At 66.9% G+C, this 56,705-nt stretch carries 53 protein-coding genes (2 of these 53 cut by a window edge); 33 read left to right on the top strand and 20 right to left on the bottom strand.

Annotated elements, in window-relative coordinates:
- Both ftsZ and BM113_RS01605 read right to left on the bottom strand, forming a co-directional pair.
- On the bottom strand, positions 1-1,176 hold the 5' portion of the coding sequence (gene ftsZ / locus BM113_RS01610; protein ID WP_089784769.1) for a cell division protein FtsZ. It extends 30 nt beyond the left edge of the window; the window shows 1,176 of its 1,206 coding nt (coding positions 1-1,176); its start codon is at positions 1,174-1,176; the stop codon falls past the left edge of the window.
- 155 nt (positions 1,177-1,331) lie between these two features.
- Positions 1,332-2,684: a D-aminoacyl-tRNA deacylase gene (locus BM113_RS01605; protein WP_089784767.1), complete on the bottom strand. Its 1,353-nt coding sequence runs from the start codon at positions 2,682-2,684 to the stop codon at positions 1,332-1,334.
- Positions 2,685-2,814: 130 nt separating this feature from the next.
- Here BM113_RS01605 and BM113_RS01600 point away from each other — a divergent pair, with 130 nt between their 5' ends.
- Both BM113_RS01600 and BM113_RS01595 read left to right on the top strand, forming a co-directional pair.
- The gene (locus BM113_RS01600) at positions 2,815-5,403 is read left to right on the top strand and encodes a PAS domain S-box protein (RefSeq protein WP_089784765.1); all 2,589 of its coding nucleotides are present in this window, start codon (positions 2,815-2,817) and stop codon (positions 5,401-5,403) included.
- Between the two features lie 181 nt (positions 5,404-5,584).
- A complete protein-coding gene (locus tag BM113_RS01595) occupies positions 5,585-6,874 on the top strand; it encodes a DUF7344 domain-containing protein (RefSeq protein ID WP_089784764.1) in 1,290 nt (429 codons plus the stop codon).
- 9 nt (positions 6,875-6,883) lie between these two features.
- On the opposite strand, the gene BM113_RS01590 is transcribed toward BM113_RS01595, so the two are convergent.
- A complete protein-coding gene (locus BM113_RS01590; RefSeq protein WP_089784762.1) occupies positions 6,884-7,828 on the bottom strand; it encodes a calcium/sodium antiporter in 945 nt (314 codons plus the stop codon).
- A gap of 58 nt (positions 7,829-7,886) precedes the next feature.
- Positions 7,887-9,221: a Trk system potassium transporter TrkA gene (gene trkA, locus BM113_RS01585; RefSeq protein ID WP_089784761.1), complete on the bottom strand. Its 1,335-nt coding sequence runs from the start codon at positions 9,219-9,221 to the stop codon at positions 7,887-7,889.
- Between the two features lie 492 nt (positions 9,222-9,713).
- Between trkA and BM113_RS01580 the strand changes: the two genes are divergently transcribed.
- From BM113_RS01580 to BM113_RS01545, 8 genes are all read left to right on the top strand, one after another.
- Positions 9,714-10,514 carry an Lrp/AsnC family transcriptional regulator gene (locus BM113_RS01580; RefSeq protein WP_089784759.1) on the top strand — a complete coding sequence of 267 codons (801 nt, stop codon included), beginning with the start codon at positions 9,714-9,716 and terminating at the stop codon, positions 10,512-10,514.
- 91 nt (positions 10,515-10,605) lie between these two features.
- The gene (locus tag BM113_RS01575) at positions 10,606-11,004 is read left to right on the top strand and encodes a hypothetical protein (protein ID WP_089784757.1); all 399 of its coding nucleotides are present in this window, start codon (positions 10,606-10,608) and stop codon (positions 11,002-11,004) included.
- 34 nt (positions 11,005-11,038) lie between these two features.
- Positions 11,039-11,845, top strand: coding sequence for a shikimate dehydrogenase (locus BM113_RS01570; protein ID WP_089784755.1), 807 nt, complete (start codon positions 11,039-11,041; stop codon positions 11,843-11,845).
- Between the two features lie 127 nt (positions 11,846-11,972).
- On the top strand, positions 11,973-12,740 hold the full coding sequence (locus BM113_RS01565) for a helix-hairpin-helix domain-containing protein (RefSeq protein ID WP_089784753.1): 768 nt from the start codon (positions 11,973-11,975) through the stop codon (positions 12,738-12,740).
- A 147-nt stretch (positions 12,741-12,887) separates the two neighbouring features.
- A complete protein-coding gene (locus BM113_RS01560) occupies positions 12,888-14,636 on the top strand; it encodes an anthranilate synthase component I family protein (RefSeq protein ID WP_089784751.1) in 1,749 nt (582 codons plus the stop codon).
- Complete coding sequence (locus BM113_RS01555; RefSeq protein WP_394327700.1) at positions 14,633-15,442, top strand: anthranilate synthase component II; 810 nt, start codon at positions 14,633-14,635, stop codon at positions 15,440-15,442. Before BM113_RS01560 ends, BM113_RS01555 begins: the two co-directional genes overlap by 4 nt.
- Positions 15,439-16,314, top strand: a complete 876-nt coding sequence (locus BM113_RS01550) for an aminotransferase class IV (protein WP_089784748.1) — start codon at positions 15,439-15,441, stop codon at positions 16,312-16,314. Before BM113_RS01555 ends, BM113_RS01550 begins: the two co-directional genes overlap by 4 nt.
- A gap of 147 nt (positions 16,315-16,461) precedes the next feature.
- The gene (locus BM113_RS01545; RefSeq protein WP_089785545.1) at positions 16,462-17,775 is read left to right on the top strand and encodes an MATE family efflux transporter; all 1,314 of its coding nucleotides are present in this window, start codon (positions 16,462-16,464) and stop codon (positions 17,773-17,775) included.
- A gap of 2 nt (positions 17,776-17,777) precedes the next feature.
- Here BM113_RS01545 and BM113_RS01540 read toward each other — a convergent pair whose 3' ends face one another.
- Positions 17,778-18,908: a saccharopine dehydrogenase family protein gene (locus BM113_RS01540; RefSeq protein ID WP_089784746.1), complete on the bottom strand. Its 1,131-nt coding sequence runs from the start codon at positions 18,906-18,908 to the stop codon at positions 17,778-17,780.
- A gap of 145 nt (positions 18,909-19,053) precedes the next feature.
- On the opposite strand from BM113_RS01540, the gene BM113_RS01535 reads away from it, so the two are divergent.
- The gene (locus tag BM113_RS01535; protein ID WP_089784744.1) at positions 19,054-19,560 is read left to right on the top strand and encodes a Rieske (2Fe-2S) protein; all 507 of its coding nucleotides are present in this window, start codon (positions 19,054-19,056) and stop codon (positions 19,558-19,560) included.
- Positions 19,561-19,562: 2 nt separating this feature from the next.
- Here the strand turns inward: BM113_RS01535 and BM113_RS01530 are convergent, their stop codons facing one another.
- Positions 19,563-19,937 (bottom strand): DUF7344 domain-containing protein, encoded by a 375-nt coding sequence (locus tag BM113_RS01530; RefSeq protein WP_007142307.1) that lies wholly within the window; start codon positions 19,935-19,937, stop codon positions 19,563-19,565.
- Positions 19,938-20,219: 282 nt separating this feature from the next.
- A complete protein-coding gene (locus tag BM113_RS01525; RefSeq protein ID WP_089784742.1) occupies positions 20,220-20,507 on the bottom strand; it encodes a transcriptional regulator in 288 nt (95 codons plus the stop codon).
- A 141-nt stretch (positions 20,508-20,648) separates the two neighbouring features.
- Here BM113_RS01525 and BM113_RS01520 point away from each other — a divergent pair, with 141 nt between their 5' ends.
- The 4 genes from BM113_RS01520 (at position 20,649) to BM113_RS01505 (ending at position 24,474) form a co-directional block, all read left to right on the top strand.
- Entirely contained in the window at positions 20,649-21,644 is a 996-nt protein-coding gene (locus BM113_RS01520) for a nucleotidyltransferase family protein (protein WP_089784740.1), read from the top strand.
- A gap of 72 nt (positions 21,645-21,716) precedes the next feature.
- Positions 21,717-22,352, top strand: coding sequence for an NfeD family protein (locus tag BM113_RS01515; RefSeq protein ID WP_089784739.1), 636 nt, complete (start codon positions 21,717-21,719; stop codon positions 22,350-22,352).
- Between the two features lie 104 nt (positions 22,353-22,456).
- Complete coding sequence (locus BM113_RS01510; protein WP_089784737.1) at positions 22,457-23,605, top strand: SPFH domain-containing protein; 1,149 nt, start codon at positions 22,457-22,459, stop codon at positions 23,603-23,605.
- 230 nt (positions 23,606-23,835) lie between these two features.
- Complete coding sequence (locus BM113_RS01505; RefSeq protein WP_089784735.1) at positions 23,836-24,474, top strand: winged helix-turn-helix transcriptional regulator; 639 nt, start codon at positions 23,836-23,838, stop codon at positions 24,472-24,474.
- Between the two features lie 192 nt (positions 24,475-24,666).
- On the opposite strand, the gene BM113_RS01500 is transcribed toward BM113_RS01505, so the two are convergent.
- Together BM113_RS01500 and yjjX are read right to left on the bottom strand one after the other, a co-directional pair.
- Positions 24,667-24,888, bottom strand: coding sequence for a DUF7123 family protein (locus BM113_RS01500; protein WP_007142301.1), 222 nt, complete (start codon positions 24,886-24,888; stop codon positions 24,667-24,669).
- 213 nt (positions 24,889-25,101) lie between these two features.
- Entirely contained in the window at positions 25,102-25,617 is a 516-nt protein-coding gene (yjjX, locus tag BM113_RS01495; protein ID WP_089784734.1) for an inosine/xanthosine triphosphatase, read from the bottom strand.
- Between the two features lie 230 nt (positions 25,618-25,847).
- Here yjjX and BM113_RS01490 point away from each other — a divergent pair, with 230 nt between their 5' ends.
- Both BM113_RS01490 and BM113_RS01485 read left to right on the top strand, forming a co-directional pair.
- Positions 25,848-26,834, top strand: a complete 987-nt coding sequence (locus BM113_RS01490) for a transcription initiation factor IIB (RefSeq protein ID WP_089784732.1) — start codon at positions 25,848-25,850, stop codon at positions 26,832-26,834.
- 58 nt (positions 26,835-26,892) lie between these two features.
- Entirely contained in the window at positions 26,893-27,576 is a 684-nt protein-coding gene (locus BM113_RS01485; RefSeq protein ID WP_089784730.1) for a type I 3-dehydroquinate dehydratase, read from the top strand.
- 75 nt (positions 27,577-27,651) lie between these two features.
- Here BM113_RS01485 and BM113_RS01480 read toward each other — a convergent pair whose 3' ends face one another.
- The 3 genes from BM113_RS01480 to BM113_RS01470 form a co-directional block, all read right to left on the bottom strand.
- The gene (locus BM113_RS01480; RefSeq protein ID WP_089784728.1) at positions 27,652-28,038 is read right to left on the bottom strand and encodes a DUF7971 family protein; all 387 of its coding nucleotides are present in this window, start codon (positions 28,036-28,038) and stop codon (positions 27,652-27,654) included.
- Positions 28,039-28,318: 280 nt separating this feature from the next.
- Positions 28,319-30,727, bottom strand: a complete 2,409-nt coding sequence (locus BM113_RS01475) for a methyl-accepting chemotaxis protein (RefSeq protein ID WP_089784726.1) — start codon at positions 30,725-30,727, stop codon at positions 28,319-28,321.
- Positions 30,724-31,983 carry an ABC transporter substrate-binding protein gene (locus tag BM113_RS01470; RefSeq protein WP_089784724.1) on the bottom strand — a complete coding sequence of 420 codons (1,260 nt, stop codon included), beginning with the start codon at positions 31,981-31,983 and terminating at the stop codon, positions 30,724-30,726. The genes BM113_RS01475 and BM113_RS01470 overlap by 4 nt, the downstream gene beginning before the upstream one ends.
- Positions 31,984-33,743: 1,760 nt before the next feature.
- On the opposite strand from BM113_RS01470, the gene BM113_RS01460 reads away from it, so the two are divergent.
- The 4 genes from BM113_RS01460 (at position 33,744) to BM113_RS01445 (ending at position 40,867) form a co-directional block, all read left to right on the top strand.
- The gene (locus tag BM113_RS01460; protein ID WP_089784722.1) at positions 33,744-34,814 is read left to right on the top strand and encodes a Cdc6/Cdc18 family protein; all 1,071 of its coding nucleotides are present in this window, start codon (positions 33,744-33,746) and stop codon (positions 34,812-34,814) included.
- 173 nt (positions 34,815-34,987) lie between these two features.
- Positions 34,988-38,626 (top strand): PAS domain-containing protein, encoded by a 3,639-nt coding sequence (locus BM113_RS01455; RefSeq protein ID WP_089784721.1) that lies wholly within the window; start codon positions 34,988-34,990, stop codon positions 38,624-38,626.
- Position 38,627: 1 nt separating this feature from the next.
- Positions 38,628-39,092 carry a response regulator gene (locus BM113_RS01450; protein ID WP_089784719.1) on the top strand — a complete coding sequence of 155 codons (465 nt, stop codon included), beginning with the start codon at positions 38,628-38,630 and terminating at the stop codon, positions 39,090-39,092.
- Positions 39,089-40,867, top strand: coding sequence for a bacterio-opsin activator domain-containing protein (locus BM113_RS01445; protein ID WP_089784718.1), 1,779 nt, complete (start codon positions 39,089-39,091; stop codon positions 40,865-40,867). Before BM113_RS01450 ends, BM113_RS01445 begins: the two co-directional genes overlap by 4 nt.
- A 189-nt stretch (positions 40,868-41,056) precedes the next feature.
- On the opposite strand, the gene BM113_RS01440 is transcribed toward BM113_RS01445, so the two are convergent.
- Positions 41,057-41,674 (bottom strand): HdeD family acid-resistance protein, encoded by a 618-nt coding sequence (locus BM113_RS01440; protein WP_089784716.1) that lies wholly within the window; start codon positions 41,672-41,674, stop codon positions 41,057-41,059.
- A 288-nt stretch (positions 41,675-41,962) separates the two neighbouring features.
- On the opposite strand from BM113_RS01440, the gene BM113_RS01435 reads away from it, so the two are divergent.
- Positions 41,963-42,286, top strand: a complete 324-nt coding sequence (locus tag BM113_RS01435) for a hypothetical protein (protein ID WP_089784714.1) — start codon at positions 41,963-41,965, stop codon at positions 42,284-42,286.
- A gap of 5 nt (positions 42,287-42,291) precedes the next feature.
- On the opposite strand, the gene arcS is transcribed toward BM113_RS01435, so the two are convergent.
- Positions 42,292-44,067 carry an archaeosine synthase subunit alpha gene (gene arcS / locus BM113_RS01430; protein WP_089784712.1) on the bottom strand — a complete coding sequence of 592 codons (1,776 nt, stop codon included), beginning with the start codon at positions 44,065-44,067 and terminating at the stop codon, positions 42,292-42,294.
- A 141-nt stretch (positions 44,068-44,208) separates the two neighbouring features.
- Between arcS and BM113_RS01425 the strand changes: the two genes are divergently transcribed.
- On the top strand, positions 44,209-45,180 hold the full coding sequence (locus BM113_RS01425) for a DMT family transporter (protein WP_089784711.1): 972 nt from the start codon (positions 44,209-44,211) through the stop codon (positions 45,178-45,180).
- Positions 45,181-45,190: 10 nt separating this feature from the next.
- On the opposite strand, the gene BM113_RS01420 is transcribed toward BM113_RS01425, so the two are convergent.
- Positions 45,191-45,556 carry a TRAM domain-containing protein gene (locus BM113_RS01420; RefSeq protein WP_089784709.1) on the bottom strand — a complete coding sequence of 122 codons (366 nt, stop codon included), beginning with the start codon at positions 45,554-45,556 and terminating at the stop codon, positions 45,191-45,193.
- Positions 45,557-45,610: 54 nt separating this feature from the next.
- Positions 45,611-47,092, bottom strand: coding sequence for a tRNA guanosine(15) transglycosylase TgtA (gene tgtA / locus BM113_RS01415; RefSeq protein WP_089784708.1), 1,482 nt, complete (start codon positions 47,090-47,092; stop codon positions 45,611-45,613).
- A gap of 252 nt (positions 47,093-47,344) precedes the next feature.
- Here tgtA and BM113_RS01410 point away from each other — a divergent pair, with 252 nt between their 5' ends.
- Together BM113_RS01410 and BM113_RS01405 are read left to right on the top strand one after the other, a co-directional pair.
- Entirely contained in the window at positions 47,345-48,625 is a 1,281-nt protein-coding gene (locus BM113_RS01410) for a hypothetical protein (RefSeq protein WP_089784706.1), read from the top strand.
- Positions 48,626-49,116: 491 nt separating this feature from the next.
- Positions 49,117-50,388: a hypothetical protein gene (locus BM113_RS01405; protein WP_089784704.1), complete on the top strand. Its 1,272-nt coding sequence runs from the start codon at positions 49,117-49,119 to the stop codon at positions 50,386-50,388.
- Positions 50,389-50,510: 122 nt separating this feature from the next.
- Here BM113_RS01405 and BM113_RS01400 read toward each other — a convergent pair whose 3' ends face one another.
- A complete protein-coding gene (locus BM113_RS01400) occupies positions 50,511-51,056 on the bottom strand; it encodes an NUDIX hydrolase (RefSeq protein WP_089784702.1) in 546 nt (181 codons plus the stop codon).
- A 174-nt stretch (positions 51,057-51,230) separates the two neighbouring features.
- Between BM113_RS01400 and BM113_RS01395 the strand changes: the two genes are divergently transcribed.
- Positions 51,231-51,506: a PadR family transcriptional regulator gene (locus BM113_RS01395; RefSeq protein WP_006089028.1), complete on the top strand. Its 276-nt coding sequence runs from the start codon at positions 51,231-51,233 to the stop codon at positions 51,504-51,506.
- Positions 51,507-51,983: 477 nt separating this feature from the next.
- Here the strand turns inward: BM113_RS01395 and BM113_RS01390 are convergent, their stop codons facing one another.
- A complete protein-coding gene (locus BM113_RS01390) occupies positions 51,984-52,256 on the bottom strand; it encodes a hypothetical protein (RefSeq protein ID WP_089784701.1) in 273 nt (90 codons plus the stop codon).
- Between the two features lie 133 nt (positions 52,257-52,389).
- On the opposite strand from BM113_RS01390, the gene BM113_RS01385 reads away from it, so the two are divergent.
- The 7 genes from BM113_RS01385 (at position 52,390) to BM113_RS01355 (ending at position 55,816) form a co-directional block, all read left to right on the top strand.
- The gene (locus BM113_RS01385; protein ID WP_089784699.1) at positions 52,390-52,752 is read left to right on the top strand and encodes a hypothetical protein; all 363 of its coding nucleotides are present in this window, start codon (positions 52,390-52,392) and stop codon (positions 52,750-52,752) included.
- A 49-nt stretch (positions 52,753-52,801) separates the two neighbouring features.
- Positions 52,802-53,092: a ubiquitin-like small modifier protein 1 gene (locus BM113_RS01380; RefSeq protein WP_089784698.1), complete on the top strand. Its 291-nt coding sequence runs from the start codon at positions 52,802-52,804 to the stop codon at positions 53,090-53,092.
- 90 nt (positions 53,093-53,182) lie between these two features.
- Positions 53,183-54,058 (top strand): AzlC family ABC transporter permease, encoded by an 876-nt coding sequence (locus BM113_RS01375; RefSeq protein WP_089784696.1) that lies wholly within the window; start codon positions 53,183-53,185, stop codon positions 54,056-54,058.
- Entirely contained in the window at positions 54,051-54,392 is a 342-nt protein-coding gene (locus BM113_RS01370; RefSeq protein WP_089784695.1) for an AzlD family protein, read from the top strand. Before BM113_RS01375 ends, BM113_RS01370 begins: the two co-directional genes overlap by 8 nt.
- A gap of 63 nt (positions 54,393-54,455) precedes the next feature.
- On the top strand, positions 54,456-54,722 hold the full coding sequence (locus BM113_RS01365) for a MoaD-like domain-containing protein (RefSeq protein ID WP_089784693.1): 267 nt from the start codon (positions 54,456-54,458) through the stop codon (positions 54,720-54,722).
- Positions 54,723-54,724: 2 nt separating this feature from the next.
- Positions 54,725-55,126, top strand: coding sequence for a DUF8048 family protein (locus BM113_RS01360; protein WP_089784691.1), 402 nt, complete (start codon positions 54,725-54,727; stop codon positions 55,124-55,126).
- A gap of 237 nt (positions 55,127-55,363) precedes the next feature.
- Positions 55,364-55,816, top strand: coding sequence for a pyridoxamine 5'-phosphate oxidase family protein (locus BM113_RS01355; RefSeq protein ID WP_089784690.1), 453 nt, complete (start codon positions 55,364-55,366; stop codon positions 55,814-55,816).
- A 168-nt stretch (positions 55,817-55,984) separates the two neighbouring features.
- Here the strand turns inward: BM113_RS01355 and BM113_RS01350 are convergent, their stop codons facing one another.
- A complete protein-coding gene (locus tag BM113_RS01350) occupies positions 55,985-56,134 on the bottom strand; it encodes a DUF7560 family zinc ribbon protein (protein WP_089784688.1) in 150 nt (49 codons plus the stop codon).
- Between the two features lie 146 nt (positions 56,135-56,280).
- A protein-coding gene (locus tag BM113_RS01345) for a helix-turn-helix domain-containing protein (RefSeq protein ID WP_089784687.1) crosses the window boundary here: on the bottom strand, positions 56,281-56,705 show its 3' portion. The gene runs 253 nt beyond the window's last position; only the last 425 of its 678 coding nucleotides appear in the window; the start codon falls outside the window, past its right edge; the stop codon is at positions 56,281-56,283.

The following is a 56,705-nucleotide window of genomic DNA, read 5'->3' as shown; positions in this document are numbered from 1 at the left end:
GCCGGCACCTGCAGCGCCGGCACCGCCTGCGCCGCCCATCTCCGGCTGGACCGACTCCCCGTCGGGCTGACCGTAGATCTGGGGCGACTGGACGCCCGTGACGACGATCATCGTGCGCATGCTGCCCTCGAGGGTCTCGTCGATCGAGGTCCCCCAGATGATGCGGGCGTCGGGGTCGATCCGGTCGTAGATCTCCTCGACGACGCCTTCGGCCTCCTCGATGGACATGTCGTTGCCGCCGGTGACGTTGACCAGCGCGGAGTTCGCGCCGGAGATGTCGACGTCCAGCAGCGGCGATCGGAGGGCGGTCTTCACGGAGTCCTCGGCTTTGGCCTCGGAGTCGGCCTCGCCCAGCCCGATCATGGCGACGCCGCCCCGTTCCATGACGGTGCGGACGTCGGCGAAGTCGAGGTTCACGAGCCCCGGCTTCGTGATGAGTTCCGTGATGCCCTTGACCGAGCGCATCAGGACCTCGTCGGAGACCTTGAACGCCTGGCGAACGGGGAGTTTGCCGACGGAGTCGAGCAGGCGGTCGTTGGGCACGACGATCACGGTGTCGGAGACGTCGCGCAGCCGCTCGAGGCCGGCTTCGGCGTTGGTACGGCGGACCTCACCCTCGGCGGTGAAAGGCGTCGTGACGATCGCGATCGTCAGCGCGCCGGCCTCGCGGGCAGCCTTCGCGACGACGGGCGCGGACCCGGTCCCGGTGCCGCCGCCGAGTCCGGCCGTGACGAAGACCATGTCGGAGCCGTCGATGGCGTCGTAGATGTCGCCCTGGCTCTCGAGGGCGGCCTCCTCGCCGACCTGCGGGAGCGACCCGGCGCCGCGGCCGCCGGTCTTCTCCTCGCCCATCAGGATCTTGGTGTCGGCCTCGATCTCTACGAGGTGCTGGACGTCGGTGTTGGCGGCGACGAGTTTCGCGCCGTGGATGCCCTCCTCGTGCATCCGGTTGATCGTGTTCCCGCCGGCGCCGCCGCAGCCGACGACCGTGATGTCGGTCTGGAGGTCCTCGAGAACGTCCTGGAGTTCGTCGTCGGTCATCGTTCCGGTCTCCCGACCCTGGCTCTCGTCGGCCGACGACGAGTCGCCCTCCTGCGATGCGTCGGCAGGGGGATCGGCCTGTCCGCCCTCCCCCTCCTCGGCCTCGTCGATGGCGTCGTCGATGAGTGAGTCCATTCTTGGGACCTTCTAAAGTATGGAGCATAATTACCTTTCCCCTACACGTCGGACGTCCGTCAGACAAATTACCGTCTCGTTACCTGTCCACAGCTAGATATCCTGGGGGAGCCACTCGTAATGGGGTAAGCCGATATTACTGTTGCTCCTGTTATCTATTCGATCCGGAACCGATCGGTCTGACGGCTCCGAACGGTTTCGGGAGTGATACGTTCGCCGTCGACGGTGACCGCCTCGCCGTTCGCGAGCGCGCCGAACTTCGGTCCCTCCGGGACGCCGGCCTCGGCAGCCAGTGCCGGATCGAAGGCGGTCCGCTCGGCGACGACGGCCTCGTCGGTCACCGCGACGCTGTCGTACTTCGCCTCGAGGATCGTCGCCAGTTCCTCGACGATCGCGTCGCGGCGGTTCTCGCCGCCGTCCGCGTCGTCGGCCGGAACGGCAACCCGGGATCCCACGCGACTCCCGCCGTTTTCGGTCGTGAAGGCGACGGCGTCCGCGGCGACGGCCTCCCGCACCCGGTCGGGATCGATCCCCTCCGCGGCGTCGACGAGGTCGCCGGGCAGGTCGACGACGGCGACGGACTCGGCGATCCGGTCCCCGAAGCGGACGCCGTCGTCGATCCGCCCCAACCGCGACTCGACCGCGTCGACCACCTCGAGCGGCCGGTCCCTGACCTCGCGGAGCCAGGTCTCGCTGACGACGCGGTAGCCCAGGTCCGCGATCGTCTCCTCGAGGACGGGCCACTCGCCGTCGATCAGGGCGAGGTCGGCGTCGCTCGCCTCGAAGGCGGCCGCGAGGACGTCGCGGTTGGCGTCCGTGTCCGGATGGCCAAGCGCCTCGAGGGCCCACTCGGAGGCGACGTGACCGACCGCCCACGGCGTCTCCCGGACGATCCGCTCGAACCGGGGGGCGTAGTGGTTGCCGCCGAAGCCGACGACCGTCCGGTCGCGCCGCTGGGAGACGCCGCGCAACTCGAGGATCGCGCGGGCGACGGCCGCGGCTCCCGCTGGGTCGTCCCACTGCTCGTCGTCGCTGCCCAGTTCCGCGAACAACGAGGGACAGCCCACGTCGGTCGGACCGTGGTGGGTACACTCCATGCCTACCTCGTACCCCTCGGGGGCGTGTTCGTCGAACGCCTCGAGCAGGCGGGCGAGTGCGTTCGGCGCTGCCGCGGCGACCGCACGGTCCTCGCCGCCGAACTCGGCCGGGCCGAAGTTCCCGGTGAAGTGGCCGGTCAACAGCGGCCCCGTGTCCCCCGAGTGACGCGAGGCGAAGACGAGCAGATCGGGGTCGCAGTCGAAGGCCTCGACGGGGCGCTCGAGCTCGAGGTGGAACTCCTCGAACGAACGCAGTTCGGCCCCTTCGGCGCGGTAGTATTCGCCGCCGCCCTCGGCGTCGGGGCGGGCCTCGTCCTCACGGACCTCCCAGTCCGCGAAGTCCCGCAGGTGGTCGCAGATGTGAACCGACGCGCGGTCGGCGCGGCTCTCGACGATCGCCAACTCGCTCATACTCGTCGTCGGGGGCCGGGCCCCGTTAAGTCGCCCGCTTCCGTCGACACCGCTTCCCTGCACGTTGCGAAAGCCACCCACGCCTTTTCGTGAGTGTGTGTAGTCAACAATGGGCACGACACCAGACCGAATGACCGACACGGACCGAGGCGACCCGCCCGACGAAGGGGGGCACGTTGGTGAGGGGAACGGCGCGCTAACAGACGTAACGATCGACGTTCGCGACGTAACTGCAGTCGTCGACGACTACGCGGCCGCGTTGCTCGACGCCGGCGGCCGTGTCGCTACCTGGAACGAGGCCGTGGGACGAATCACGGGGTACGACGAGGAGGAGATCATCGGCACCCACTACCGGGGTCTCTTCACGGACGGGGACCGGGAGGCGGGCCAACCGGAACGGCTCCTCGAGCGCGCGCGGACGGAGGGGCGAGCCGAAGACGTCGGCTGGCGCGTCCGGAGCGACGGGGGCCGGTTCTGGGCCAGGGAGGTGCTCGTCCCGATCGGGGACGGTGATTTCGGAGTCGACGCGCTCGAGGGCGAAGACGGAAGCGAGGCGAACGAGGGTGACGAAGGTGACGAAGGTGACGAGGACGAAGACGAAGACGAGAACGAGCACGAGGAAAAGAAACCCGATAACGAGGCCGACGAGGGCGACGGAGACGGAGGGGAGGGCCCCCCGGACCACGGTAGGATACTCGGGTACGGCTGGTTCGTCCACGACCGAACCGACGACCACGAACGCCAGCAGGAACTGCGCGCCGAGAAGGCCTTCACCGAGAGCGTACTCGACGCCCAGCCAGACATCCTCTACGCCTGCGACGCCGACGGACAACTCAGGGACTGGAACGACCGGTTCGAGGACGTCACCGGCTACGACGCCGACGAACTGTCCGGAGCGGAGCCGGTGACGTTCGTCGCGCCCGGTGACCGGATGCGGATCGGGGCGGCGATCGAACGCGTCCTCGAGGAGGGCGACCGGGTTACCGCGGAGGGACACCTCCTGACGGACGACGGCGAGCGGATCCCCTACGAGTTCAACAGCGCCCGGATCACCGACGACCAGGGTACCGTACTCGGTTGCACCGGCGTCGGTCGGGACGTCAGCGAGCGGAACGCTCGCGAGCGGGAGCTACGGGAGGAGCAAGCGTTCCTCGAGAGCGTCTTCGCGGCCCAGCCGGACATCGTCTACGCGTTCGACGCGACCCGGGATTACATCCGATGGAACGACCGCGTGCCGGAGGTGACGGGCTACTCCGAGGCGGAACTGGCCGAGATGGATCCCCTCGAGTTCGTCGCCCCGGAGGACCGGGAACGGATCGACGCGGCGATCGAACGCGTCCTCGAGGAGGCGGAACACGTCACCGCGGAGGCCGACCTGCTGACGAACGCCGGCGAGCGGATTCCCTACGAGTTCAACAGCGCCCGGATCACCGACGACGAGGGGAGGGTGCTCGGCTTCACCGGCGTCGGTCGGGACGTCAGCGACCGGAAGGCCCGCGAACGGGAACTCGAGCGACTCGATGAACTGAACGAGGTCCTTGGCGCGGTCGACGAGGAGATCGTCGACGCCGAGAGCCGCGAGGAGATCGAGGCCGCCGTCGTCGAACGGTTCGCGGCGGCCGACCCCGTCCGGTTCGCCGCGATCGGCCGGACGGGGTCGGTCCGCGAACTTCCGAGCCTCGAAGCCGCCGCGGGCGCCGGCGTCGGGACGGGGACAGCGTCGATCGACCTGGAGGACGTCCTGTCCTCGTTCGTCGCGCCGCCCGCCGACGCAGCCGGCGGGTCGCCCCTCGAGGAGCGCCGCGTCTACGGGTACGCGTCCCTCGCCGAGAGCGAGATCGAGGCCTGGCGTACCGACGCCCGCGAACGCGGCTACGGCGCGGTCGCGGTGGTCCCGCTCGTCGCGAGCGACCGCGAACTCGGCGTCCTCCTGGTCGCGGCCGTCGAACCGACGCCGTTCTCCGATCGCGAACTCGGCGTGCTCGAGGAGTTCGGCGCCACCGTCGGCCACGCGATCGACGCGATGACGCTCCGGCGACTCCTCTACATGGATACCGTCGTCGAACTCGAGTTCGAGTCGACGGACCGGGGGGACGTCTGCGTCGATCTCTCCGAGCGGGCGGACTGTCGGCTCACGCTCGATCACGTCCTCCCGCTGACCGACGAGGTGTTCGTTTACTACGTCACCGCCGCCGACGCCGATCCGGAGCGGCTCCGCGAGGCAGCGACGGACCATCCCTCGATCCGGGACGTCCGGCGGATCGACATCGACGGGACGGAGAGCCACTGGGAGTTCGTCGTCGCCGAAGAGCCGATCGCCGGGCTCTTCGCGGAGTACGGCGGCCGTATCCGCTCGAAAGTCGTCGATCACGGCGTCTCCACCGATCTCGTCCAGGTCAGTCCCGACGCGAACGTCCGCGAACTCGTCGATGCAGTGACGTCGGTTTACCCCGACGCGACCCTGGTCTCGAAACACACCGTCGACCAGCCGGTCCGGACCCGCGGCGACTTCCGGCGGGAGGTCGAGGAACTCCTGACCGACCGGCAGCGGACCGCCCTCGAGGCCGCCTACTACGGTGGCTACTTCGAGTGGCCGCGACGCCGCAGCGACGCGGGTGACCTCGCGGACCAGCTCGGGATCGCCCGCCAGACGTTCCACCAGCACCTCCGGGTTGCCCTTGAGAAGCTATTGACGGTGTACCTCGAGGGGAGGCCCTGACCCTGACCCTGGCCCTGACCTTGACTTCGACCCCCATCCGGACCTGACAGCCGTTTCGAAGCGAATACCGCCGTCCTGGCCCCCGAAACAGCCGATCCGTGCGAACACGGCCGAATATTACCCCTTCGTACCAGACAACGCTGGTACACTCCTTACCCGCATTCGTCGGCTGTATCGTCCAATGAGTTCGCCCCCCGAACCCGACAGCCCGACGACCACCGCCTTCGAGATCCTCGCCGACGCCCGCCGTCGTCGGCTCCTCGAGGTCCTTCTCGACCGCGAAGCCGACGGGGTCGCGCTGTCGACGCTCGCAACCGAGATCGCGACCCGCGAGCGGGGCCAGCAGATCGTCGCCGACGAGCAGTGTTCCCGCGTTCGGGTGTCGCTCATCCACGTCCACGCGCCCATGCTCGCCGACGCCGGAGTCGTCGTCCGGGGGTCCAGCGGCGGGGAGAGAACCCTGTCGCGGACGGACCACCCGCTGTTCGAGACGCCCTGGATCCGTACGCTTCTCGATGGCGACGGATCGCTCGAGGCTGACCGACTCGACGGGACACTCGAGGTGCTCGCCCCGCCCCGCCGACGGACGATCTGTGAGGTCCTTGCGACCCGACGCGGGGCCGTGCCGGTCCAGGATCTCGCGGCGATGGTCGCGGCCCGGGAGGGGGACCGTCGGCTCGTCGACGTCTCGAGCGACGAGTGCTCGGCCATCGCGACCGATCTCGTCCACGCCGACCTGCCAGCGCTGGGCGAACACGACCTCGTCGCGTACGACCGCGCGGACGGGACGGCCGCGATCGCGACCGACGCCGATCTGTGGCGCGCCGACTGGGTCGCCGAGAGCCCGCTGGGCGCGATACCCGATCGGCTCGGGCACCTCGACGCACGCGAGGAGCACGAGCGACGGCGAGACGCGAGCGAGGATCGCGGGTGCGTCGCCTCCGACGACCGTGCGACGCCCTGCTGGACGATCCAGGGGGCCGAAAACGTCGTCGAACACGGCTACGAACTCGCCGACGACGCGACCGAAGAACTCGTCGTGACGGTACCCGACGACGGGATGCTCCGCGGGCGATACCTCGAGCGGTGGCGCGCGGCCGTCGACCGCGGGGTCGACGTCTACGTCGGCTCCCGCTCGGAGCAGGTCCGCGAGACGGTTCGCGCGGCGGTCCCGGGGGCGATCGTCTGCGAGCCGCGGCTCGACTGGTTGAACTTCCCGACCGACCGGGTCGGCCACGGACGGCTGGTGTTCGCCGACCGCGAACGCGCCATGCTGGTGTCGGTCGCGGATCGGGGGGTAGACGCGACCGCCGAGCCGCGGACGATGGCGATCACCGGGACCGGCGGGGACGATCCGCTGGTAGCGCTGTTGCGCGAACACCTCGGACCGCGACTCGATCGCCTGGCCGAGAACCACTGCGACGACGGAATGGAGACTGGAGACGAGGGAACGACACCGCTCCCGCTGTGAGTCGACCGATCAGGGCAGGAGGAAGTAGACGAACGCCGCGTAGCCTGCCACGAGTCCGACCCCGTCGAGTCGCGTGAGCCGGCGGCCGTATCCCATCATCCCCACGAGCAAGACCGTAAACGCGACGAGCACCGGCAGTTCGAAGCGGAGCGTACTCGACGAGATATCGATCGGCGTGATCACCGCGACGATTCCAAGGACCGCGAGGACGTTGTAGATGTTCGAGCCGACGACGTTGCCGATGGCGAACTCCGTCTGTCCGCGAACGGCCCCGACGACCGAGGCGGCCAGTTCCGGCAGCGACGTCCCAAGCGCCAGTACCGTCAGCCCGATGAACAGATCCGAGAAGCCAAGCGCCGACAGCAGTCCGGTCCCGCCCGAGACGAGCCATCGCGAGCCGAGCACGAGCGCGACCAGCCCGGCGAGGACGAGCGCGACGTCTTTGACCGCGATCCCGTCGCCGGCACCCGGGTCGTCGAGTTCCGGAGCCGGATCGGCGTTCGCGTAGTACAGCAGGTACGCGGTAAACGCCGCCAACACGAGCAGGAACACCGCCCCCTCGAGGCGGCTGATCTCCCCGTTCGCGCCGACGATCACCAGCAGGATGGCGGCGAGCACCATGAACGGCACGTGGCGGCGCATGACGGTCTCGCCGACCGAGAGTGGCTTGATGAGCGCCGAGACCCCGAGCACGAGTCCGATGTTCGCGACGTTCGATCCGAGGATCGCACCCAGGCCGATATCGGTCGAGACCTCGAGCGCGCCGATCACCGAGACGAACAGTTCCGGGGCGGTCGTCGCGAACGCGATCACCGTGACGCCGACGGTCGCCGCACGGAGGCCGATCCCGAGCGCGAGCCGTCCGGCCCCAGCCACGAGCAGTTCAGCGCCCGCATAGAGAGCGACCACGCCTGCGAGCAGGAGAACGACGAAGAGTCCAACTCCGGAGAGCATAGCGGAGGTATTCGAGACCGATTCAAAAGGGATCCGAAACGAAACGAGACCCGTCGCGTCAGACGAGGTCGATCACGTCGTCGAGGACGACCGCGTCGACGAAAAGGACGACGTGATCGTCCGGACGAACGACCGTCTCGCCGCGGGGCGTGATGAGGTCGCCCTGCCGGGAGATGGCTCCGATGACGATCCCGTCCGGGAAGTCGGCCGTCGCGTCGGCGATCTCGCGGCCGGCGAGTGGGCTGTCCTCGCTGATCTCGATCTCGATGACTTCGGCGCGGTCGTGCTCGAGCATGGCGACTTTTTCGGTGTGATCGGCGCGAGTAAAGCGGACGATCTCCTCGGCGGTTTCCTCGCGAGGGTTGACCGCGACGTCGACGCCGACGGTCTCGAAGAGATCGACGTACTCGGTGTTCTCGATGACCGCCACGGTCCGCTCGACGCCGATGCGTTGGGCCAGCAACGAGACGAGCAGGTTCTTCTCGTCGCTGTCGAGCGTGGCAACTACGAGATCGGCCTCGTCGACGTATTCGCGCTCGAGAAACTCCGCATCGGTCGCGTCGTTCTCCATCACCACCGTTCTGGGCAGCGCCTCGGCGATCTCGCGGGCGCGGTCGCGGTCCTGCTCGATCAGTCGCGGCCGATAGCCGTTCTCCTCGAACTCGCGGGCGACCTGGAAACCGACCTCGCTGCCACCCACGATAACGACCTCCTCGGTTTCGTCCCTGTCGGGGGTGACGATGTCGTCGGCGAACGAGCGCACGGAATCGGGGCTCCCGAGGACGACGACCCGGTCCCCGGCCCGTATCTCCGTCTCGCCGGTCGCGATGATCATGTCTTCACCCCGGAAGACCACGGCGAAGGTCAGCGAGTCGTACCGGTCGGCTTCCTCGACGGTTTGGCCGGCCACCGGGCTCTCCGGGCCGATCTCGAACTCGCCCATGCGAACGAGCCCGCCCGCGAACATATCGACGTCCTGAGCCGCCGGCAGCCCCGATATCTGGTAGATCGTCTGGGCCGTCAGGAGGTCGGTACACACCATGAAATCGACGCCGAACGCTCCCTGCGAGCCCTCCCAGGTCTCGAGCAGACCCCGTCGGCGGACCCGACAGATCGTGAACGCGTCGCTGAGTGTCCTGGTCGCGCCACAGACGACGATGTTGGCCTCGTCGTCGTCGGTACAGGCGATGACGAGGTCCGCGCGTTCGACGTCGGCCTGGCGGAGCGTGCCGAGTTCGGTACCGTCACCCCTGATCGCGAGCACGTCCTGCGAGTAGGTCAGGTCCTCGATCACGTCGGGATCGCTGTCGACCACGACGACGTCGTGGGACGCCTGGAGGTTGGCGGCGATTTCGCGGCCGACTTCGCCGGCCCCGATGACGACGATATGCATGGGTTAGCGAGCAGCCGTACGGTCTCGAGTGGGCCGATCGGAGGGCGAATCGTGGATCGGCCTCGATCCTCTCTCGGTTCGTTCCTGTGTTCGTCCTCGCGCTCGAGAACGGCCGTCCGACGACCACAGGGTGCACGGTCCCCGTCGTAACATACCCTCTGTACCCCCGTCCCGCACATAAAATCCGTGCACGGATGTCCCAGCCATCCCCCGCCCGTGCTCGCCCGGGCTCGCCCGTGCTTGCCACCCCGTGTCATCGTATCGTTCCCGAGGCCGCGACCGCAACCGACCCGGGTGAGCCCGCGGTCAACGGCCGCTTGACCGATCCATCTCGAGCATCTAGCGTGCTCGAGACGCTCCCTGCTCGGTTCTACAGACGTCTAACGGCGACCGATCACTCCGGAATTCTTTCGATACGAAAATATTCGCGGCGATGATTACGCGGGAGAAAAATGCACGGGGTATATATTCCGTAATCACACAACGGTCCCTATGGGCGACGGCAACGGGAGTGGTTATCGGCTCGACGAGATCGACCGCCGGATCATCCACGCACTGATGGCCGACGCCAGGAACACGTCGGCGCCGGCGATCGCGGAGGAGGTCAGCGTCTCCGGGGCGACGATCCGCAACCGGATCGCACAACTCGAGGACCACGGCATCATCGAGGGCTACCACGCGACCGTCGACTTCGAACACGCCGACGGCTCGCTGATGAACCTGTTTATGTGCCACGCTCCCTTCGGAGAGGTGGAAGGTGTCGCCCGGAAGATCGGGACGATCCCGGGCATCATCAACGTACGGGAGCTGATGGGCGGCCGAATAAACCTGCACGTCCTCGCCGTCGGCACCGACACCACGGACCTGCGACGCGTCGGCCGCGAACTCGAGCGCCTGGGGGTCGAGATCGAGGACGAGTTCCTCCTCCAGAACGAGCACGACTTCCCGTACGCGCCGTACGGCCCCGCGGACGGCCGTCGCCGGGAACCGCTGGCCGACTACATCAGCCTCACCGGCGGGGCCGAGGTCGTCGAGGTGACCGTCCAGGAGGACGCCCCCATCGCGGGCCGAACCCTCGAGGAGGCCGCCGAGAACGACATCGTCGACGACGACACGCTCGTCGTCGCGATCGAACGCGACGACGCCGTCATCACGCCCCACGGCGACACAGAGATCCAACCGAACGACGTCGTGACGGTGTTCTCGCCCAGCGAGAGCGACGAACCGACCCTGCGAGGGTTCGACGGTTCCGGGGAGAACGACGCCCGGACGAGCGGTATCGAGAGGCGGTGATCGATCATGCCAGGACCATCGATAGCAGGCGCACCAGTGGACGACCGACTGCAGGACCGACACCGACAAGGGGAGTGAACGGGTGACCGATATGGCGCTCGGAGACCTCCTCCCGGGATTCCTGCAACGGTCCGACGACGCGGACGACGGCGTGCTCCGGGAGTGTCGACACTGCGGGTCGAAGTTCGACGAGCCGGTCGATCGGTGCCGCGTCTGCGAGGCGACCGAGATCGCCACCTACGAGTTCGTGACCGCCTCGAGCGACACGGACGAGAGCGTGGAGGGCCAACCGACCGGAAGCCGGGAGGACGGGTCCGACGCTCCAGGGGACGAGACGATCGAGGAAGACGGCGACTCGGAGCGAGAACCCGAACCCGGACCCGAACCCGAACCCGACCGTGGGGACCACGAGGACCGCCCGGACGGCGGGCCCGAGCGCGAACCCGGGCCCGATCCCGAGCCCGACCCCGAACGCGACGACCGATCCTGACCGATTTATACTCCCCCGGCCTCGACTCGTAGTCATGGACGTGTTCGGACTGGTCGGCAACCCCGTCGGCCACTCACTGTCGCCGCCGATGCACGAGGCGGCCTACGACGCCCTCGAGATCGACGCTCGCTACGTCACGTTCGAACCGGCACCCGACGACCTCGAGACCGCACTCGATGGAGCGGCGGCGCTGGGGATCGCGGGACTGAACGTGACGATCCCGTTCAAGGAAGAGGCCCTCGCGTCCGACCTGGTGGCCGCCGACGAACTGGCGAACCGGATCGGCGCGGTCAACACCATCGACTTCTCGGGCGACCGGCCGACGGGCCACAACACGGACGCCGCGGGCGCGCTCCGTGCGCTCCGCGAGCGGGACGTGACCGTCGACGGCGTGCGCGCCGTCGTCGTGGGCGCAGGCGGGGCCGGCCGCGCGATCTCGTTCGGCCTGGCGGACGCCGGGGCGACGGTCGCGATCGCCAACCGCACCGAGGCGAAGGCACACGATCTCGCGGACGAGGTTCCGGAAGCGACCAGCCACGGGCTCGAGGACCTCGAGGACCTGCTTGCCGACGCGGACGTCCTCGTCAACGCGACGAGCGTCGGCATGGAGGAGGACGCGACGCCGGTTCCCGCCGAGGCGCTCCACGGCGACCTCGCGGTGCTCGACGCCGTGTATCGCCCGCTCGAGACCCGACTGCTCTCGGACGCGGCGGAAGCCGGCGCGACGACCGTCGACGGTGCCCGGATGTTGCTCTATCAGGGCGTCGAGGCGTTCGAACTGTGGACCGGCCGGGACGCGCCGGTATCGACGATGGACGAGGCGCTCCGCGCCCGGCTCTGACCCAGAGCTCCCGTCTCCGGCGGCCGGACGCCGTTCCCGCTGTCGGGCCTCGAGTCGCCGGTCCAACAGGTCGTTTCGGTTGACGCATCAGAGGAATTTAAGTGATGAAACCAACTATATCGTGACAATGGCAATCCTCGAAAAGCTGAAGTCGTTGTTGGGACTCGACGACTCGAGTTCGGAGCCCCAGAACGGCCGTGACGTCGGGGTCACGGTCGAGCGGGAGCGGTCGGGGCCGGAATCGAGCAGGAACGGAACGACCCCCGCGGAGCCGCCCGCGAGCGCGACCTCGAGCGAGTCCGAAGAAATCGACGGCGCGGACGAGCCGGCCGACTCCGGGGACGAAACGGCTGTCTCCATCGAAGAGGCCGAAGCATCCGAACCCAAAGCGGAAGACGAAAGCGAGGACGAAGACGCGGACGCGGCGGAACCCGATGCTGACGAGACCGAGGCCGCGGTCGAAGAGGTCGAACCCGAAACCGAAACTGAACCCGAAACTGAACCCGAAACTGAACCCGAAACCGAGACTGAAACCACGGACGAGCCCGAACCCGCCGCGGCCGGCACCACCGCCTCGAGTTCGACCGGCTCGATGACCGAACCGACCGACGAACCCGAGGCGGCCGCCGAACCCGCCGAAGCCACCGGACCGACCGACGCGGACGCCGCCCCGACGGAGGAGAAGACCCCCGACGAGGAAGCCCCCGAGACTGAGACGGGCGAACCCGTCGACGAGATCAAGGGGATCGGCCCGGCCTACGCCGACCGACTCGCCGACGCCGGCGTCGAGACCGTCCCCGACCTCGCCGACGCCGACGCGGCCGCCCTCGCGGAGCAGACCGATATCTCCGAGAAGCGTATCCAGGGCTGGATCGACCGGGCCGAAGCGCGCTGATCCCGAGTTTTTCGTCTCGATGTCCGCCCCCGTTTCCTGACTCCGGCTTCGAAAGTCCCCAGTCCCGAACTGCTCGAGTGGGCGTGATCCTGCCCGGAAACTCCGAAGACCGAAAGACGATTAGTCGCCCGTTTCGTTCCGGACCGTATGAGCGATCCGCGCGTCGTCACGTCCCTCGAGGAGTTTCGAGCGGCGGTTCGTGACGACGAGAGTACCGCCGACGGGCCCGTCCGCGTCCGGGTCCCGGTCGAAGTCCGGGTCGACGTCGAGGACCCGTTCCTCGCCTATCGGCGGGCGCGCGACGGTCCCGACGGCGGCGCGTTCCTCGAGACGACGGGCGGTCAGCCCGGCTGGGGGTACTTCGGCGTCGATCCGATCGACCGGCTGACTGTCGGTCCCGACGCAGTCGGCCGGGACACCTCGGCGGACGCGAATTCGCCGACGCTCGCCGCACTCGAGGGGCTGCTCGCGGGCGATCGACTCGTCCGCGGGGACTGCGACGTTCCCTACCCCTGTGGGGCCGTCGGCTGGCTCTCCTACGACGTCGCCCGGGAACTCGAGGATCTCGACTCGCCGGATTCGGCGGTCGACGACCGCGGCCTGCCGCGACTCGAGGTCGGCGTCTACGATCGGCTGGCGGCATGGGAAGCGCCGGTCGGAGGCGAGAGCGAGGACGAGACCGAGACCGAGAGCGAGAGCGAGGGCGAGGGCGAGCGTAATGGAGAAGACGAGAACGAAGGAATCACGCTCCGTGTAACGGCCTGTCCCCGCGTTCCGGAACCGGCTTCCGCCGACGACGAGGAACTCCGTCGGGCGTACGAACGGGGCCGCAAGCGGGCGCTCGCGCTCGCTCGAGCCGTCCAGGAGGGTGACGCTGACGTCGGCGAGCCACCGGTCGAGACCGACGAGGCGACCTTCGAGAGCGACTGCGGGCGCGAGGCTTTCGCCGACCGGGTCCGGAAAGTCAAGGCATACGTCCGCGACGGCGACACCTTCCAGGCGAACGTCTCCCAGCGGCTGGCCGCACCCGCGGCGGTCCACCCCGTCGCGGCCTACGACGCCCTCCGGCGGGTCAATCCCGCGCCCTACTCCTGTCTGCTCGAGTTTCGCGCGGCCGACCTGGTGAGCGCGAGCCCGGAACTCCTGCTCGAGCGCGAGGTGTCGCCCGCCCCGGACCGTTCGTACTCGAGCGGTGCGAGGCACGGAGGACGAGAGAGCCGCGAAGACGAGGGCGGCGAAGCCGCGAGCGGACGGCGTCCGCGGGAGCGGAGAGGGGAGTTCGTCCGCACCGAACCCATCGCCGGCACCCGCCCCCGCGGGGAAACGCCAGGGGAGGACGCCGAACTCGAGGCCGACCTCCGCTCCGACGAGAAGGAACGCGCCGAACACGCGATGCTGGTCGACCTCGAGCGAAACGACCTCGGGAAGGTCTGTGCGTACGGCTCCGTGACGGTCGAGGAGTACCGGCGGATCGACCGCTACTCGGAGGTGATGCACCTGGTCTCGAACGTGACCGGTCGGCTCCGGCCGGACGTGGGACTGGCCGAGGCCGTCGCCGCGGTCTTCCCCGGCGGGACGATCACCGGCGCGCCGAAGCCCCGGACGATGGAGATAATCGACGAACTCGAGGCGACGCAACGCGGCCCATACACCGGCAGCGTCGGGATCTTCGGCTTCGACGGCCGGGCGACGCTGAACATCACGATCCGGACGCTCGTCCGCCACGACGACGAGTACCACCTCCGGGTCGGCGCGGGGATCGTCCACGACTCGGAGCCGGCCCGCGAGTACGACGAAACGCTCGACAAGGCCCGGGCGCTCATCACCGCGGTCGACGAGGCACTGGGCGAACGGGCCCGAATGGCCCTCGAGAGCGATGGAGGTGAGTTACGATGACGGACACCGATAGCACCCGTGACCGTGAGCGAGTGGAAACGAGCGAACGGCCCGACGACCGACCAGCGGGAGGGAGGAAGGGGTTTCATCCACGGTTTGCCAGGGAACGAGCGCCAGCGAGTGACCGCAGCAAACGGTTGCTGGTGATCGACAACTACGACTCGTTCGCCTACAACCTCGTCCAGTACGTCGGAGAGGTCGCCGACGAGGTGGTCGTCCGGCGAAACGACGCGATCGACCTCGCGGACCTCCGGGAGCTCGAGCCGACGGGGATCGTGGTCTCGCCCGGCCCCGGAACGCCACAGGAGGCAGGCATCTCGATCCCGCTGTTCGAGGAGACCGAGTACCCCATCCTCGGCGTCTGTCTCGGTTATCAGGCGCTGTGTGCGGCCAACGGGTCGCCCGTCGTCCACGCGCCCGACGTCGTCCACGGGAAACCGTCGACCGTCAGCCACGACGGCACGGGAATCTTCGACGGCCTGCCCGAGACGTTCCAGGTGGGGCGCTACCACTCGCTGGCCGTCGAGCGCGACGACCTGCCGGCCGTCCTCGAGGAGACGGCCCGGACGACCGACGAACGCGGCGTCCTGATGGCCGTTCGCCACCGCGAGCGGCCCCACGTCGGAGTCCAGTTCCATCCCGAGAGCATCCTCACGCGCGGCCACGACGACGCCGCCAGCGGGGACGGCATCTCGCTTCGCGTCGGCAAGCGAATGATCGAGAACTTCTGCCGGTTCGCGGCGAGCGAGACGAGCGAGACGAACGAGACGAACGAGACGAACGAGACGAGCGAGGGGAGTCCATGACCGACGACCACCGCTACCACGTCGACGGCGACCTCGTCCCGGCGAGCGAGGCGAGCGTCAGCGTCGACGATCGGGGGTTTCGCTACGGCGACGCCGCCTTCGAGACCCTGCGCGCCTACGGCGGCGAGATATTCGAGTGGGAGCGTCACGCCGACCGCCTCGAGGCCACCTGCGAGGCGCTGTCGCTCGAACACGGCCTCTCGGCCGACGACCTCCGTAGCCGGATCGACGAGACGCTCGCGGCCAACGATCTCGCCGACGCCTACGTCCGCCTCTCGGTCACGCGGGGGGTCCAGCCCGGCAAACTGACGCCCCAACCCGAAGTCGATCCCACGGTCGTGGTCTACGTCAAGCCGCTCCCGCGTGGCGGACTCGAGGGCGAATCCGTCTGGGAGGGGCGGGCGACGGTCGAATCCGTCGAGACGCGTGCGGTGCCGGACGCGGCCGTCCCCGCGGGCGCGAAGACCCACAACTACCTGAACGGGATTCTGGCGCGGACGGAGCTCTCGGCCGCCGCCGACGAGGCCCTGCTGTTCGACACCGACGGCGCGGTCGCCGAAGGGGCCACCAGCAACCTGTTTTTCGTCCGGGACGGCAGGCTCCGGACCCCGTCGACCGACTGCGACGTCCTGCCGGGGATCACCCGCGGAATCGTCCTCGAGACGGCCCACGCGGCCGGGATCGAGGTCGAGACCGGCCGCTACGATCTCGAGGACGTGCGCACGGCCGACGAGGCGTTCCTGACGAACCGAACGTGGGAACTGCGACCGATCGAGCGGATCGACGATGCCGCGATCGGCACCGGCCCGGTGACCGAGCGGCTCTCGCGGGCCTACGACGAGCGCGTCGAGGACGCCTGTTACCGGGACTGACGCGACGGGGAGGATAGCGGGCCACGGGTTCCGCCTTCCATAGCTTCAAGCCCGGGACTGCGCGACTACGAGACAGTCGTGGACGCCGAGCAACGAGGGCGGCTCGTCGACGTCTGGCGGCGCGTGCTCGACCTCTCCTGGCCCGTCATGGTCGAGCAGTTCCTCCGGACGCTGATGCGGACGACCGACGTCGCCGTCACCGGTCTGTTCTCCCCCGCAGCCGTCGCAGCCGTCGGGCTCGCCGACCTCTATGCCCGCCTGCCGCTACGGATCGGGCTCGGGCTCGGCAGCGGCGTCATCGCGCTCTCGAGCCAGGACACCGGCGCGGATGCGACGGCAAACAGGGACGAGGCGATCACGCAGGCGATACTGCTCGGCGCGGTCGCCGGAATCCCGTTCGTGATCTTCGGCTACGGTCTCGGGCGGTGGGCCATCGCCGTCCTCGGCGCGGAATCCGAGGTCGCCCGCATGGGTGGGCTCTACCTGGCGATCATCTTCGCGACGACGCCCGCGCGCCACGTCGCGCTCGTGGCCGCGCGGTCGATCCAGGGGGCCGGCGACACGCGCACGCCGATGTACGTCAACGGCGTCTCGAACGCCCTCAACATCGTCGGGACGGTCGTCCTGGGGCTCGGGCTCGGTCCCGCGCCGACCCTCGAGATCGTCGGCGTCGGCATCGCGACCGCCGTCGGCAACGTCTTCTCCGCGGTCGCGCTGTCCGCCGCCATCTACGGGGCCTGGACCCCCGCCGGCTTCGTCCGGCCGACCGAGTGGACGATCACCCGCCAACTGCTCGCGATCAGCGCCCCGCGGATCGTCGAGGGGCTGGTGACGACCGTCCTCGAGTTCCCGTTCAACTCCATCCTGCTGTTCTTCGGGACGGAAGTCAACGCCGCCTACCAGATCGGCCGTCGCGTCTACCAGCAACTCACCGGGCCGCTCTCGCGGGGCTACCGGACGGGAACGAGCATCGTCGTCGGGCAGACCCTCGGCGAGGGCGACCCGGCGGGGGCGCGGTACAACGGCTGGGCGGCCGCGGCGCTTGGAGTCGCGACCGTCGGCTCGCTCGGGGCGGTCCTCTTCGTCGGGGCCGAGTGGTTCGTCTCCTTTTTCACCGACGACCCGGCGACGCGGGGGTACGCGGCCGCCTTCGCCGCGACCTACGCCGTCGCTGCCCCCGTGACCGTGCTCTACGTCGTCCTGGCCGGCGCGCTCACGAGCGGCAGCGACACGACGACGCCCTTTATCGGCAGGATCACAGGCATGTTCTTCGGGATGGTTGGGGTCTCGTACGTCTTCGGGATCCGGCTCGGCTACGGCCTCCCGGCCGTCTACGCCTCGATCGTCGTCTACTACCTGTGGGCGACGATCTACGTCGTCGTCGGCTTCTACCGCGGCGGCTGGGTCGAGCGCACCCAGTCGATGATGGACGAACGCGGGACCACGCCGGGCGAGGACTGACCTCAGCCGTCGGACGCGACGCGGGAGGGTGCCGGTTCCGACTCCTCGTGACACCCTCGCTCGAGGTCCGGTTCCTCGAGGGTCTCGAGGCTGGTGCCCTCGAACTCGAGGACGAAGTCGCTCCCGAAGGCCGTAGCGGGGGTCCGAAAGCCGGCGTCGACGCCGCAGTCCGCGGGCTCGAGGACGCGCTCGCTCGCCGCCAGCGCCGTCTCGACGGTCAGCGCGTACGGGTTCGGCGTCTCGAGGCGAGCGCGGGCCCGCCGTCCGACGTCGTCCTCGACCTCACCCCAGACGACCGCCCGGTCGGTCGCGAGTTCGCGCTCGTCGGGCCCGTCGAACGCCGCGTCGACCGCCCGCTCGAGGAGCCGTTCGACGGGGCCGGTGTCACAGAGAGGGCCCATCGAATCCAGGGCCGACAGCGCCCGCGACGTCCAGGGCGGCGCGGCGAGGTAGACCTCGACCGAGTCCAGGTTCGTGCCGTGGGCCGCGGTGACGACGTCGCCGAACGGAATCGTGACCGCGTGTTCGGGCCCGTTGCCGAAATCGATCTCGCGCGTTCGGTACGCCGCCGGCACCTGCAGGAGGCGACCGTTCCGGCGGATCACGCCGCCCTCGCCCAGGCCCTCGAGAGCCGTCCGGGCGGTTCCCCGCGAGAGCGAACTCCCGCTTTTGATCCCGAGCGCGACCCGGTCGGCAGTCGGCAGTCGCTCGGCGAGGTGGGCCGCCAGACAGTCGGAGGGGACGACGTCGAACCCGACGCCGGGCAGCAGCGTGACGCCGGCCTCGCGAGCGCGGTGGTCCCGCTGGCGGAGCCGTTCGAACACGGAGAACTCGCCGGTGACGTCGAGGTAGTCCGTTCCGGTCTCGAGGCAGGCCTCGACCAGCGGTTCGGCGGTGTCGACGAACGGACCCGCGCAGTTGAGAACGGCGTCGACGTCCTCGAGGGCGGCGACGCGCTCACGACCGTCGTCCAGCGAAAACGCCCGCCACTCCAGCCCCAGGGTTTCCGCCTGGTCGCGAATCCGGCGCCGATCGCGCCCCGCGACGATCGGCGACCACCCCCGCGAGACGGCCGCCGAGGCGATCAGCCGCCCGGTGTAGCCGTACGACCCGTAGACGAGCAGGGAGTTCATACGCTCCGTTGCGGGGTCGCGGAGTTAAAACTCCGTCAGACGCACGGCCGACGCCGATCGCGACTCCGCTTCCGGCCCGGACGGGCGACACGGCGGCGAACGCGAGCCGAAACGTTCACCAGGTCCGATCCGAAACGGGGCGGCGATGGACACCGAGGCACGGATCGCCCCGCTCGAGGAGGTCCCCGCCGAGTCGACGCTTGTCTTTCGGGTCGAACCCGAAGGTGGCGACGGCGACGGCAACCGCGACGACCGGCAGGAGGCCATCCTCGTCCGGGACGGAACGGAGGCGACGGCAGCACAAGACGGAGACGGCGGAGACGGGAACCGACGCACGCGCGAAGACCCGTCCGTCTCCTGCTGGCTCAACTACTGCCAGCACTTCACCCACATCAAACTCGACAAGGGGTCGGGCGCGGCGATGCGAAACGGCGAAATAGTCTGCGAGAACCACGGCGCGTACTTCGAGGCCGACTCCGGCTACTGCACCTACGGTCCCTGCGAGGGTGCGACGCTGGCGGAACTCGAGGTGACCGTCTCCGAGGGCGACGTCTACCTGACCGACGACGACTACGCCTACGTCGGCAGGGGACCGATCGAGGACGAGAACGAGGAATTCGACCTAGCGTCGCGGTCGAACGTCGAGTTCTGATCTTAGAGCCGCGCCGGCGAAACGAGGTCCCGTTCCTGGTCGTAGTCCAGTAGCCCGGCGTCGACCAGCCGCGGGAGGTGATCGTGGTACAGCGAGATGTAGACGTCGGCGACGCGTTCGGCCGATAGCTCGCGGACGGCGTCGCCGGTCTCCCGCACTGCGACTTCCTCGGCCGCGTCGGGGAGCGTGATCGCTTCACCGTAGGTCCGCATGACCTGGAGGAACAGCCGCCGCCGTTCGCTGGCGAGCAACTCGAGGGCGTCGTCGACGGTCCCGGCTTCGGCGGGGACCTCGTCGTCCGAACGGTCGTCGAGCCACTCGAGCAGCGCCAGTGCGAACTCGGCACAGTCGAACTCGGAGTTAGACGTAGCAGTCATTCGTAGTTTCCCGTCTCGCCCTCGGACACGCGACGGCCGACATCAGCGAGAGCGGCCGCGAGGAGGCCACCACGCCCCGTTCGACTCGAGGGTTCGTACCGATTTCACGGTTGCCCAGTAAATATGGGTGTCGGAACGACCCGAGTTTATTGCCGGCGACTGTCGGGACGGTTGACCTGTGGGTCGGCGGATCGCTCGGTCGGGAACGGCGAGAGCGGGAACGGCGAGAGCGGGAACGGCGAGAGCGGGAACGACCCCTCGAGGTCGCCGCCCGTGCCCCCGTCACTCGATCGTGAACGTCGGCTCCGCGACCGATTCGCTCTTGCAGGACGGACACCGGGAGGGGAGGTTCACGAGGTCGTCGAAGTCGTCGAACTCGCAGTCCCGACAGGTCGGCGGCGCGACGAGCAGTTGTTCGTCGCCGTCGACGGACCGGGAGACGTGTTCGACGTGTCCGATCACCGCGTGGGGCGTCAGGTCGAACCGGGCGGCGAGTTCGCTCGGAGTCGCTGGCTCGGCGCGTAACGCGTCGGCGAGTCGTTGCCTGGTCGTTCGGTCGGCCTCGCGCATGTGACAGCGAAGGTCGGTCTGGCACTTATACTGTCGGTTGCGGGACGGCCCGATGGGCGACGGATCGCCCGCTCGTCCGGCGATTCGAGTGAACCCGTCGAAAGGGTAAGTGACTTACATCGCCCCATCGAACGCGACGTCATGAAGGCCGTCGTCCTTGCGGGCGGATACGCGACCCGGATGTGGCCGATCACGAAACATCGGCCGAAGATGTTCCTCCCGATCGGCGATTCGACGGTCGTCGATCGTATCTTCGCGGAACTCGAGGCTGACGAACGGATCGACGAGGTCTACGTCAGCACGAACGAGCGGTTCGCCGCCGACTTCGAGGCCCACCTGGCCGACAGCGAGTTCGAGAAACCCCGGCTCTCGGTCGAGGAGACGACCGACGAGGACGAGAAGTTCGGCGTCGTCGGCGCGCTCGCCCAGTTGATCGACCGCGAAGGGATCGACGACGATCTGCTCGTGATCGCCGGGGACAACCTGATCAGTTTCGACGTGGCGGACTTCCTCGACTACTTCGAAGAGCACGAGGCCCCGACGCTCGCGGCCTACGACGTCGGCTCCCGCGAGAAGGCCAAGTCCTACGGGCTGGTCGACCTCGAGGGCGACCGCGTCGTCGACTTCCAGGAGAAACCCGACGATCCGAAGAGCACGCTGGTCTCGATCGCCTGCTACGCGTTCCCACGGGACTCGCTGTCCCTGCTACCGACGTATCTCGAGGAGGGGAACAACCCCGACGAACCCGGCTGGTTCGTCCAGTGGCTCCAGAACCGCGAGCCGACCTACGCCTACACGTTCGAGGGCGCGTGGTACGACATCGGCACCCCCGAGAGCTATCTCGACGCCGTCGCCTGGCACCTAGACGGTGACTCGCTGGTCGCCGACTCCGCGACCGTCGAGGGCGCGACGATCGGCGACAACGTCCACGTGATGGAGGACGTCACCCTCGAGGACACCCGGCTCGATCACGCGGTGGTCTTCCCAGACGCGACGGTTCGTAGCGGGGATATCCGGCGATCGATCATCGACGAGGGGACCCACATCGAGGACCTGGATCTCGCGGGGGCGCTGATCGGCGCGCACACGACGATCACGAACGGTGCGGACGGCGTAGACGGTTCGGACCGCGAGTAACCGCGAGCGGCCCTAAATTCGATCCCCATCCCTCGGTAAACCTTTAATCGGGCAGAGCCCTTACCATGGAGTATGCTCGAGGCCTTCCTGGGGAACGTGCCGCTCTTGCTCTTGTCGGTGGGGCTCGTACTGATGGTGCTCGAGGCCCTCTCGCCCGGCGCACATCTCATCGTGATCGGGGTCGCACTGGTCGGCGCCGGCCTGATCGGCATGGCGCTCCCGGGGACGGTGAGCCTGTTCGTACTGGCGGCGCTGACGCTCGGGTTCGGCGCCGTCGCCGCGTACGTTTACAACGAGTTCGACTTCTACGGCGGGAAGGGAACTGCCCAGACGTCCGACTCGGACTCGCTTGCGGGTGCGACCGGCTACGCCACCGAACGCATCACGAACCGCGGCGGCGAAGTGAAACTCGACGAGGGCGGTTTCGCACCGTATTACAGCGCACGGACTACCAGCGGAACGATCAAGGAGGGCGAAGAGATCATCGTGCTGGATCCGGGCGGCGGGAACGTGCTCACGGTCGAATCGCTGGGCGCGATCGGCGAAGACGAGATCGACCGTGCGCTCGCACGAGCCGACGAAGAGAACGAGAACGCGGATTCGGGGGACGGCGACGTCCAGACACGAGAGCGGAGTCGGGAGCCGACCCGGGAGCGAGAACGGGATCCCGATCGCGCCTCGGAGTTCGAAACGGAGAACTCGAGTTGAGCGCCGCGGGACCGACGCTACCCCGTTGCCCTCGCCCGTCACTCTCCCTCATATGTCGACGAAATAAGGGAACGTTTTTCCCCTCACCGCCGTAAGAGCGGAACATGGTCGTACCACTCCCCATGCAAACCGGCGGTGCGCTGCTGTTCGTCGGTGCCCTCGTACTCGTGGTCGTGATCGCCGCCCTGTTGAGTGCGATCGAGATCGTCGACGCCTACGAGAAGCGTGCGCTGACGGTCTTCGGTGAGTACCGGAAGCTACTCGAGCCCGGTATCAACTTCGTCCCGCCGTTCGTGTCGAACACCTACCGGTTCGACATGCGAACACAGACGCTCGACGTCCCCCGGCAGGAAGCGATCACGCGGGACAACTCGCCCGTGACGGCCGACGCGGTCGTCTACATCAAGGTGATGGACGCCAAGAAGGCGTTCCTCGAGGTCGACGACTACAAGAAGGCCGTCTCCAACCTCGCCCAGACTACCCTGCGTGCCGTGCTGGGCGACATGGAACTCGACGACACGCTCAACAAGCGCCAGGAGATCAACGCCAAGATCCGCCAGGAACTCGACGAACCCACCGACGAGTGGGGCATTCGAGTGGAAAGCGTCGAGGTCCGCGAGGTCAACCCCTCGAAGGACGTCCAGCGCGCGATGGAGCAACAGACCTCCGCAGAGCGTAAACGTCGCGCGATGATCCTCGAGGCACAGGGTGAACGCCGCAGTGCCGTCGAGAAAGCCGAGGGTGACAAACAGTCCGAGATCATCCGCGCCCAGGGTGAAAAGCAAAGCCAGATCCTGGAAGCGCAGGGTGACGCCATCTCGACCGTCCTGCGTGCCCGCTCAGCCGAATCGATGGGCGAACGCGCGGTCATCGACAAGGGCATGGAGACACTCGAGCAGATCGGTCAGAGCGAGTCCACGACGTTCGTCATGCCCCAGGAACTCACGTCGATGGTCGGTCGCTACGGCAAGCACCTCTCGGGTAGCGACGTCAAGGAGGACGGCGATCAACTCGAGAGTCTCGACTTCGACGAGGAGACCCGCGAACTGATCGGCCTGGACGACATCGCCGAGATCATCGGCGAGATCGATCAGGAAGCCGAGATGGACGTCGAAGCGATGGAACAGGAAGCCCAGGCGATCAAGGAAGGCGAAGATCCGGCGAAGATCACCGACCCCGAGGAAGTGATCGAGGAGATGGACCAGGACTTCCAGGGAGCCGATCCGACCGCCGAGGAGTCCCAGGACGACTGACGACCTCGAGAGGCCGTTTCGAACCTCGAACCGCCGTCTCGTTCTCGAGAGGCCCGATCCGTGCCGTCCCCGGGGAACCGGATTCGGTTTCGACCCGCCGATACTGATCGTGATCGCTGACCGGCCGCCCGAACCAGCGTACCGTCGGAAGCCGTGACTTTCAGCTTTCGGTGACCGAAGGGGAGCGAAACCTGTTTTACGGCGGATCCCCTTGCGGACGGTAGACCGACATGACACCGCCCGACGGGGTCGACGACGACAAGCGAGCGACCCTCCGCCGGTTCGCTGCCCTCGGAGCGAGCGCTTCGATGGCGGGTGCCGGAGCCGCCGGACTCGCCGAGCGCGCGGCCGCCGACGGGGAAAGCGACAGCGCTGCCCGGGACGCGATCGCCGGCTACCTCTCGACGACCCCCGGTGCGCACTTCTCGAAGATCCGTGACGACCTCCAGCTGGGGACCGGCGAGACCCAGCACCACCTGCGCCGCCTCGAGGAGAGCAGCACCGTCGAGCGGTACAGCGACGGCGACTACAAGCGGTTCGTCCCCGCCGGCCGCTTCGACGAGTTCGAGAAGCGGGCGCTGGGGTACCTCCGCAGGGACACACCACGAGGGATGCTGATCGAACTACTCTCGAACCCCGACGCGTCGGCGGGCGCCCTCGCTGACGCCCTCGACGTCTCCTCCCCGACGGTCAGCAAATACGCCGGGGAACTCGAAGAGGCGGGCCTGCTCTCCCGGGAGGACGGCTACGCCGTCGAGCGTCCCGAAACCGTCCTGTTGCTGGTCGTCCGCTACGCCGACTCCTTCGGCGACCGGGCGACGCGTCTCGCCGAGAACGCGGACCGGTTCCTCGAGTACGACGGGCACTGAGCACTCGGTTGCGACCAGCGCTTGCGGACGTAAGATCATCTTACGGGTTGTTTTCGAGCGCGTACAGACGATCGGCTAGCCACGGCAGCGGACTCGACCGGGGACACGTCGGGGCCGCTCGTGGCGTCCCTCGAGCGGCGAGCGTAGTAACAGAGACGACGGAAACGGGGACGAACGGCGGCGTCGCTGGGTCTAGGCGTTTACTTTCCAGGTGGTGCTCGAGGAGTAGCCCCACTTTTCGATCTCGATGTCGTAGTCGCCTTCCTGCAGCGCGGTGATGTTCGAGCCGACCTCCTTGGCCGTCATTCCGAGCTCCTGCCCGATGAGTCGGGATTTGAAGTAGGTTTTCGTCGCGGCGTTCTCCCGGAGGTACTGGAGAATGCGCTGTTGTTTGGACGTGAGGTCGGGGGCCATTGCACTGCTCATACTCGTACGGATGCCGGGAACGCCCTTAGGGGGTTTGGTACGTGCAGTTAACCGACCGCTGTCTTTCGATTTTGGGCCCGAGTAATAGCGGAATACTCCGACCGAAAGCTCGTGTTGGTACGGCCGGTTAACGCACACGATCGGCCGACAGTCAGGACGACGAACCGTTTCACGGCACAAGGCCGGCTTGTGTCGGGCCGATTAGTCGTAGTAGCCCGACCGGAACGGACCGAAGGCGCAGGCCACGGCCTCGCTCAGCGCTCGCGTGCGATCCGTCAGACCCTCGGTGAGGGCGCCTGCCGCGCCCTGAGACTCGGCGACGCCGTCGGTCCCGAGGAGGTCGTCCATCACCGGGCCGAGTTCGGCGCCGTTCTCGAGTCGGTCCGCTACTTCGTCCGGAAGCCGCAACGTCGGTCCGGCCCCGCGTTCGGTCCGTCGGCCGTCGGTCACGGCGGCCCACATGATCAGCGAGAGGCCGGGAGCCCCCTCGAGGCGGGCGACGCCGCCCTCGAGTCCGATCCCGTAATCGGCGTCGGTCGACGTCAGCGATGCTCGGGCGCGGTTCTCCGCACCGGTGACGGTTTCCTCGATGGACCACGGCTGCTCCGGGACGCCCGAGTCGACCGCGACCGATTCGACCGACGGATCGTACCGCTCGAGGGTACGCTTGACCGCCTCGACCTTGACCGGGTTCGTGCTCCCGACTGCGACGTGCATACGTATCCCGGCGATTCGAACGGGGGCGATTTGGAGACACCGCTTTCCGGCCGCCCGTTTCTCCTGCTTGAATGTTTTGATAGATCATGCCAGAACGGACGAATTACCGCCTTTCGAGTGTTGTCGGACCACGATTCCGAAACCGTTATACCTCGAGTCTCTGAACGCAGTAGGTAACGAATCCGTCCGGGCTTTTGCGATCCGTTCGTCCGGACAGCACTTGCCATCGTATGACCAACGCACAATCGAACACGAGAGTACGGCGTAGCGAACACGAAACGACCGAGGAGACGACCGAGACCGAGAACGAAGACACCGACCTGGTCTGTCCCGAGTGTGCGGGCAACCTCGTCGTCGACGACGAACACGGCGAAACCGTCTGTGAGGACTGTGGCCTCGTCGTGGAGGAGGACTCCGTCGACCGCGGCCCCGAGTGGCGCGCGTTCGACGCCGCCGAGAAGAACGAGAAGTCCCGCGTGGGAGCGCCCACGACGAACACGATGCACGACAAGGGGCTCTCGACGAACATCGACTGGCGCAACAAGGACGCCTACGGGAACTCGCTGGGGTCGCGCCAGCGCGAGAAGATGCAGCGCCTGCGCAAGTGGAACGAGCGGTTCCGCACCCGCGACTCCAAGGAGCGTAACCTGAAGCAGGCACTCGGCGAGATCGACCGCATGGCCTCCGCCCTGGGGCTCCCGAACAACGTCCGCGAGACCGCCTCCGTCATCTATCGGCGCGCGCTCGACGAGGATCTGCTGCCGGGCCGCTCCATCGAAGGCGTCTCGACCGCCTGCGTCTACGCCGCCGCCCGCCAGGCCGGCGTCCCCCGCTCGCTCGACGAGATCGCCGACGTCTCCCGCGTCGAGAAAAACGAGATCGCCCGCACGTACCGCTACGTCGTCCGCGAACTCGGCCTCGAGGTCCAGCCGGCCGACCCCGAGAGCTACGTCCCGCGGTTCGCCTCCGGGCTCGACCTCTCCGACGAGGCCGAACACCGCGCCCGCGCGCTTCTGCAGAACGCCAAGGAGAAGGGCGTCCACAGCGGCAAGTCGCCGGTCGGCCTCGCCGCCGCCGCGGTCTACGCCGCCGCACTGCTGACCAACGAGAAGACGACCCAGGCCGCCGTCTCCGACGTCGCCGACATCTCCGAGGTCACGATCCGCAACCGCTACCACGAACTCCTCGAGGCCGAGGAGACCCTCGGTCTGGCCTAACGGTCGCGACGTTCGCCGGAACGACACCGTTTTTCTCCCCCTCGGCCACGTCGACAGTATGGAGTTCGACTCGTTCGTCCTGACCGCCTCGACCGCCGACCTCGCCGAGGAGCCCGCCGCCCGCGAACACGCCGACGCCCTCGAGTTCCGGATGGATCTCGCGGACGACCCGCTGGCTGCGCTCGCGGCCTACGATGGCGACCTGCCGATCCTGGCGACGAACCGCGCCGACTGGGAAGGCGGAGAGGCAAGCGACGACGAGGACGCCCGGCTCAAGGCGCTGGCCGAAGCCAGCGGGTTCGCGGCCGTCGAGGCGATCGACGTCGAACTCGCGGCGATCCGACTGGGCGACGCCGACGACCTCCTCGAGACGGTGAGAGAGCGCGAACCGGCGGTTTCGGTCGTCGCCTCCGCCCACGACTTCGATGGGACCCCCGACGAGGCGGCGATGGTCGAGACCCTCACGGAGGCCTGTGAGCGCGCCGACGTCGGCAAGCTCGCCGTCACCGCACACGATCGAAGCGACGCGCTCGCCGTACTGTCGGCGACCCACCGGTTGACTGCCGACGGGAAGACGGTCGCGACGATGGCGATGGGTGACGCCGGCAGTCACACTCGCGCAGTCGCGCCGGTGTACGGCTCCAGAATCGGCTACGCACCCGTCGATCCGGAAAACGCGACCGCGCCGGGCCAGTACGACCTCGAGACACTGGCGCGACTGGTCGAGTCGCTCGCGTATTAGTACCCGGACGTCGACGACGGGTCGAGTCGAACCCCACCACCGGATCCCGTCCCGCAGTTCGGCCCTAGACCGCCACTAGAGGTCCTGCAGTCGAATGCCGTCGTCGACCAGCCGCATGTTCCGCTCGCGCTCGAGGTGTTCCGCCAGCTCCTCGTGTTCGTAGAGCTGGGCGATCACGTCGGCGTACAGCGTTCGCCATGCGATCGCGTAGATCGGCGACTGCCCCCACGCGCGTAGTTCCGGCACCAGTTCGTCGTAGGTCTCGTATCGCTCCTCGAATCGATCGACGGCCTCGAGAATCTGCGCGGCCGCCTCGCGGTCGTCCTCGGCTTCCTCGATGGCGCGGTTCAGACGCTGTTCCCAGCCGGCAACGGCCTCCTGCATGTCGGCCGCGGCAGTGTCGTCGTCTTCCGGGAGTCGATCGAGTACCGGTTTGGGTACGCCGAGTGAAAGTTCGTCCATACCGGACCTACGTCTCGAAGCGGCAAGAAACTACGGCTACGACACCAGCCTCGCCGCCAGCATCGCCTCGTCGCGAACGAATCGTCGGGGACTGTGCCCCGTGGGCCTCGTGTTGTACCCGTTGTCCTCGAGGAGAACCTATCCGTCGGCGACAGTGATCTCGCAACTGTCAACGGCAGCAGGTGTAGTACGTTGCCTGTCAGGGCCGACTATCCAGTAGCTGTCGGAAAATATCGGGTCGAAACGCGAAACCGAGACAGCGCTCGGTTCTCGGTCCGATCTACCGGGAGGGGTCGACCGCCGGACGGTCCTGTGCAGTCCCCTCCATCCCAGTCGGCTCGCGATCCGTCTCGAACCGCTCGAGGCGGTCCGAAAGAGCCGCAGCCTGGTCCGCGAGCCCGCCGACGCTTTCGGACACCTCGGTTAGCGACGCAGTCTGTTCTTCGGCCGCTGCGGAGACGTTTCCAGCCTCGGCCGCCGACTCCTCGCTCGAGGCCGCGACGTCGTCGACGGCAGTCACGACCTCCTCTGCGGAGTCGGCCTGGTCGTCCGTCGCGGCGGAAATCTCCTGGACGCCATCGCTGGTCTCCTCGGCGTAGGTCGTGATCTCTTCGAGGGCCTCGACGGCGGGTTCGACGGCCTCGGTTCCCTCTCGGACACTCTCGCTGGTCGCCTCGACGACGTCGACGGATTCGTCGGTCCGCTCGCGGATCGTCTCGATTCGTTCTTCGATCTCCGCCGCTGCCTCTTTGGCGTCGGCCGAGAGCGATTTGACCTCGTTGGCGACGACGGCGAACCCATCGCCTTCGTTCCCCGCCCCTGCGGCTTCGATCGACGCGTTGAGCGCGAGCAAACTCGTCTGGTCCGCCACGTCGGAGATGGCCTCGACCAGTTCGTCGATCCGTTCGACCTCCGTCTCGAGCGAACGGATCGCCTCGACCGCTCGCTCGGCCTCGGCCTCGACATCGCTCATCTCGTCGATCGCGTCCTGGGCCGCCCCACGGCCACGCTCGCTCGAATCGACGGTCCGTTCCGCGACGCGTGCGACCTCGCTGGCTGTCGACGCGATCTCTTCGGTACTCGCCGAGAGCCCAGACATCTCCGTCTGGATCGTCCCGAGTCGCTCGCTCTGGCGCTCTGCGACGTCGGAAATCTCCTGTACCGACTCCGACACCTGCTCGCTCGCCGTCTTCACCTCCTCGCTCGAGGCCGTGACCTGTTCGCTCGCCGCGGCAACGTCGGTTGCGAACCGCTTGACCTCGCCGACGGCGTCCTCGAGTTCCCCGAGCATCGCGTTGAACTCCTCGCCGATCTCACGCATCTGCTCGTTGTCGGTGTCGACGGTCGCACGAACGGTGAGGTCGCCGTCAGCGGCGGCACGCATGGTATCGCCGTACTGATCGGCCACTCGCTGGAGTTCGTCCATCACCGAAGCGATTCGCTCGCGCTCGGCTTCGGCTTCTTCACGGGCGGTCTCGGCCTCGGCCTGGGCCTGTTCGGCCTCCCGCTGGGACGTCTCGGCTTCCTCTTTGGCCTCCTCGGCGGCAGTGATCTGTGCGTCGAGCGAGGACCGCATCTCGTCGAACGCCCGGTAGAGCCTGCCGACTTCGTCGATCCGGTCGCTATCGAGATCGACATTACGGTCGCCTTCTTCCATCCGCCGTGCCCGGTTCCGGAGATCCTCGAGGGGAGTGACGGTCTGGCGAGCGAGCACGAAACCGGCGGCCAGCAGGGCAACGAGCCCCGTGCCGATCACCGACAGCAGGGTCCAGCCGACGGCGTTGCTCGCCGCGAACGCCTGCTCGGCTGGCACGGTCGTTACCGCCACCCAGTCGTCGTTCCCGGTCGCGGCGTAGGCGGCGACGACGTCGGAATCGTCGTCACGCTCGAACGCAGTTCCGTCGCGGGTATTACCCAGGTCCGCGACGACGTCCCGATCGATCTCGCCGCGAAGGTCGTCGCTCGCGAGGACGGTCTCGCCGTCGGTGTCGACGATCATCGTCTCCTGATCGTCGTGTAACTGCCGAAGGCCGTCGACTCGGTACTCGATCGTCCCGACGACGACCGCGATCCGCGCCTCGTCGCCCTCGACCGGGCTGGCAAACGAGATGACCTGGTCCTCGACTGTCTCGTCTGCGTACGCCGTCGGCGAGTGCCAGACGTCGTTCGCCGCGGTCAAATCGACCCCGGGTTCGATTTCCGTCCAGGGTTCGTCGAGGGAGGCGACCGACGCGCCGCGTAACTCGCCGTTCGTACTCGTCAAGACCTGTCCGTCGTTCGTATCGACGACGTGAACCGCACGAACGTCGACGGGAAGTTTCGCCTGTTCCTGAACGACGTGAGCCTCTGCCGTCTCGGCGTCGGTTCCCGCGAGCGCAGGATTCGACGAGAGCGACCGGGTATGCGACTCCATCGAGATCATCCACTCGTCGATCGAGTCCGCGTGCATGTCGACCGTCGCCGTCAGTTGCTGCTCCGCGTCGGTCTCGACGGTCCGTTCGGCCTCGACGTAGCCGATTCCGCCGACCAGTGAGATGACGATCAACACAGCGAGAATCGTGATCACGAACTTCGCCCGGTAGCTTCGCCGGACGAAGTCGGGTACCAGCCGCCGAACGACCCCGCCGCCCGAATCCGCTGTCTGCTGGGCGACCGTCTCTTCGGTGCCGCCGTCCGTGTCGGAAGTCATGGTGACACCTCCGTCGGCGTCAACTCGTCCAGCACCTCGATTGCCTCGTCGGCGAAGGTGAAGTACTCGTACTCGACCGAGCCACCGTCCCCGTTCTCGTCGAACTCGATTTCGCCCGCCGCACCGCGGTAGTGGACCGGTTCGCCGGCAGCCGCGCGTTCGATCCCGTCAGCGAGGTCGCCGGGGAGAATCTCCGTCCCCTCACCGGTCGTTACCTCCCGCATCCGGTCGGCGATCGCCGGTCCGTCGTTCTCGCCGGCCGCGGCGTTTGCCAGCAGAACCGACGCTGCGGCGTCGTAACAGTTCGCGGCGAACAGTCCCGGATCGGCGTCGTACTCCTCGCGGTACAGCGACTGGAACTCCGCCTGTCCGGGCCCGCTCGAGGTCGGCGCGGTTCCGTACGCGTCGATCCGGTCCCCGACACCCTCGAGGACCGCCTCGTTTTGCAACCCGTCGCTGACGAATAACGTCTCGTCGCCCGCGTGGTCGGCGTAGTACTCCTCGAGCAGCGGGACCCCGCTTTCGGGATAGCTGATCAGGAAGAGTACGTCCGGATCGTCGGCAAGCGCCGTTTCCAGCGGCTCGGCGTATCCGTCATTCCCGGACCCGGAAGCGAACGACACCTGACGCTGAATCTCGCCGTCGAACGACGCCGAAAACGCGCCCGAGAGCTGTCGACCGTAGTCGCCCGACGTGTAGAGCGTCGCCGCGGTGCTTGCCCCGTGTTCGGCGACGGCGAGTCGAGCAGCGATCACCGCCTGCAACGAGTCGACCGGTGCCGTCCGAAACGAGTAGCCCCGATCGTTCACGATCGACAGCGTCGGCGTCGTACTCGCGGGCGAGCAGGAGACGACATCCGACGGGATCGTTGCCCGCTGGATCATCTGCAGCGTTACGTCCGAGGCCGCTGCGCCGACGATCGCGGGCACGCCATCGTCGATCAATGCCCCCGCAGCGTCGACCGCGCTCACCGGCGACGTCTCCGAATCGGCGACCTCGTGCTCGAGGTCGATCTCCGCGGATGCGGCATCCAGTTCCGCCGCGGGCAGCGTCACCCCGTTCAACAGCGCTTGTCCAGCTTGCTCGAGTTCGCCCGACAGCGGCAACACGATTCCATACCGAAGAGTGCGCTCGGAAAGCCGTGGGCGACTCTCCGCTCGATCGTCCGTATCGGTCGTGAGACACCCGGCCGAAACCGAGAGCGCAGTTCCGCCGACCGCACCAAGGTATCCACGACGATTCCAGCAGTCGGTCATCGTTCGATCGATCCCGGACCCGTCGTTCTCGATCGGTGCATGTCCACACTATTCATAACGGTCCGTTAATCAGACTCGAGCAAGAATGCATCAATATTCTGGCCATCTGATTGAAAGAATCGTATTTCTGGCCAAAAACCAATCATGACCTCAATCAGATACTACCACACCCAATAAACAATCAATTCTTTCGTAATTGGGGCAGACGACGACACCTCCCGTTATCCTCGACTCGATCGGTAGCCCCCGTCACGCTCGACTCGACGCAACATCAGTTCTACAATTTTGTATCGCGCTATAGAGTTTATTCGCTGGCGTGAGGCCGATTCCGGAGGGATGGCCACCGGAATATTTCAGGCCGGATCAACTGCCCCGAGTTACACACGGATCCTACAGCCGTCGTGTGTTCGGGTGATCGTGGACGGTTAGTCCGTAACGACGCGATCGAATCCCCCGGAGCAGGGTGATCGGTTATCGACGACCAAGGCAGAACGGAGGCCATGGCCTCTCGAAAGCAACACCTCAGCAGTTGCCCTCCGGAACGTGGGTTGCACCGACACTCGAGCCCCCCTTTCCGGAAACCGGTCCGAACCGTCGTGGTTCGGTTCGGACCGACTGTCGTCCGCGCACGCAAGGAACTATGAGCGTTAGCGGCCCGAGTCCGGTACAAAGTCCGACTGTATCCCCGGGGCCGAGACCTCGAGTCGACAGCAGACACCACGCGGGACTAGCCGAAGGACGTCCGCGAGCAGTCCCGCCGAACGGGTGACGGTGGTAGCACCGATCCAGTCTGGGTGGGCTTCGACAGCCCGGGAGGACGATACCCGGACGACGAACGAGGAAGATTCCTCACGAACGGAGCAGATCCTAAAAACGGGCCGCCTCCGGGCTTGACCTCGAGGCGGTTCACGAAGCCGGGTAGACGCAATTCTGAGCGCACACTCGTGAGGAGTCCGACTGGTCTGAATCGGGCGATTTTACAGTAACTCCGGATAAGCGCTGGTGTCACTCGAGACGTGGGGTGTGACTGTGCAGCACCTGGTCGACACTGGTCTGTGGACCCGCTGGCTGTGCTCCGGACTTGGGCGATCCGATTCGCAGGGGTTTCGTCCCGACGGTACACTCAGACAGGATCATAAATCACATATGACTATATGAAATTGTCTCGTTGCAGGCAGCGTCGACTCCAGCGAGACCGAATTCGTCAGTGACAGTCGATGCACCGCCGGCGACTCGAGATCACACCACCAACACCCCCTGTGTTGGCAAGGGCAGCTATGCGATGACGGGGACTGGTAGCCAAGCATCACAAAGGAACGAGATACCGGACCCGAGCCGATGGGAATGGGAGTTCGAGAACGGCGATGGTGTCGGGATCTGGTTTATGAACGGATGGCAAGGCTTTGCGGACGAAACGCTCGAGGCGGCGAGCGAACACTCGGGAGCGAGAGATGGTTGGACATCGAAGCGACGGTCGCGGTCTTCGGTAACGAGACGAGCCTGCCGAAGGAAACGCAGGAGTACACGGCCAACGAGTGGTCCGCAAACGGGGCGTACACGGATGTCGATAGTGTCGGGTTCGTGTCCGACGGGATCACAGCGATGGCGTCAAATCCCGAATGGACATCGACGGAGCCGAAGTCGAGAGCTTCGACGACCTCGAGGCGGCCCTCGAGTGGGGAGGGGAATAAACGGAAGTATCGGAACTTTCGGAAAGGGGAGGCCATCGTTTACTACAGTCGACGTATAACCGGACCGCTGTGATCGTCGACGACCGCGTCCTGCGCGAGGACTTCGTCCCCAGCGAGGTGGTTCATCGCCACGACGAGGTGAACCTCCTTTCGGAAACCCTGGAGCCGCTGTTGTACGATCGGCGGCCGGAACCCGCCTTCCTCTTCGGCCCGACGGGCGTGGGGAAGACCTGCATCGCCCGGTACACGCTCGCCCAGTTGCGCGAACAGGAACCCGACGTGCGTGTCGCCTACGTCAACTGCTGGCAGGAGTACACTAGGTTTCGCGTCCTCTACGGCGTCCTCTCGGAGATCGGACGGGCGATCGACGTCCACCGGTCGACCCCGAAAGACGAACTGTTCGGGAAACTCGCCGACGCGGACGACAACCCCCTCGTCGTCGTCCTCGACGAGGTCGACCAACTCGAGGAGACGGCTGCGCTGTACGACCTCCACCGGTTGCCCCACGTCTCGGTCGTGTTGATCGCCAACCGCGAGGAGGAACTGTTCGCCGGATTCGACGACCGTGTCCGATCCAGACTCCGGGCCGGAACCCGAGTACGGCTCGATCGCTACGGGACCGACGAACTCGCCGCGATCCTCTCGAACCGCGCGGACGAGGCCCTCGAGCCCGACGCAGTCACCGCCGACCAGCTCCGACGGATCGCCGACGCGGCCTCGGGGGACGCACGAGTGGGAATCGGGATCCTCCGTTCGGCCGCCCACAGGGCCGAACGGCGTGGCCAGGGGTCGATCGACGCCGAAACCGTCAGGACGGCGATTCCCGACGCCAGGACGGCGATCAGGCGCAAGACGATTCAGGGGCTGATCGAGGATCAACGGGTGCTGTACGACGTCATCGCAGCGGAGGGCGAGATCGAGCCGGGCGACCTCTACGCGGAGTACGAGCGACGGGTCGACGACCCGAAGACCGAGCGAACGCTTCGCAACTACCTGACGAAGATGGTCCACTACGACCTGATCGAGGCAGTCGGGAAGCGCCGCGGCCGGACGTACCGGGTGGTCGACGAGGACGCGACCATCGACGCCGACTCGGAAGGTGGGTCCGACTCCGGGGTCGACGCCGACGAGTTACCCTGATCGCAATTTCAACGCCGATTCCAGTCACGGCACCCAGACCCTTCGACCGGGGGCGCCCCGATCGGTAGCGTGTTCGGCGTGAACACTGTCAGGAGCGTGTGAGAGAGGCGAAAACTGGTGATTCGAGCACTACATTTATACTCGAGAATCGACTTGTGGATAGCAGTCGAAGAATGGATGTCTCCGACCCGGGCGAAGACTCGACCGGCGACCGTCGGGGCGGTCAGCGAAACGTTCTCACGGAGTTAGGGCAACTGGCACTCGAGTCGACCGATCTCGAGTCGCTGTGCTCCGAGACCGTCGACGCCGTTCGGGACGTGGTTCCGGTCGAGTACTGCGGTCTCTTCGTCGTTCACGAGCCGGGAAAGCAGGGGGGACGAACGAACCGAGTCGCGACCCTCCGTCATGGCGTCGGCTGGGACGCCAGCGCCCTCGGCTCCGCGACGCTCCCGGCCGACGGAGACGGCGGAGTCGTCGGACACACGGCCGAGACTGGCGATGGGGTCGCCGTCGACGATATCACCGCCAAAGACCGGGTCGCCCGGTCGAACCTGCTCGAGCGCCACGGAATCGCGAGCGCAACGACGGTTCCCGTCTTCGGCGGCTCGAACGAGGGCGATCACGATCCCTGGGGCGTGCTTGGAGCGTTCTCGAGCGATACCCGGCCACTCGAGGAGGAGGACCGAGCGTTCCTGCGAAACGTCGCCGACCTGCTTGGATCGGCGATCGACACTTACGGCGGATCGAATCGCCCGCGAGCGGAAGACGGAGAGGCGTCCGACGCCGGCTCCGAGCCGAAAGCGGAATCGGAACCGATGCCGGAACCGAAATCGGACGAGATGGGCGAGCCCGGAGCGGAGGGGACCGATCCGGCCGCCCTCGCCGACCGGCTCATGACGGCCAGCCCGGTCGGCGTCATCGTCGCCGATCCCGACGGGGAGATCCTGCGCGTGAACGAACGTGCCGAGGAAATCACCGGCCGGGACCGGGGCGAACTCACCACGATGGGGCACGGTGACCCACGGTGGGACACCGTCGACCCCGACGGGCAGCCCCTCTCGAGCGAACGCCTGCCGTTCAGCCGGGTGCTCGAGACGGGGGAACCGGTGTACGACGCGGAGTTCGGCATCCGACGGCCCGACGGGGAACGGGTCTGGATCATCGAGAACGCCGTCCCGGTCTCCGAACGTGACGACGATGGGATCACCGCCGTCGTCTCTGCCTTCGAGGACGTCACCGACGAGCGGCGCCTCGAGAGCGAACTCGAGACCACCTTCGACCGGATTACGGACGCCTTCTTCGGGCTCGACGAGGAGTGGCGGTTCACTTACGTCAACGATCGCGCCCGGGAGTTGATCGATCCCGACGGAGAGGGATTGATCGGCAGGAACCTCTGGGAGGCGTTCCCGGCGGCCGTCGACTCCACGTTCGAACGGGAGTACCGACGCGCGATGGCCGAACAGGAATCGACGTCCTTCGAGGAGTACTTCCCGCCGCTGTCGACCTGGTTCGAGGTCCACGCCTACCCCTCCGAGAGCGGCCTTTCCGTGTACTTCCGCGACGTCACCGAACGCAAGAAGACCCAACAGGAGTTGCGCGAGAACAACCGGACGCTGCAACGGCTCTACGAGATCACCGCCGACAGCGAACGGTCCTTCGACGAGAAGCTCCGGGAGTTGCTCGAACTCGGCCGGAACCGGCTCGGCCTCGAGGCCGGCTACCTGGCGATGGCCGACGAGGAGGGGGACCGGTTCGAGGTCACCCACGCAGTAAGCGAGGACGACCGCCTCCAGCCCGGGACGGAGATGCCGCTGTCGGACACGTACTGCCAGCGGACGGTCGAGGGCGACGGGCTGCTCGCGTTCACGGACGATCCGACCGGCCCGGACGGGGCCGATGGCACCGAAGGACCGATCGACGCGGACACCTACGAGACGTGGGGCGTCGACTCCTACGTCGGCAGTCGGATCACCGTCGACGACGAACTCTTCGGTACGCTCTGTTTCGAGAGTGAAGCGCCGCGATCGGACCCGTTCACGCCCGCCGAACGCTCCTTCGTCGAACTCGCCTCGCAGTGGGTCAGCCACGAACTCGAGCGCCGACGCCGACAGCGCCAGCTCGAGGAGAGCGAACGCCGGTACCGGACGCTGATCGAGAACTTCCCGAACGGGGCCGTCGCGCTGGTCAATCGCGACCTCCGGTACGTCACCTTCGGCGGGACTCTGGAAGGGAGCACCGACATCGAAGGGCGGGAACTCGAAGGGAAGCCACTCGACCAGGCACTCCCCCCGGCCATCGCGGACGTGGTCGTTCCCAACTACGAGGCCGCCCTCGAGGGGCAACGCGCGTCCTTCGAGCAGGTGATAGACGACAGAACCTACCAGTTCCACTTCACGCCGGTTCGGGACGCGAACGGCGAGGTCGTCGCGGCGATGGGCATGTCCCAGGACGTGACCGAACGCAAGGAAACCGAGCGCAAACTCCGGGACCGGGAACGGCGTCTCGAGCAGCTCAAGCAGTACACCGACGACGTACTGGACGCGATCGACGACGTGTTCTACGTGCTCGACGAGGACGGCAGTTTCCGCCGCTGGAACGAGAGCCTGCCGGCGGTGACCGGCTACACGGACGCCGAAGTCGACGCGATGAACGCGCTAGAGCTCTTCGAGGGCGAGGACAGGGAGGCGATCGCGGCTGCGATCGAGGAGATCTTCGAGACGGGGCATGCGCGCGTCGAAGCGGAACTCGTGACGAAAGCCGGCGAGCGAATCCCCTACGAGTTCGTCGCGAGCGCCCTCGAGAACCCCGACGGCGAGCAGGTCCTGACGGGGATCGGCCGTGACATCACCGCACGGCGGAACAGACAGCGCCAGCTCGAGTCGCTGGTCGCGGATCTCGAGGAGTCGAACGAACGGCTCGAACAGTTCGCCTACGCTGCCTCCCACGACCTCCAGGAACCGCTGCGGATGGTCTCGAGCTACCTGACGCTGGTCGAACGGCGGTACGCGGACGAACTCGACGAGGACGGCAGAGAGTTTATCGAGTTCGCCGTGGACGGTGCCGAACGGATGCAGGAGATGATCGACGGCCTCCTCGCGTACTCTCGGGTCGACACACAGGGAGACCCGTTCGAGCCGGTCGACGTCGACGCCGTCCTCGAGGACGTACTCGCCGACCTCGAGGTGCGAATCGCGGAGACGGGGGCCGAGGTCACGGTCGAATCGCTGCCGACGGTCTACGGCGATCCCGACCAGCTCCGGCAGCTGTTCCAGAACTTGATCGACAACGCGCTCACCTACGCCGACGACGAGCCCCCGGAGGTGACCGTGTTCGCCGAACTCGAACCGGAATCCGAATCCAAACGGGACGGCGACGTGTGGGAAATCTCGGTCCGGGACGAGGGGATCGGCATCGATCCCGACGACGCGGAGCGGATCTTCCGGGTGTTCGATCGGCTCCACACCGTCGACGAGTACTCGGGAACCGGGATCGGACTCGCGCTCTGTCAGCGCATCGTCGAACGCCACGACGGCGACATCTGGGTCGACTCCGAACCCGGCGAGGGGTCGACGTTTACCGTTCGGTTGCCCGCCACGGCGGAGTCCCGCTCCGGCGAGACGGCGCGGTCGATGACCGGATCGGCAGGGAGAGCGGGTGACGTGGCATCCGAGAGGCGTACCGGCCGCCGACACGAACGAAACCGGAGACAGAGACGGAAACGCAGACGGAAACACAGCGGCGGTCGCGGGAGTGAAAGCGGAAAGCGTAACGGAACCGGGCACCGAGAATCAACGACGGACGAGACGAGATAGGATGACAGAGATGCACTCGAGTGGTCCCGAGCCGGCACGGATCCTGTTGGTCGAGGACAACCCCGGAGACGTCCGGCTGACCCGGGAAGCGTTCGAAGCGGCCCGGATCGAGAGCGATCTCTACGTCGTCTCCGACGGTGCCGAAGCCCTCGAGTTCCTCGAGCAACGCGGCGAGTACGAGGACGCGCCGCGGCCGGATCTCGTGTTGCTCGATCTCAATCTGCCGCGGGCGAGCGGGGAGGAGGTCCTGACGGAGCTCAAGGACGATCCGGAGCTTCGTACGATCCCGGTGATCGTGTTGACGAGTTCCCGGGCGGAGGAAGACATCGTCCGCTCGTACGAACTCCACGCGAACGCTTACCTGACGAAGCCGGTCGATCCTGACGAGTTCATCGAGACGATCCGTGCCTTCGAGGAGTTCTGGTTCACGGTCGTCCACCTGCCTTCGGAGGTCGACGAATCATGAGCGAACCCGACACACCGATCGAACGCGATCGAGGTACAGCGACGGACGACCGAGACGGAGATCGAGATGGGGACCGAGACGGAGCGGAAGCCGACCGCGTTCGAGAACGGGACGACTCCCAGGGACGCGACGAGACCCTCGAGATCCTCCTTATCGAGGACAACCCCGGCGACGCGCGGCTCATCGAGGAGATGCTCCGGGACACGGAGGAACTCACACGGCGGATCGATCCGACCGAGACCTCCGGAACGAAACCCCAGATCACCCGCGAAAGTCGACTCGAGGACGGCCTCGAGACACTCGAGAACGAGACGGTCGACGTGGTGTTGCTCGACCTCAACCTGCCGGACAGCAGCGGTCTCGAGACGCTCGATACCGTCGACGACGAGGCCGACACGACGCCGATCGTGGTGTTGACTGGAGTCCGGGATCAGGGAGTCGGCGTCCAGGCGATCCAGCGCGGTGCCCAGGACTTCCTCGTGAAAGACGAAGTAACGAGCGAACTCCTGGTGCGAACGATTCACCACGCGATCGAACGGGCGCTCCAGGAGCGCGAACGCCGCCGCCAGCGCGAGCAACTCGAGACGCTCAACCGTCTCAATCGGATCGGTCACGACATCACCCACGCGGTGATCACGACCGAGACCCGGGCGGAACTCGAACAGGAGGTCTGTGACCGGCTCGTCGCGGACGACGCCTACCACTTCGCGTGGATGGGGGCGGTCAACCCCGGGAGCGACAACATCGTTCCGAAGGCGGCGGCCGGCGAGGAGGACGGCTACCTCGAGTCCGTCGAGATGAGCACCGACGACGGGGCGGACGTCGGCAAGGGACCGGCGGGGCAGGCGATCCGTACCGGGGAAGTACAGGTGTGCAACGACGTCGAGACCGACCCCGAATTCGAACCCTGGCGAGCGGAAGCCCGCAAACGGGGGTTCCGCTCCGTCGCCGGGATTCCGATCATCCACGAGGACCTCGTCTATGGCGTGTTACTGGTCTACTCGGCGTCGCGTCGCGCCTTCACGAGTCCGGTCACGACGATCCTTTCGCGGATCGGGGACGTCGTCGCCCACGCGATCACGGCCATCGAACGCCGCGACGCGCTCGTCAGCGACGCCGTCATCGAACTCGAGTTCCGAATCGAAGGGATGGCCGAGGAGGTGGTCGAGCTCTCGGCGACGGAGTCGTGTCGGGTCGAGTTCGAACAGCTCGTCCACGGTGACGATACGCTGCTGGCCTACGGATCGGCCGAGGGCGTTTCCGAGGAGCGGTTCCAGGAGGCCGTCGAGGAGACGAACGGGATCGAGGACGTCCGATTCCTCTCGGTCAGGCGCGACGAGTTCGAGTTCGAACTGCTCTCGCCGGCCGCCGTCGAGCTTTTCGACACCATCGCGACCTACGGCGGACGCATCAAGTCCGCCACCATCGAGGACGGGGAGTTCCGGTTCATCGTCGAACTCCCCCGCGGCCGGGACACCCGCCAGTTGATCGAACTCATCAAAGACCAGCGCCCCGACGCGACCTACCTCGCCCAGCGGACCACCGAACGGGGCGACCACACGGACTCGAACCCGACGACCGTTCTCGAGGGCGACCTCACGGAGAAACAGCGGGCGGCCCTCGAGACGGCCTACTTCGCGGGCTACTTCGACTGGCCTCGCGATAGCACCGGCGAGGAGATCGCCGACCGGCTGGGTATCTCGCCCGCGACGTTCAACCAGCACCTCCGGACGGCCGAGCGGAAGTTCTTCGATTCGGTGCTCGGCGAGGAGTGACCGTCTCCGGCCGGCCGTCGACCCCGGCGTTTCGCGCCATCAGCGGGCGCATCGATCGCAGTCCAGCCGACGGACGCGAGGTCGACGGTCGTACGGTCCACGGCGGCGGTCGAAACTCGAACGAACAGTCGTTCGACCTGGAGCGGTCGCTCGGGAAGAGGGAGACGATTCGAATCGCTAAAAAACAGCTTACGCGCCGCGCGGTTCGCCCGCGGGCGGGGTCGGTTCGTCGGTGCGGCGGCCCGAAACCGCCACGACGCTCATCGAGACGCCGGTCGCGAAGAGGGCGACGCCCACGAGGAGACCGATCGCCCACGACGTGGCCGCCGGGAAGCCGGCCCAGAGGAGGCCGGCGAGGACGAGCGAGAGACCCCCGCTGGCTGCGATCGAGAGCCGTCCGGGTTGGTCGCTCAGCCGCATCGCCATCCACAGTTCGGCGACCCCGTCGACCAGCAGGTACGCGACCAGCAGGAGCGTGAGGCTCGTGAGCCCGACGATCGGGTTCGCGAGCACGACGATCCCGGCGAATACCGAGACGACGGCGAGCGCGATCTGCCAGAGCGACCCGCCCCATCCGCGTGCGGTGACGGCGTGTACGCCGTGGACCACGCCGCTGACGACTAGGAGTGCGCCGAGTCCGACCGCCAGCGAGATTCCGGTCGCGAGCGGGAAGGCCATGGCGACGAGACCGAGGAGCGCGACGACCCCGCCCGCGATCGCGAGCGTCCGCCACCCGCGCGAGAGGGAGTAGCCGTTCGAAACGTCGACGTCAACGTCAGTGTCAGTGTCAGGTGTAATCGAATTCATCGAGTACTGTAGGCTTCGTGAGGAGATAAAACGAATACGCGATTCGCCGGTATATCGCGGCCCCGGACCGGTCGGATCCCGAGACTGGCGGCGTCTCGAGGCCGAACCGCCCGGTTCGGTCGAGCGGATCCATCCGGGCCGGACGGGGAGAAGACGGGACCGCCTCGAGAGTGACCGCCGGAACGCCCGCACCGACGCCGCGAACCGGTCGTGACGTCGCCTGTCCGAGGCGGTTCTCCTCGTCCGCCAGGCGAAGCGTCGAGGAGGGAAGAGCGCGAACGACGACCCGTGACTGGAGACGAGGGTGGAACCGAGGACCGTGTACTCGAGGGTGGAGACGAAAGCGAACGCGAGCGGGAACGCGAACGCGAACTCGAGGACGAGGACGAGGACGAGGGAAAAGGTGCGAACGCGGACCCGAACACCGGCCCCGGAACGGACACGATCGCCGGGACGGCGACGAAAAACGCGGAAACCGATGCGAACGGCGAGACGAACGACGATCCGATCGATCGACGCCGAACCGAGCGCCGTGAGTGTGCGGTCTGTGGCGAGGAGGTGCCGGCGGCGACGTACCGCGAACACCTGCTCAAGGAGTGTTCGGGCCCGTAGCGGTACTACTTCTCCTCGACGTGGCGGACCTGACAGGCGACGCCGCGCGTGCTCTCGGCCATCTCCCGGCCGAACATCTCGGCGCGGCCCACGGCGAAGGCGTTCGGGCCTTCGACGACGACCTCGTCGCCCACCCGAATGTCTTCGTCGGCGTCGACGACGCCCGGCGCGAGGACGCTGCCGTGGGGCACGAAGCCGTCGATCTCGACCCGCTTGACCGGCGCGTCGCTGTCGACCCAGCGTTTCGCCCCCTCGAGCGTAAAGGAGAGCGTCCCGTACTGGGGTACCATCGTCGCCAGTTGCGTCTCCTCTCGGTCGCGAACCTGGATCTTGGGGTAGCGGCTGGTCGTCCGAACGTCCCCGAAGAGGTCGTCACCCGCGCCGTCGCCGAGCAGGTAGTCCGCGATGGCGCGGACGGTGTTGTGCTCGCGCTCACGCTTGGAGTACTTGAGTTCGCCCGACAGCGCATCGCCCAGGTTCGAGAGGGACTCGTCGTCGGTAGGGTGGCCGCCCTCGGGGACGGTGTAGGTGACGTCGAGGTCGTCGTCCCCTTCCCACGACTCCTCGACCCGCTCGACGATGTCGCGGTACCCCTCGTCGGGGACGTGCGCGACGACGTAGGGATAGGTGTCGGCGTTGCGCTCGAGGTAGCGACGCAGCACCTCGCTGACGAACTCCTTCTCGTCCTCGGACCAGCGGCCGGTGACGACGGTGTCGTAGTGCTGGGCCGGGTACGTGGTCTCGAGTTCCTGGGGAACCACGCCGATCGGGGAGGTCATCGAGACGAGGTGGGCGCGCCACTGGATGACGTCGTGGAACTGGCGGTGACTCTGGGACTCGCTGTAGGGTTTGGTCGCCGAACAGGGGACGAGCACGAGCGGGTTCGAGAACCGGTTGCGATATCGCGTCGTCACGCGGTCGGCGAACCGCTGGATCTCGACGCGGCGCATGGTGTCCTCGGTCGCTGCCGAAATCTGGGCGTCCCTGAGGATGGGGGTGCGCTCCTCGAGGTAGCCCCACTGGTCGTCGAGTTCGCGCATGGCGGCGGTGAGCCACTGGTCGTGGCGGGCCTGGCCCTCGAGGTAGTCCCGCAGGCGGCCGTCCCGGATCCGTCGGCGAACGATCGCCAGTTCGGACTCGAGGGCGTGGCGGTTGTGTTCGGCGCAGTCCTCGCGGGTGAACTCCTCGCGCGGTTGCCGGCAGGCCGGACAGGAGCAGGGCAACTCCTCGAGGTCCTCGAGGAAGTACGCCTCGTCCGTGGTGAGATACCGTCCTTCGGTCCCCTTGACGACGGCCGCGGTCGCGTCGAAGAGGTCGACGCCAGCGTACGCCAGCAGCGCGACGTTCCGGGGCGTCGCCACGCCCGAGAACAGCAGGGCGGTGTCGGCCGGGATCGACTCGCGGACGTTCACGACGGCCTCGACCAGGGCCGCGCCGTGGCCCGTGATCGACTGCACGTCCGAGACGGCGTAGGCGTCCGTTCCCTGCGCCTCGACGTGATCGCTCGAGACGACGGCGACGCTCGGGAAGTCGACGTCGGGATAGTCGACCGCGAACGACTCCTGGACCTCCTCGGCGGTGCCGCCGGGGAACGCCCGGTGGGGGAGGACGGTGAGTGTCGACTCGTCGCCCTCGGGGACGTCGCGGTCGCTCGACCAGAGCGAGCCCGCATCCTCGAGGAGGTCGTCGACGAGCGCGGGGGTCGTCCGGGAGTCGGCGAGTCGCAACTCGCCGACGCGGGCGGCCCCGTCGCGCTCGTGTACTTCGAAGTGCTCGGTCATACCAGATATGGGTGGTGGCGAGCGAAAGAGGCTGTCGGTCGGCCGTCGCCGGGCCGGTGTGAACCCGGTGTGAGAGTGGTTCGGTGTCGGCCCGGTGCCGGTTCCGGAGCGGTTATTTCCCCAGCATCGAAACCGGGGACCATGCTACTCCCCCGTCCCCTCGCGTCGATCCCGACGACGCCCGCGCTGGCGGGCCTCGAGGTCGGCCTCTCCGAATCGGCGCTGGGGATCGCGCTCGCGACCGTCGGTGCCGTCGGCTTCGCGGGCCAGTTCCTCTGCGTTCGCCTGGGGACCGAGGACGGCGACGTGATCGACGCCGTGTTGGTCGTCCTGCTATGTAACGTCGCGCTGCTCGTCCCGCCGCTTTTGGTGCTGTATCCGCCGCCCTACGTCGACCTGTACACCCCCGTTTCCGCGCTCTCGTTTGCCGCGGCCGGCGTCGCAGGGATGTTCGTCGCTCGAGTGGCGATGTTCCGGAGCATCAAGGCGATCGGCGCGAACCTGACCTCGCCGATCGTCGCCTCGAACGTCTTCTTCGCGACGGTCTTTGCCGTGGCCTTCCTCGGGGAGCGGCTGACCGGCGTCCACCTCGCCGGCATCGTCCTGATCGTCGCCGGCCTGGCCGTCGTCTCCTGGGACACCGCCGCGTCGACGGGTCCGGACCGGTCGCTCCGGGAGGTCGGTGCGACGCTTCTCCTGCCGCTCGTGGCGGCCGTCTCGATCGGGATCGAACCGATCTTCGTCTCGATCGGGCTGGCCGACGGCACGGCCGTACTGCCCGGGATCGTCGTCATGGCCGGGACCGCGACCGTCGGCTTCGTCGGCTACCTCGGGGTCGGCGAGTCGGTCCGGCGCGTGCGCCGCTCCGGCCCGGAAGTGCGGTGGTACGTCGGGGCCGGGATCGCCACGACCGTCGGCTTCCTCGCGTACTTCGCCGCCCTCGAGGTCGCGCCCGTAGTGATCGTCATGCCGTTCCTCCAGCTGACGCCGCTGCTGGTCGTCGTCCTCTCGATCCTGTTGCTCCCGAGTCACCTCGAGCGGGTCAGCTGGCGGGTGGTCGCCGCGGCCGTTCTCGTGGTGATCGGGGCGACGTTCGTCTCGGTGTCGGGGTGAAAAACGAAAGCTACGCTCGGCCGCGATATCGTGCGGTCGCGGACGTGTGTCCGCGGTTGAACGAGAGGATCTCGATTTCGATCACGTCGCCGACCTCGAGGTCCCGGGGGAGGTCCTCGACGAAGACGACGAACCCCTCGACCTTCGCGACGGCCTGTCGTTCGCCGGAGTGGTGTTCGGTGAACTCCTCGACGGCGACGCGTTCGACGTCGCCGAGGTCGACCGGCGGCTCCCGCCCCTGGGCCTCGCGGTGGCGCTCGTAGGACTCCCGGCGATCCGCCGATCCTGCCAGTCGGCCGCGGAGTCGGCCGACGATCCACGCGGCGAACAACACCAGCACGATCCCGCCGAGCGCGAGCGACGCTACCCCGAGCATGTTCCGAATCGGGGAGGCTCGCCCCTTTGCTGTTGTGGTTCGACGGAATCGGGATCAGTCTCCCCCGGCCGTCAGGTCGACCAGGTCGACGTCCTCCGGCACGGCCTCGAGTACGCCCGCGGGCCAGCCGCGGTGGCCGAGCGTCACCTCGGTCCCGGGATTGGCCGCGACCAGGCGGGCGACGCCCTCCGCGGCGGCCTCGAGGGCCGCGCGGTCGGTCCGCTCCGGCACTTCGGCCGTCAGCGGGTAGCTCTTCGAGAGCGCCCGGGGGAACGGTCCGAAGGGGGGCTCGACGCGCCAGGACGCGTCGAACTCGTCGCCGCCGGCCGGCTCGCCCTCGGTGAGGAACAGCGAGTCCGGTACTGCGAGGCGCTCGAGGCGCTCGTGGTGGCGCACCACTTCGGGGCGGCGCGCGCTCTCGTGGGACGTATAGAAGAACGAACCCTTGGAGACGGGATCGGAGGACTCGAGCTGGTCCGCGTGGTCGAGCAGCGCCCGGTAGCCGTCGAGCATCGCCGGGTGGGCGCGGGCGCGCTGTTCGACCAGCTCGAGGAGGTTCCCCGAACGGATCGCCTGTTTGATCCGGCGGATCTCCTCGAAGGTGACGTGGAGGTTGTGGGCGGCCAGTTCCTCCTCGCGGTCCCGGTCGGACAGCGCACGGAGGTCGTCGGGCGAGTGCTCGGCACAGACGGGACAGGAACACGGGAAGTACTCGAGGTCCTCGAGCTGTCGGGTCCCGCGGACGGTCAGATAGCGGTCGTCGCGCGCGTAGAGGGCGTAGGCGGCGGAGTCGAACAGGTCACAGCCCATCGCAACCCCGAGCGCGAACATCATGGGGTGGCCCGCGCCGAAGAGGTGAACCGGCGCGTCCGCGCCCAGCCCGCGTTTCGCGGCGGCGACGACGTCGACCATGTCGTCGTACCGATAGTCGTTCATCAGTGGGACGACCGCACCGACGGGGAAGACGTCCAGATCCGTGGCGTCGGCGTGGCGACCCGCCTCCTCGCGCAGGTCCGGGTAGGTCGACCCCTGGACCGGCGCGGAGACGAGCATGTCGCCGGTGTCGACCCCCTCGGCGACCTCGAGTCGCTCCTGGGTCGTCTCGAGTTCCTCCGTCGCGCGCTCGCGGGAGACGTCCGGCGGCGTCGGGATGTCGACGGGCGTCCCGATGTCCGAGCCGATCTCGCGCTGGAACTCGAGGATCTCCTCGGTCGTGACGTCGATGTCGCCGTACTCCGAGAGCTGGAAGGAGCCGGAGTCGGTCATGATCGCGCCCGGGAAATCGAGCATGTCGTGGAGCCCCTCTTCGAGGGCTTGCTCGCGGACGTCCTCCGTGCCGTGGATGATGTAGGAGTTGGTGATGAGGATCTCCGCGCCGAACTCCTCGGCGAGTCGGCGGGGACTGATCGTGTCCAGATTGGGGTTGATCACCGGCAGGAGGGCCGGGGTTTCGACCGTGACGTCGGCTCTGGGGACGGTGAGTTCGCCGATCCGTCCGCCGACGTCGACGTCCCTGAGTTCGAAGCACTCGCGCATCGAGCGTGTATTACCGACCACGGCGGTAAGGGTTCCGTTCTCCGTAAGGCGGATACCCGGCAGCGAACGCAAGCAGAAGGCGAATTCCGCTCGAGGACCCCCCGTTCTATCGAACCCAATGAGTGTGACGATATCCGACGGCGTGAAGCCGGTATTACCGTTTCTCGCCGCCGTTCTCCCGGAAGTTGTCCCTGGGATAATCCCGTAACAGTCGCTCCGCTTTACTCCGGGACTGCCGGTAGTTCGGCCTGCATGGTTTCACGACCACAGACACTCGGAGTCGTCGTGATCGCGATGATGATTGCCCTGTCGGGACCGGCCCTGGCAGGTGCGACGTCCACATCCGACGACTCCGGAGACATGGGCGCGACGCTCGAAGGCGTACAGGTAGACACACTGGAACTCGACAACGTCACCGTCGAGAACGCGACGATCGAGGAGCTGAACGTCGAAGAACTCGACGCTGACGAGGACGAACTTCGGAAACTCGTCGACGACGGTGACGGGGTTGCGGACGGTGAGTCCGACGACGGCGAGAGCGACAACGACACCGACGACGGCGAGAGCGATAACGAGAGCGACGACACGCAGGTCACCCTCTCCGACATCGAGGTCGAACACCTCGAACTCGAGAACGTGACCCTCGAGGAACTCGAACTCGAGGAGAACGAAACGGACGACGGGATGGCGGGAGACGAGATGGCTGAAGACGATGACGCCGACGAGATGGACGGCGAGAACGGCGTCGACGAAAACGACGAAGACGACGAAAACGACGAAAACGAATCCGGGACCGACGACGAACTCGAGTTGATCGACGAGGACGCCGACGATGTCACCGTCGAGGAGCTCACGATCGAGTCCATGGACGTCGATCAGTTGACGATCGACGAGTTGACCGTCGAAGACGACGGGAGCGACGAGGCCGAAGACACCAACGAGACGAGCGACGAAACCGAGGAGAACGAAGACAACGAGAGCGACGAAGACAACGAGAGCGACGAAGAAGCCGGGAACGAACTCGATACCGAGGACGCACCCGAAGACGACGAGACCGAGGAGAACGAAGACAACGAGAGCGACACTGGAGAGGAACGCCTCGAGGAACTCACCATCGAGCAGTTCGACGTCGAGGAGGTCACGATCGATTCGATGACCGTCGAGTCGGTCGACGCCGAAGACGACGAACTCGAGGCCGAGGACGAGGAGAACGGCGTCGTCCAGGACGAAGCAGACGCCCTCGAGGACGACGAGTCCGACGAGACGGGCGAGACGGGCGAGAACGGGGTCGACGACGAAACCGAAGGAACGGACGAGGTTGACGAGGAAGACCGAGACGGCGAAGACGAGGGCGACGGAGAGACCGTCACCCAGGCGTCCGCCACCTCGATCGACGTCGGCGACGCGACCGCCGAGTCGTTCACCGTCGGGGACGCGGAGGGTCTTGAAAACACGGACGATGATGCCGACGATGACGACGCAGACGACGAAAACGACGATGACGACGGACTGACCGTCGGCATCCTGAACTAACCCGCACACGCCGGCGTCCGTCCGTCGCCGGAGCAGGCCGACCTGCCGGACGACCCGCTTTTCCGTTCGCTCGAGCGCCGTCCGATCGGAGATCCCGTACAGAAGCGTCGGACGGGTTCGTCCGGAGACGTATAACGAGACAGCGCATTAGCCGGTGGGCGGCCGCGACGAGGCCACCTCTTCTCGTCGCTCGCTTTCACCTCGGGGACGGCTTCGGGACTCGAGCGGCCGATCGTAAACGGCGGTAAACCCTCGTTCTTCGACCGATGCGATAATGCGGCGGCGAGCGCAAGCACAACCCCGATTCCGGGCGATATTCCGGTTCGTATCGGAGACCGTGACGATCATCGATCTCGAGAGTATGAACGGCTGATTAGGATCCGCGCCGCGATTCCAACTTGCGGTTTCTCCGAGAGGTCGCCTCGAATCCGCGAGCTAATCCCGAAACGGTCGGCTCGTTTTAGCCGGGAGACGGCTGTAGCCCCCAGCGCATGGTTTCACGACCACAGAAACTCGGCGTCCTGTTCGTCGCACTCGCGGTTGCGCTGTCGGGGCCTGCCCTCGCCGGTGCGACCACGGGGACGACGGACGATGCCGGAGACATGAGCACGAGCGCGACACTCGAGAACGTACAGGTCGGGACACTCGAACTCGAGGACGTGACGGTCGAGAACGTCACCATCGAGGAACTCAACGTCGAGGAGTTCGAGGTCCAGTCCGAGGACCTTCAGGAGGAGATCGATCAGGAGGACCAGAACGAGACCGCCGATGACGACGTAAACGCCACCGAGGACGGCAACGAAACGGACGGCAACGAGACCGCCCAGGACGTGACGTTCTCGAACATCGAGATCGAAGAACTCGAGTTCCAGAACGTCTCGATCGAGGAACTCGAGCTGGACGACGGCGGCGTCGACGAGATGGACGAAGGCGACGACACGGAGGAAGAGGGCGGGATGGACGAAACCGACGAAACCGACGAAACCGACGAAACCAACGGTGCGGACGACGAAACCGCCGAGGCCGGCGCCACTGACGGTCAAGACCTGATCGACGAGGACGCGGACGAACTCACCGTCGAGGAACTCACCATCGAGACGATGGATGTCGAGCAGATGACCATCGACGATCTCGAGGTCGAGGACGGCGGGCTCTTGAGTCAGATCGGCGACTTCATCAGCGGGCTGTTCGACGGCGGCGACGAGGAGGACGGAACCGACGAAACCGAGGAAAACACCCAGGAGACCGAAAACGGGAACGAAACCGACGAAGACGCCGGCGCCGATCAAGCCGACGAAACCGAGGACAACGAAACGACCAGCGAGGAGATAGGCGAACTCACCATCGAGCAGTTCGACGTCGAGGAGATCACGATCGAGTCGATGACGATCGACTCGCTGGAGGAAGCCGAAGACGGCGAAGACGCCCAGGAGACAGAGGAGACCAACGAAACGGAAACCGAAGACGGGAACGAAACCGACGCCGGGACCCAGGAAGACGAGGAGGCGACCGACGACGCTGACGCCGACACCGAGACCGATACCGGCCAGGACGGCGAAACCGTCTCACAGGCGTCCGCGACGTCGATCTCGATCGAAGACGCCAACGCCGCGACGGTCACCCTCGAGGACACCCAGGAGCTCGAGCAACTCGCCGGCGACGAGACGGACGAAAGCGAAGGCGGGAACGAGACCGACACCGGTACCGACGGCGACGAAGACGCCACGGACGACGAAGAACCCTCGATCGCCCTCCCGACGTAGCCGACGACCACTGAACTGCCGGTCCCTCACATCGATCCGAAGTCCACCTCCGGGCGAGCGGTCGGCGGGCACCCGCCGACCGGGGGCTGACCCGACCGATCCCGAATTTTCTTTTCCGGTCGCTACTCCTCGAGCAGCCGATAGTACGCCACGGCGAGCACCGTCCGCCCGTCGCGAATCTCGCCGTCGCGTACCGCCGCGAGGAGGTCGTCGAACGCCCGTTGCCGGACGCGGATGCTCTCGTTGTGATCTAAGTCCTGCTCGGCGGTCGGTCGACAGCCGGACGCGACGAAGAAGTGCATGACGGAGTCGGCGATGCCGTTCGCGGGTTCGACGGTCACGAGCGGCTCCAGTCGCTCGGCCTCGTGACCCGTCTCCTCGGCGAGTTCGCGGTGGGCCGCGGCCTCGAGGTCGTCGTCGGCGGGTTCGACGCCGCCGACCGGCAGGCCGTGACTGACGCGGTCGACGGCCTGTCGCCACTCCTCGATGCAGACGACGTCGCCGTCGGGCGTAAAGGGCAACACGCAGACGCTCGCCGGTTCGGAGACGTAATCGAACTCGGTTTCGGTCCCGTCCGGAAGCCGAACGGATTCGTTAACGACGTCGAAGCCGGGACACGTGTACGCTACTCGTCGGTCCCCGGTTTCCCAGGCGAGTCGGTCGCTCATACCCGCCGTAGAACGGGGCTCGTGAAAAGCGCCCCGTCCCGGTTCGAGCCCCCTTTCGGTCGTCCCAAGGAGCCCGTTCTGGGCCTACGTGCCGCGTTCCGAGCAACACGAGCGTCGTATCAGCTCTATAACAAAGCCACGAATCGATGAACGTCGATATTCAGAGAGTGATCCATGGACCAGCTAACAGGGTTTCAGCGTGACTTGCTGTACGTCATCGCAGGCAAAGATCGACCGTCCGGACAGGAGATTCTCGACGACATCAATCGATACATCGACCAACCGGTAACCCACGGCCGGCTGTATCCGAATCTCGACACGCTCGTCGAGAAGGAACTCGTCGAGAAGGGGCAACTCGACCGGCGGACGAACTACTACGCGCTCACGCCGAAAGGCCGTCGCGTTCTACAGCGTCGCCAGGAGTGGGTCGACCAGTACGTCGACGTATAGCATCGCTCCGGGCGCCGTTTTCGAGGGTCGGGACAGGAGAACCGACGCCGACAGCACCAGCTCCGGGATCGACCACTCAGGGACCCCGACGCAACCGACCCTCGAGACTGAAATCGGGACCGTCCGAACGGCGGTCGGGCTGCGGTCACCACGTCGCATACGGGGCACACGTCTCGCATCGGACTCGAGCGAGTACGGTCGCGTACCCGCCGACATAATCATCGACCCTACCGTGTCTGTAAGTGGCGACATACACGAGAAGGGGCGCCATATACGTTCTATCGAACCGTGTACGCGGTCGTTACGGCGCCGTAGGCGATCCCGATCCGGACGGATTTTCGAGGCGATCCATTGGATGGGCGACGGGTCGGTATCGGCTCGAGAACGAGAACAGGACAGGGCCAGGAACGGACCGCGACGTTCCTCCGAAAAGCGGTACGAAGGCGGATCGTCCCGCCGATTCTCTCCCCAGGGCGCCTAGCTGTCGTCCTCGTCGTCCTCCTCGTCTTCGCCCATTCCGGCGTCTTCCTCTTCTTCCTCTTCGGCCATGCCCTGACCGTTGCCGGTACCTTCCTCGGATTCGGTCTCTCCTTCCTCGCCTTCGGGCTGGACCCCGTCGTCCTCGCCGCCGCCCTCTTCACCCGGACCGCCACAGCCGGCGAGGACGACCGTCGACAGCACCCCGCCCGCGGTCCCGAGCAGTCGTCGACGCGTCGATCGCTCCTGGCGCCGCTCACGAGTACGAGTCATTCTCGAGTTCGAATCCGGTATAGGGACCGATAAGTCGACGGCCGACACTCGCGTGGTCGCTCGGGGGCCGTGTGGATTCACACCGCGCGATTTCCTCCCAAGGGTTCAAATCCGTTCAGTGTCAGTGAACGGTATGGAGCGCGACACGGAGTTTGCCGTCTCACGCGAGGGAACCACCCTCGTCACGCTACACGAGGGAAGCGATACGACCGCCCGCGACGAGGCGACCGCGGAACTGACCGAGACGCTCGAGGGACTGACCGACGAGGGAACGATCGCCGACTGGACGGTCGACGGCGCCGAAGTGTACGAGCACCCGGCCGGTCCCTTCGATCCCTATACCGTCACCGTCGGGTTCGCGGTCACGGTGACGGTTACGGCCGACGACGCCGACCGGGCGGTCGAGATCGGTGCGAACGCGATCGACGACGCCCTCGAGCGCGCGGAGGTGGAGTCGATCTCCTATACTACCTCGCCGGCCGCGTCCGCGTCGTAGCCCCGTCGCTGACCGTCCGTATTATGTCGACTGACGACGACCCTCATCTATGGAGATCGACCTGCGATTCTTCGCGACCTTTCGCGAGGCCGTCGGCCAGAAGGAACACACGCGGGAGTTCGGCGGGGACGTGACCGTCGGCGAGGTGCTCGCGACACTCGAGTCGGAGTACGAGGGGCTAGAGGGGCAACTGCTCAGCGACGGCGCGATCCGGGGCCAGTTGAGCGTGCTCAAGAACGGCCGCGACGTGACCCACATGGAGGGTCCCGAGACGGAACTCGAGGACGGCGACGTCGTGTCGGTGTTCCCGCCGGTTGCAGGCGGCTGCGACGGGCGCTGACCGGGGCCGCGGCCGACGTCTCCCCCTCGCCCGCCGGCGGTTTCGGGAACGATTTACGCCTCGAGCGCAGGAGGGTGACCTAGACCCTCGATGGATCTCGACTCCGAACCTGGCGAATCGTCCGACGACCTCGAGCGGCCGAGCCGGACCGATGAAGACGCTCGCGACGGCGGCGAGGGGCTCGATCCCGCGACCGCCGTCGATTCGGGGGCCGAACTCGAACGTGAGGTCGGTCCCGGTCCCGGTCCCGGTTCCGACCCCGACCCCGACCCCGATCCCGCCCACATCACGTTCGGGCGGGACGGGCTCCGGGCCGGCTTTCTCAACTGCCTTCCGGTCGCACTCGGGGTCGGCGGCTACGGCATCGCTTTCGGCGTGCTTGCCAGCCAGGTCGGGCTGAGCGTCGCCGAAGCGGCGTTGATGAGCGGGACCGTCCTCGCGGGCGCGTCCCAGATCGTCGCCGTGGAACTGTGGGCCGATCCGCTCCCGGCCGCGACCATCGTCTTCACCGTGTTCGCGATCAACCTTCGGTACTCGCTGATGGGGGCGGCGCTGCAGCCGTGGTTCGAGCGGCTCTCTCCCGCGAAAGTCTACGGGAGTCTCTACTTCATGGCCGACGAGAACTGGGCGCTGACGATGCGGGACCTGCGGGCCGGGAACGCACGGGGTGCGTTCCTGCTGGGGAGCGGGATCGCGATCTGGCTCTTCTGGGTCGGCGCGACGATCCTCGGCGCGGTCGCCGGCGAACTCGTCGGCGATCCCACGCGGTACGGGTTCGACTTCATCCTCGCGGCCGTCTTCGTCGCGCTCGCGGCCGAGTTGTGGGAGGGGCGGTCGACGCTCGTTCCCTGGGTCGTCGCGCTCGGGACCGCCGTCGTCGCCGCCGAGTTCCTCCCGGGCCGGTGGTACATCCTGCTGGGCGGACTGGTCGCCGCGGCCGTCGAGGTGATCCGGTACGATGACTGACGGCGCCCTGTCGCTGGATCCGTCCGTCGTCGCCGTCATCCTCGCGATGGCCGCCGTCACGGTCCTCACGAAAGTCGGCGGTATCTGGCTCGTCCGACAGGTCGAACTGGGCGACCGACTCGAGGCCGGTCTCTCCGTACTCCCCGGCGCGATCGTAATTGCCCTGCTCGGGCCGGAACTCGCCGCGGGCGGGCCGCCCGAGTGGGCGGCGGCCGCCGTCGTGCTCGGGGTCATGTGGCGCACCGAGAACATCCTGTTTGCCCTCTGTGCCGGCGTGCTCTCGGTGGTCGCGTTCCGGGCGCTCGCGGCCGGCACCGGCCTGCCGATCGCGTGAGAGATCGGGGACGTAGCTAACCTCCTTGCGAACGAATTTACTCGCGGAAACCCAAAGGCGGGTATGACGACTCGCGTCGAGCGCTCCTTTCGCGGGATTTCCGAGCGCCTCGCGGTGCGATACCTGACGAACCTGGGCGGCGAACGAGTGGCCGACGACACGGTCGCGGACGAGGACGGGGAGTGGACGGCCACGTTCTCGAGCGATACCGTCGAGATCGGTCCCTCCCTGTCGCTGACCGAGATCACCGTCGTCTTCGAGGGCGACGAGGACGCTCTCGAGTCGCTCGTCGACGACTTCGCACAGAAGGCGATGCGGGCGGGTGGGTAATCGTGAGCGACGTCCCCATCGACGGGCAGGTCCTCATGCTCACCGCCGCGAAGGCGAGCGTCCCCGCCGACCGTCTGCCGGACCTCGTCGAACGAGCACAGACCGCCCTCGAGGCCGACCTGGAGGAGTATCGGCCGGAGTACGAACGGGTGTACGCCGGTCCCGGCACCGAAAACGGTGACGGCGGACTCGAGGCGTTCCTCGTCGAGTGGGGCCACTGGGAGACCGTCGGTGAGGAACTCGGCTTCGAGCGGCGCGAACGCGCCGCGGTTCGGCGCGCCCACGAGGAGCAACTCCTGCGTCTCGGCCGTCGCGCCGACCGCGAGGACGAGTTCGAGACCTCCCTCGAGATCCGCGAGCCGGTGCTCGTGGGGGTCGACGCCCCAGATACCGACGCCGACTAGCGACTGCTACGGGTTACTGTCCGTCAGTTCCGGCGCACCCGCGACCCGGGCGGCAGTTGTGCCGGGACATCGGCAGCAATCCGTACGACCTTCCGTGACTCGCCGCCAGCGTTCGACGAACGGTCCGCGCGGACGCCGCTGTTTTCGAAGCTCGCAGTGCGAACTCGGCGGACGACGCTGCGAGGGAAGGTCAAAACTATAAAGATCATGTTTCACCTTTGGCAAAGCACTGAGACGATGGCCATCGACCAAGAAACCGAAATGACCGACGCGGAGATCGACGACTTTCTGAGTCGGCACGAGACCGGCGTCCTCTCCCTTGCGCGCGATAACGAACCTTACTCCATCCCGATCTCGTACGGGTACGACGAGGAGAACCAGGACTTCTACATGCGACTCGTCTCGACCCCGGACAGCGAGAAGCGGGAGTTCCTCGACTCGACGCCCGAGAGCCGACTCGTCATCTACGACGAGGCCGAGTCGACTTACCGGAGCGTGATCGGCAAAGGAACCCTCGAGAACATCGCCCCGGGGGAGCTGACGCCGGACCAGATCGCCCAGTACGGTGACGCGAGACGGCCGCTGTTCGAGATCTGGGCACAGGGGAAAGACGAACTCGATATCGAACTCTATCGACTCTCTCCCGAGACGCTCGAGGGACGGCGGACGGTCGTCGACCGAGAGAAGTAGGCCGAGTTCCGAGGGGACGACCGCGAGGATCGGAAACTGGACGAAGCCGAACTCTCGTCCGTCCTGCGGTACGTCGAGGATCGAACGCGATCGGAAGAGGAGACTGTCAGAGACGGGAGACGGGAAACGGGAACGGAGACCGACCCCGGAGAGTTACCGGACGGCCGACTAGTTCGTCTGCTGTTTACCGGCGAAGTCGGCCGGCGACACTTCGGCACCACAGACGGGACAACCGTGGTTCAGGGTCGCTTCCCGCATCGAATCATTGACTTCGATTTCTTGCCCGCACTCCGGGCAGGTGAATTCGTATCTGCTCATGTCGGAATTCGTGTTCGATCTGGCGTGCTCGTTCGGGTCCGGTGGAGACGTAGGCTGGCTACGTTCATAGCTGTTCGTCCGTTATATATAGGATTGCGGTTCGGTTCCGGAAACCAGTAGTTCCCGAAGAGTTCTTGAACCATGAACTATCGACCGCCTCCGTCGTGGTCGAGAATCGCGTCCAGGAGTTTCGTCTGTGCCGCGGCGAGATGTTCCGTGAAGGTCGTACCCGTAATCCCGAGTTCGTCGGCAACCTCGCCGGCGTTCGCCCGCTTCGGGTGTTCGAAGTACCCCATCCGGTGGGCCGTCTCGAGTACCTCGAGCTGGCGCGCGGTCAGCGTGCTTCGGTCGACGAACACCAGGTTCTGTTCGCTGTGGTCCTGCTGGGACTGGAGCAGCCGCTGGACGTCGATGGTCGAACACTGCTCCTGGAGTTCGCCGATGATCGCCTGCAGCCCCTGCATGTCCGGGGCGTGAAACGTGATGTACAGCGACGATCCGTTCGCGCGCACGTCGACGACGGGACAGTCGAACCCCTCGACGATCTCGCAGGGACAGCCACAGCCGAGGT

It is taken from the genome of Natronobacterium haloterrestre (assembly GCF_900112205.1).
Classification (GTDB): domain Archaea; phylum Halobacteriota; class Halobacteria; order Halobacteriales; family Natrialbaceae; genus Natronobacterium; species Natronobacterium haloterrestre.
This window is presented reverse-complemented; position numbering and strand designations above follow the sequence as displayed.

Bases quoted from the DNA above. Each gene is read 5' to 3' on its own strand.
- BM113_RS01590 (WP_089784762.1), bottom strand. From the start codon at position 7,828: ATGCTCTCCGGAGTTGGACTCTTCGTCGTTCTCCTGCTCGCAGGCGTG.
- BM113_RS01540 (WP_089784746.1), bottom strand. From the start codon at position 18,908: ATGAACTCCCTGCTCGTCTACGGGTCGTACGGCTACACCGGGCGGCTG.
- BM113_RS01530 (WP_007142307.1), bottom strand. From the start codon at position 19,937: ATGACTGCTACGTCTAACTCCGAGTTCGACTGTGCCGAGTTCGCACTG.
- BM113_RS01535 (WP_089784744.1), top strand. From the start codon at position 19,054: ATGGACACCGAGGCACGGATCGCCCCGCTCGAGGAGGTCCCCGCCGAG.
- BM113_RS01570 (WP_089784755.1), top strand. From the start codon at position 11,039: ATGGACGTGTTCGGACTGGTCGGCAACCCCGTCGGCCACTCACTGTCG.
- BM113_RS01510 (WP_089784737.1), top strand. From the start codon at position 22,457: ATGGTCGTACCACTCCCCATGCAAACCGGCGGTGCGCTGCTGTTCGTC.
- BM113_RS01550 (WP_089784748.1), top strand. From the start codon at position 15,439: ATGACCGACGACCACCGCTACCACGTCGACGGCGACCTCGTCCCGGCG.
- BM113_RS01595 (WP_089784764.1), top strand. From the start codon at position 5,585: ATGAGTTCGCCCCCCGAACCCGACAGCCCGACGACCACCGCCTTCGAG.
- BM113_RS01425 (WP_089784711.1), top strand. From the start codon at position 44,209: ATGCTACTCCCCCGTCCCCTCGCGTCGATCCCGACGACGCCCGCGCTG.
- BM113_RS01605 (WP_089784767.1), bottom strand. From the start codon at position 2,684: ATGAGCGAGTTGGCGATCGTCGAGAGCCGCGCCGACCGCGCGTCGGTT.
- BM113_RS01445 (WP_089784718.1), top strand. From the start codon at position 39,089: ATGAGCGAACCCGACACACCGATCGAACGCGATCGAGGTACAGCGACG.
- BM113_RS01355 (WP_089784690.1), top strand. From the start codon at position 55,364: ATGGCCATCGACCAAGAAACCGAAATGACCGACGCGGAGATCGACGAC.
- BM113_RS01555 (WP_394327700.1), top strand. From the start codon at position 14,633: ATGACGGACACCGATAGCACCCGTGACCGTGAGCGAGTGGAAACGAGC.
- BM113_RS01505 (WP_089784735.1), top strand. From the start codon at position 23,836: ATGACACCGCCCGACGGGGTCGACGACGACAAGCGAGCGACCCTCCGC.
- BM113_RS01420 (WP_089784709.1), bottom strand. From the start codon at position 45,556: ATGCTCGGGGTAGCGTCGCTCGCGCTCGGCGGGATCGTGCTGGTGTTG.
- BM113_RS01375 (WP_089784696.1), top strand. From the start codon at position 53,183: ATGGATCTCGACTCCGAACCTGGCGAATCGTCCGACGACCTCGAGCGG.
- BM113_RS01600 (WP_089784765.1), top strand. From the start codon at position 2,815: ATGACCGACACGGACCGAGGCGACCCGCCCGACGAAGGGGGGCACGTT.
- trkA (WP_089784761.1), bottom strand. From the start codon at position 9,221: ATGCATATCGTCGTCATCGGGGCCGGCGAAGTCGGCCGCGAAATCGCC.
- BM113_RS01545 (WP_089785545.1), top strand. From the start codon at position 16,462: ATGGTCGAGCAGTTCCTCCGGACGCTGATGCGGACGACCGACGTCGCC.
- BM113_RS01475 (WP_089784726.1), bottom strand. From the start codon at position 30,727: ATGACTTCCGACACGGACGGCGGCACCGAAGAGACGGTCGCCCAGCAG.
- BM113_RS01580 (WP_089784759.1), top strand. From the start codon at position 9,714: ATGGGCGACGGCAACGGGAGTGGTTATCGGCTCGACGAGATCGACCGC.
- BM113_RS01455 (WP_089784721.1), top strand. From the start codon at position 34,988: ATGGATGTCTCCGACCCGGGCGAAGACTCGACCGGCGACCGTCGGGGC.
- BM113_RS01500 (WP_007142301.1), bottom strand. From the start codon at position 24,888: ATGGCCCCCGACCTCACGTCCAAACAACAGCGCATTCTCCAGTACCTC.
- BM113_RS01565 (WP_089784753.1), top strand. From the start codon at position 11,973: ATGGCAATCCTCGAAAAGCTGAAGTCGTTGTTGGGACTCGACGACTCG.
- tgtA (WP_089784708.1), bottom strand. From the start codon at position 47,092: ATGCGCGAGTGCTTCGAACTCAGGGACGTCGACGTCGGCGGACGGATC.
- BM113_RS01390 (WP_089784701.1), bottom strand. From the start codon at position 52,256: ATGACTCGTACTCGTGAGCGGCGCCAGGAGCGATCGACGCGTCGACGA.
- BM113_RS01370 (WP_089784695.1), top strand. From the start codon at position 54,051: ATGACTGACGGCGCCCTGTCGCTGGATCCGTCCGTCGTCGCCGTCATC.
- BM113_RS01560 (WP_089784751.1), top strand. From the start codon at position 12,888: ATGAGCGATCCGCGCGTCGTCACGTCCCTCGAGGAGTTTCGAGCGGCG.
- BM113_RS01480 (WP_089784728.1), bottom strand. From the start codon at position 28,038: ATGGACGAACTTTCACTCGGCGTACCCAAACCGGTACTCGATCGACTC.
- BM113_RS01470 (WP_089784724.1), bottom strand. From the start codon at position 31,983: ATGACCGACTGCTGGAATCGTCGTGGATACCTTGGTGCGGTCGGCGGA.
- BM113_RS01450 (WP_089784719.1), top strand. From the start codon at position 38,628: ATGACAGAGATGCACTCGAGTGGTCCCGAGCCGGCACGGATCCTGTTG.
- BM113_RS01485 (WP_089784730.1), top strand. From the start codon at position 26,893: ATGGAGTTCGACTCGTTCGTCCTGACCGCCTCGACCGCCGACCTCGCC.
- arcS (WP_089784712.1), bottom strand. From the start codon at position 44,067: ATGACCGAGCACTTCGAAGTACACGAGCGCGACGGGGCCGCCCGCGTC.
- BM113_RS01365 (WP_089784693.1), top strand. From the start codon at position 54,456: ATGACGACTCGCGTCGAGCGCTCCTTTCGCGGGATTTCCGAGCGCCTC.
- BM113_RS01405 (WP_089784704.1), top strand. From the start codon at position 49,117: ATGGTTTCACGACCACAGAAACTCGGCGTCCTGTTCGTCGCACTCGCG.
- BM113_RS01395 (WP_006089028.1), top strand. From the start codon at position 51,231: ATGGACCAGCTAACAGGGTTTCAGCGTGACTTGCTGTACGTCATCGCA.
- BM113_RS01490 (WP_089784732.1), top strand. From the start codon at position 25,848: ATGACCAACGCACAATCGAACACGAGAGTACGGCGTAGCGAACACGAA.
- BM113_RS01350 (WP_089784688.1), bottom strand. From the start codon at position 56,134: ATGAGCAGATACGAATTCACCTGCCCGGAGTGCGGGCAAGAAATCGAA.
- BM113_RS01520 (WP_089784740.1), top strand. From the start codon at position 20,649: ATGAAGGCCGTCGTCCTTGCGGGCGGATACGCGACCCGGATGTGGCCG.
- BM113_RS01440 (WP_089784716.1), bottom strand. From the start codon at position 41,674: ATGAATTCGATTACACCTGACACTGACACTGACGTTGACGTCGACGTT.
- BM113_RS01385 (WP_089784699.1), top strand. From the start codon at position 52,390: ATGGAGCGCGACACGGAGTTTGCCGTCTCACGCGAGGGAACCACCCTC.
- BM113_RS01575 (WP_089784757.1), top strand. From the start codon at position 10,606: ATGGCGCTCGGAGACCTCCTCCCGGGATTCCTGCAACGGTCCGACGAC.
- BM113_RS01525 (WP_089784742.1), bottom strand. From the start codon at position 20,507: ATGCGCGAGGCCGACCGAACGACCAGGCAACGACTCGCCGACGCGTTA.
- BM113_RS01400 (WP_089784702.1), bottom strand. From the start codon at position 51,056: ATGAGCGACCGACTCGCCTGGGAAACCGGGGACCGACGAGTAGCGTAC.
- BM113_RS01515 (WP_089784739.1), top strand. From the start codon at position 21,717: ATGCTCGAGGCCTTCCTGGGGAACGTGCCGCTCTTGCTCTTGTCGGTG.
- BM113_RS01410 (WP_089784706.1), top strand. From the start codon at position 47,345: ATGGTTTCACGACCACAGACACTCGGAGTCGTCGTGATCGCGATGATG.
- yjjX (WP_089784734.1), bottom strand. From the start codon at position 25,617: ATGCACGTCGCAGTCGGGAGCACGAACCCGGTCAAGGTCGAGGCGGTC.
- BM113_RS01380 (WP_089784698.1), top strand. From the start codon at position 52,802: ATGGAGATCGACCTGCGATTCTTCGCGACCTTTCGCGAGGCCGTCGGC.